We start from the raw sequence: 55,172 nt of genomic DNA, 5'->3' as shown, positions 1-55,172 counted from the left end.
ACGATCCAGCTCTTCGGGTTGACCAGCTTGACGACGCCGATCACCGAAACGGTCTTGCCGGAGAGCGCCGCCGGGTCGATGCCGGCGAGCACGACCTTCTTGACCTCGTTGTTGATGGCCGAGCCGGCATCCTGGTATTCGATCTGGTTCTTGAACTGGCCGAACTCGATCTGCCCGGTCGCATCGCGCAGGTCCGTGCCGTTGAGCGCCGGGCCGGTCTGCACGCGCACGGTCAGCTCGGCCGGCAGGCCCTCGACCGCGACGACATTGTAGTTCGCCTTGCGCTCGCCGACGACGCCGGTGAACTTGACGGGGATGACCGGGCCGACCGACGTGGCGACGCCGTATTTCTCGCCCGCGGCCTTCTTGTCGGCGGCAACCGCCTGCGACAGCTCGACCGCGTCGACGGCGCGCGTCTCGACATTCTGCTTGATGAGCGGGAACTGTTCCGCGCCATAGGCCTCCGGCGAGAATTTCTGGACCCGGACGTCGGCCTCCGAGCCGATGCGCACGATCGTCGTGTCGAGGGCCATGGCGCCGACGAGCACGACGGCGGCGGCAACGCCGATCCAGCGGTAATTCTTCGCGGGCGGGGGCGAGTTTACGAGCGTAGCGTCAGTCATGTGGGTTGGCCTTGCGGTTGAACGAGGAAAGCTGCGAGCGGAGGAGCCGGCCGGGTGCCGACGCAGGGTCCATGCCCGGAGCGACCTTGCGGCCGCGCGTCGATCTCTTTCGAACGGAACATGTCATGACATCCTCCCCATGAACGGCGCCGGCCCGGTCTCCTCACCTGCCTTGCGCTGCGCTGCACATATCTTCGCAACTGCGGTATATACGTGTTATATGTCCCAATATATATGTTAACTTAACACAGGCTGTCAATCAGCCATTTTTAACAAGATCGTGTACGGCTACCACCTCGACCTGCCGATCGGCAGCCGGGGACGAGAGATCTGCACGCCCCGCCCGGCCTCGACCATGTGGATCATCGGCATTGCAGAGATTGGTCGAACACTCGCGCAAACTAATGATATCTCATCATAAAACAACGAACCTCAAATCCGGTGGAAGGTCGGCGTACCGACATCTCCCCGTCAACCGTGCGGAAAAAGGCCCTGCCGTCGCGCAAAAGGCGCCCGCCACCCGCCATCTCCACTACCATCCATCATATCTGAAAAAAAATTCGTCAGGCGAAAAATTTTACGAGACACATGGTAACTTTGTGTTATGTTTCCATGTGAAGTTCGGGAGGGTCGTGCTAGGGTCCTGAGGCAGGTCGGCTTGATCGATCTGGAACCACGCACATTCCAAAGAGACCGTCGGGAGGATCGAATGCTCTGTATTACGTCGGGCAAGGCGATGCTGGCTGCCGCAGGCGCCGGGGGCGTCGACCATGGTTGAGGCGGATCTGATCATCGGCGTCGATGCCGGCACCTCCGTGATGAAGGCGGTCGCCTTCACGCTTTCCGGCCGCCAGATCGCCAGCGCCTCGGTGCGCAACACCTATACGACGGCCGAGAACGGCGCGGTCACCCAGTCGCTCGACCAGACCTGGCTCGATTGCACCCGCGCGCTGCGCGGTCTTGCCGAAAGGCTCGAAAACCTTGCGCATCGCACCGCCGCCATCGCCGTCACCGGCCAGGGCGACGGCACCTGGCTGGTCGGCGCGGGAAACCGCCCGGCCGGCGACGCCTGGCTCTGGCTCGACGCCCGCGCCGCGCCGACCGTCGAGCGCCTCGCCGCCTCGGATGCCGACCGCGCGCGGTTCGCGGCGACCGGCACCGGCCTCAACACCTGCCAGCAGGGCACGCAGCTCGCCCATATGGACCGGTATTTTCCGGAACTGCTCGCAGGCGCCGAAACGGCAATGCACTGCAAGGACTGGCTCTACCTGAACCTCACGGGCATTCGCGCCACCGACCCTTCGGAAGTGAGCTTCACCTTCGGCAACTTCCGCACCCGCGCCTATGACGGCGACGTGCTCGCCGCCCTCGGCCTCACCCATCGCCGCAGCCTGCTGCCCGAAGTGATCGAGGGCACCGAAACCGTCCACCCGCTGACGGCGGATGCGGCCGCCGCCGCGGGCCTCAAGCCCGGCACGCCGGTCTGCCTGGGCTATGTCGACATGTGCATGACGGCGCTTGGCGCGGGCGTGCGCAGCGAGGGCCGCAACGCGGCCTGCTCCGCCATCGGCTCCACCGGCGTGCACCTGCTCGCGAAATCCGTTTCCGAGGTCGTGTTGAACGCCGAGCGCACCGGCTATGTCATCGCCCTGCCGATCCCCGGCGTCGTCACGCAGGTGCAGACCAATATGGGCGCGACGATCAACCTCGACTGGCTGCTCCAGCTCGGCGCGGATCTTCTGGGCGAATTCGGCGTCACCGCCAGCCTCAACGACATGATCGGCCGCGTCGACCAGTGGTTCGCCACGAGCAAGCCCGGCAATATCCTCTACCACCCCTATATTTCCGAGGCCGGCGAACGCGGCCCCTTCGTCAATGCGCGCGCCCGCGCCAATTTCACCGGTCTTTCCAGCCGCCACCGCTATCCGGATCTCGTGCGCGCCGTCGTCGAAGGCCTCGGCATGGCGACGCGCGATTGCTATGCCGCCATGGGCGCGCTTCCCTCCGAGCTGCGCGTTTCCGGCGGCGCGGCCCGTTCCGCGTCGCTGCGCGGCACGCTCGGCGCGGCGCTCGGTGCGCCCGTGCGGGTCTCGACGCGCGAGGAGGCGGGCGCAGCGGGCGCCTCCATGATGGCGGCGGTCGCGATAAGCGCCTACCGCACGATGGACGACTGCATCGCCGACTGGGTGACGCCCGAGCTTGGCGACGCCGAGCCGCCGAAACCCGAGGAAATCGAACGCATGACACGCCTCTTCGCCGCCTATTCGGACGTGCGCCGAGGCATCGCGCCCGCCTGGGACATCCTGGCCGCGCGCTGAAGCAAGGAGATTGAGATGAACGAGCCCGAGCGTATTGACCTCTTCGTGATCGGCGGCGGCATCAACGGCGCGGGCATCGCGCGCGATGCGGCCGGCCGCGGCCTGAAGGTCGTGCTCTGCGAAAAGGACGACCTTGCCGAAGGCACCTCCTCGCGCTCCGGCAAACTGGTGCACGGGGGCCTGCGCTATCTCGAATATTACGAGTTCCGCCTGGTGCGCGAGGCGCTGATCGAGCGCGAGGTGCTGCTGGGCGCCGCCCCGCACATCATCTGGCCCATGCGCTTCGTGCTGCCGCACAGCCCCGAAGACCGCCCCGCCTGGCTCGTCCGCCTCGGCCTCTTCCTTTACGACCATCTCGGCGGGCGCAAGAAATTGCCCGGCACGCGCACGCTGGACCTTTCGCGTGACCCCGAGGGCACGCCGATCCTCGACCAGTATATCCGCGGCTTCGAATATTCCGACTGCTGGGTGGACGACGCCCGCCTCGTCACGCTCAACGCCATCGGCGCTGCGGAAAAGGGCGCGCTGGTGCTGACCCGCTCGCCGGCCGTTTCCGCACGTCGCGAGAACGGCGCCTGGATCGTCACCACGAAGAACAGCCTCACCGGCGAAAGCCGCAGCTTTAACGCCAGGTGCCTCGTCAACTGCGCCGGCCCCTGGGTCTCCGACGTCATCAACCGCGTCGCCGGCTCCAACTCGACGCGCAATGTCCGCCTCGTCAAGGGCAGCCACATCATCGTGCCGAAATTCTGGGCGGGCGCGAATGCCTATCTCGTGCAGAACCACGACAAGCGCGTCATCTTCATCAACCCCTATGAGGGCGACAAGGCGCTGATCGGCACCACCGACATCGCCTATGACGGCCGTGCCGAGGACGTCTCGGCCGACGAGAGCGAGATCGACTACCTGCTGAAGGCGGTGAACCGCTATTTCAAGGAAAAGCTGCGCCGGCAGGATGTGCTGCACTCCTTCTCCGGCGTGCGCCCGCTGTTCGACGACGGTAAGGGCAATCCCTCCGCCGTCACGCGCGATTATGTCTTCGACCTCGACGAGACCGGCGGCGCGCCGCTGCTCAACGTCTTCGGCGGCAAGATCACCACCTTCCGCGAGCTTGCCGAACGCGGCATGCAGCGCCTCCGCCACATCTTCCCGAACATGGGCGGCGACTGGACGGAAAAGGCCCCGCTGCCCGGCGGCGACATGCCGAACGCCGACTACGAGACCTTCGCCGACGCCTTGCGCGAGGCCTATCCCTGGATGCCGCGCAAGCTGGTGCACCATTATGGCCGCCTTTACGGCACCCGCACGAAGACTCTCGTCGCCGGCACGAGCGACCTGCAAGGCCTCGGCCGGCATTTCGGCGGGCAGTTCTACGAGGCGGAGGCGCGTTACCTCATCGCCCGCGAATGGGCGCAGACGCCGGAAGACATCCTATACCGCCGCACCAAACATTACCTGCACCTGACGGAGGCCGAGCGCGCGGCCTTCGCCGACTGGTTCAACGCGGCCCGCCTCGCCGCCGCCTGAGGATCGCCATGCCGCTGACGCTCTCGCTCAACACCAATCCGCTGGTCAACCGCTTCGCCAATCCCGACGACCTGATCGACACCGTCGCGCGTGACCTTCGCCTGCGCGACCTCCAGCTCACCCATGAATTCATCAATCCGAGCTGGAACGCCGCGACGATCCGCCGGCTGACGCGGCAGATGGACAAGGCGCTCCAGCGCACCGGCGTGCGCGTCACCTCGGGCATGACCGGGCCCTACGGCCGCCTCAACCATTTCGGCCATCCGGATGCCGATGTGCGGCGCTATTATGTCGACTGGTTCAAGACCTTCGCCGATATCATCGGCGATCTCGGCGGCACCGCCGTCGGCACCCAGTTCGCCATCTTCACCTACAGGGATTACGACGATCCCGCCCGCCGCGAGGAGCTGATCCGGATCGCCATCGACTGTTGGGCCGAGGTCGCCGAGCACGCAAAAGGCGCCGGCCTTTCCTATGTCTTCTGGGAGCCGATGAGCGTCGGCCGCGAATTCGGCGAGACGATCGAGGCGTGCCTGTCGCTGCAGGACCGGCTGACCGCCGCCGACATGGCGATCCCCATGTGGATGATGGCCGATATCGACCACGGCGACGTCACCTCCGACAATCCGGACGACTTCGACCCCTACGCCTGGGCGCGCGCGGTGCCGAAAGTGTCGCCGATCATCCACATCAAGCAGAGCCTGATGGACAAGGGCGGCCACCGGCCCTTCACCGCGGCATTCAACGCGAGGGGCCGCATCCAGCCGGAGCCGCTGCTGCAGGCCTTCGCACAGGGCGGCGCCGCCGACAACGAGATCTGCCTCGAACTCTCCTTCAAGGAGCGCGAGCCGAACGACCGCGAGGTCATTCCGCAGATCGCCGAAAGCATCGCCTTCTGGGCGCCCCATATCGATACCGGTGCGGCGGACCTGAAGCTGGGCTGACCATTCCGTGGGCGCTTGCTAAGACTGGCCCTGAAGACCGCTTCCGGTTGCAAAGCAGGACTGGACATCGCCGATGACCGACAATGAAGATTCCCTCGCCGTTCGCGCCGCCTGGCTGCACTATGTCGGCGGGTTCACCCAGGCCGCGGTCGCAAAGCGGCTCGGCGTGCCCTCGGGGAAGGCCCACCGGCTGATCGCGCGGGCGGTCGCCGAGGGCGTGGTGAAGGTCAGCATCGACGGTGAGATCGCCGAATGCGTCCAGCTCGAGGTCGATCTTTCCACCCGCTACGGGCTCGACTATTGCGAGGTCGCACCCGATGTGGACGACGACCCGCTGGCGCTGACGACGCTCGGCCATATCGGCGCGGATTTCCTCCGCCGTGAGATTGAGCGCGGCGAAGCCGCCGTCATCGGCTTCGGCCACGGCCGCACGCTGTCCGCAGCCGTCCATCACCTGCCGCGCATCGGCGCCGGCGGAACGCGCTTCGTTTCGCTGCTCGGCGGCCTCACCCGCAACTACGCCGCCAACCCCTATGACGTCATGCATCGCCTTGCGGCCAAGACCGGCACGCAGGCCTATGTGATGCCCGTACCCTTCTTCGCCAACACCGAGGAGGACCGCGAGGTGCTGCTCTCGCAGCGCGGCGTCAGCGAGGTGTTCAACCTCGCCCGCAGCGCCGACCTCAAGATCGTCGGCATCGGCACCGTCGACAACCAGGCCCATCTCGTCACATCGGGCATGCTGCAGCCGGACGAACTGGCGGAGATCGCGGCGCTCGGCGGCGTCGGCGAATTGCTGGGCCATTTCTTCGACGGCAAGGGCCGCATCCTGGAAACGTCGGTGACGGCGCGCACCCTCGCCGCCTCCTTCTCGGCGGACGGTGCGGACCGCATCGTCGCCATCGCCGGCGGGTCTTCCAAGACCGAGGCGATCCGCGCCGTGCTGCACAGCCACAGGCTCCACGGCCTCATCACCGACGAGCGGACCGCGCGGCGGCTCCTGCAAAGCTCGACATAAGAAAATCACAAAATCACATTTTATGTGTTATAATTTACCAATAATGATGTTATAACCGTTCGGCAACGCGGCGGAGGATGCGGTGAAACGGGAAGAGCGCAGGCAGGAGATCATCAATCTTCTGGTCGAAAGCCGGGCCGTCGAACTCGACGACATCGCAGCACGCTTCGGCGTCTCCAAGATGACCATCCACCGCGACCTCGACGACCTGGAACGGGCGGGTGTGCTGCGCAAGGTGCGCGGCGGCGCGACGATCGACGCCGGCACCCGGTTCGAAAGCGACTTCCGGTTCCGCGAATTGCAGGAGGCCGATGTCAAGCGGGCGCTCGCCGAAACGGCCGCCGAACTGGTCGAGCAGGGCATGACGGTGATGATCAACGACGGCTCGATGGCCGCCGTCCTCGGCGAGGTGCTCTGCGAGAAGAAGCCGATCACCATCATCACCAACAATGCCGCGATCATGGAGCGTGCGAAGGGCCTCTCCGGCGTGACGCTGATCGGCCTCGGCGGCGTCTTCTCCGCGAAGTTCAACGCCTATTTCGGCATCGTGACGGAAGAGGCTCTGTCGCGCCTTCGCGCCGACATCGCCTTCGTCTCGGCCCCCGCCGCCTCGGGCCGCCTTTCCTATCACATGGACGAGGCGGTGGTGCGAACCAAGCGGGCGATGATGGCGGCAAGCCGCCAGAAATGCCTGCTGATCAACAGCCGGCGCTTCGGCCATACGGCGCTGCATGTGCTCGCCGACCTCGCCGAATTCGACACCGTGATTTCAGACAAACCCCTGCCGCACGACACCGCCGCGGACCTCGGCGGACGGACGACGGTCAGGATCGCAAGGGAGACGCTTTCATGAGCCGCAATTTCTGGGTCGGAACCAGCTGGAAGATGAACAAAACGCTGGCCGAGGCGAAGGTCTTCGCCGAGGGCCTGAAGGCCGCGGACGGCGGCCGTAACGCCCGCATCCAGCGCTTCGTCATCCCGCCGTTTACGGCCGTGCGTGAGGTGAAGGCGCTGCTCGCCGACACCTCCGTCAAGGTCGGCGCGCAGAACATGCACTGGGCGAACGAAGGCGCCTGGACAGGCGAGGTCTCGCCGGTCATGCTGAAGGACTGCAACCTCGACCTCGTCGAGCTCGGCCATTCCGAACGCCGCGCGCATTTCGGCGAGACGGACGAGACGGTCGGCCTCAAGACGGAGGCCGCTGTGCGCCACGGCCTCGTGCCGCTGATCTGCATCGGCGAAACGCTCGCCGACCGCGAAGGCGGCCGCGCCGCCGAAGTGCTGGCGCAGCAGGTGCGCGGCGCGCTGTCGCGGCTCGACGCCACGCAGAAGCACGCGGAGATTCTGCTCGCCTACGAGCCCGTCTGGGCGATCGGCGAGAAGGGCATTCCGGCGACCGCCGACTACGCCAATGCGCGCCATGCGGAAATCGCCGAGGTGGCGGAAAAAGTCCTCGGCCGCCGCATTCCCTGTCTCTACGGCGGTTCGGTCAATCCGCAGAACTGCGAGGAACTGATCGCCTGCCCGGACATCGACGGGCTCTTCATCGGCCGCTCAGCCTGGAAGGTTGAAGGCTATCTCGACATCCTGGCGCGATGCGCCGCCACCATCTGAAAGGAGATTTCCCATGAAACTCGCTATTGCCGGTGACAGCGCGGGCGAAGGCCTCGCAAAGGTTCTCGCCGATCACCTGAAGGACCGCCACGAGGTGCACGAAGTCTCGCGCACCGACGCCGGCCCGGACGCCTTCTATGCCAACCTCTCCGACCGCGTCGCCTCCGCCGTCGCCGCCGGGCAATACGACCGCGCCATCCTCGTCTGCGGCACGGGCATCGGCGTCTGCATCTCGGCCAACAAGGTGCCGGGCATCCGCGCCGCGCTGACGCACGACACCTATTCGGCCGAGCGCGCCGTGCTTTCCAACAACGCCCAGATCATCACCATGGGCGCGCGTGTCATCGGCTCGGAACTGGCGAAAGCCATCGCCGACGCCTTCCTCGCCCAGACGTTCGACGAGAACGGCCGCTCGGCCGGCAACGTCCAGGCGATCAACGAGGTCGACGCAAAGTACAACGCGGGCAAGTAAGCTGGTTCAGGAAAGCGGAATGCGGCTCGGCCGCGTTCCGCTCTTTTTGTAAGCGAATACTAACCGAGAGCCGCTGCAAGCTTGCCGGGCGGCGGCGGCGCGTAGCCGCCGAGACGGGACGTGCGCATGTTGAGGCCGCCCATCGCCTCGGCCAGCTTGACGGCACAGGTCACGCCGTCGAGCACGGGCAGGCCGTGCTCATCGGCAAGGTCGTTCGCGAGGCTCGCCATGCCGGCGCAGCCGAGCACGATCGCCTCCGCCCGGTCCTCGCTGACGGCAAGGCCGATCTCGGCACTGATCTTCTGGCGTGCGTTGGAGCCCGGCTGCTCCAGTTCCAGCACCGCCACTTCCGAGGAACGCACCCGGGCGCAGCGTACCGACAGGCCGTAGCGCGAGAGATTGTGCTCCAGCGCCGGCACCGAGCGGGCGAGCGTCGTGACCACGGAGAACTTGTTCGAGATCATCGAGGCGAAGTGATAGGCCGCCTCGCCGATGCCGATGACGGGCTTGTCGGTAAGGCAGCGCGCCGCGTCGAGCCCGGTATCGTCGAAACAGGCGATGACGACGGCATCGCAATCCGGGTTGTTCCTGATGACGCCGAGCAGGCCGGCAAGGCTCATCGCCTCGTCGAAATAGCCTTCGATGGAGATTGGCCCGTCGACGGGATTGAGGGCGACGATCTCGGTTCCGGCAGAGGCGGCGCTGCGCGCCGCCTTGCCGATATGGTCCGTCATCGATGCTGTGGTGTTGGGGTTGATGACGAGGATTTTCATGTCAGAGTTCGCCTCCGAGGTAGGCAGCTTTGATGCGGTCGTCGTTCATCAGGTCCTTGGAATTGCCCGATAGCGCGATCGACCCGGTGGAAAGCGCATAAGCGCGGTTGGAGATGGAGAGCGCCATGCGGCTGTTCTGCTCGACGAGGAGGATGGAGACCTTCTCGTCGCGGCTGATGGCGACGATGGCGCGGGCGATGTCCTGCACCAGCTTCGGCGCGATGCCGAGCGAGGGCTCGTCCAGAAGCAGGAGTTTCGGGCGGGCCATGAGGGCGCGGCCGATCACCATCATCTGCTGCTCGCCGCCCGACATGGTGCTCGCCTGCTGGTGATAGCGTTCGCGCAGGCGCGGGAAACGCGTCAGCACGTTCTCCAGCGTCTGCTCGACCTCCGCCTTGTCCGTGCGGGTGAACGCGCCCATCAGGAGGTTGTCCTTCACCGACATCAGCGGAAAGGCGCGCCGCCCCTCGGGCACCATGGAGATGCCCTTGCGCACCACGTCCGACGCCGACGTGCCGTCGAGGCGCTGGCCCTGATAGAAGATCTGGCCGGATTTCACCGGCCGAAGGCCGGTGATCGCCCGGAGGATCGAGGACTTGCCCGCCCCGTTCGCGCCGATCAGCGCGACGGTCTCGCCCTCGTCCACGTCGATCGAGACGCCCTTCAGCGCATAGATGTGGTCGTAGTAGAGTTCGATATTCTCAACGCTCAATATCTTCGTCATGGCTTACATCCCGATCGCCGCATCTTCGGAGCCGAGATAGGCTTCGATCACCTTCTCGTTCTCGCGGATTTCCTGGGGGGTGCCCTCGGCCAGCTTCTGGCCGAAGTTGATGCACACGATGCGGTCGCTGATCTTCATGACGGCGGGCATGTCGTGCTCGACGAGGAGCACGGTGACGCCGCGCTCGTCGCGCAGGCGCCGCACGAGGCCCACCATCTTCATCGTCTCGTCATGGTTCATGCCGGCGAAGGGCTCGTCGAGCAGGATGACCTTCGGATCGGTGGCAAGGCCGATCGCCATACCGAGCGCACGCAGATGCCCCTGCGGCAGGTTCGAGGCGAGTTCGTTGCGGATGGCCTGGAGGCCGAGGAAGTCGACGATGTCGTCCGCCGAGGCCGCAAACGCCGCCTCGTCCTCCTTCGCCTGCTTCGTGCCGAGGAAAAAGCCGAAGAGGCTGGCCTTCGAGCGCAGGTGATGGGAGACGATGACGTTCTCGCGCACCGTCATGGAGCGGAAGATCGTCGTTTCCTGGAAGGTGCGCACGACACCCATGCGGGCGACCTTGTGCGGCGCGAGGCTGGAGATGCGCTCCCCGTTGAACAGCACCTCGCCGCTGGTCGCCGGCACGAAGGAGGAGATCAGCTTGAACAGCGTCGATTTTCCCGCACCGTTCGGGCCGATCACCGAGAGGATCTCGCCCTTGTTGACGTCGAAGGAGACGTCGTTGACCGCCGTCAGGCCGCCGTAGCGCTTGGTGATGTTCTTGATTTGCAGGATGGTGCTCATGCGCGTCCCTCCTTCTTGTCGAGAAGGCTCAAGACCCCGTTCGGCAGGACCAGCATGAGCAGGATCATGACGCCGGAATAGATGAGAAGCTGGTATTCCCTGGCAATCGACAGCAAGTCCCAGCCGAAATAGAGCAGCAGGGTGCCGAGCATCGGGCCGAAGACGTATCCAAGCCCGCCGAGGAAGCAGTAGAGCATGAAGTTCACGCTGTCGGCGACGACGAAGGACGACGGATAGATCGACTGCGCGATGGAGGCGAACATGGCCCCCGCAATGCCGCCGAAGAACGAGGAGATCGCATAGGCGAGCAGCCGGAGATAGGCGGTGTTGACGCCGATCGAGGCCGAAAGCTCCTCGTTCTGCTGGAGGCTGCGGCACAGGTGCCCGAGCCGCGAGTTCACGATGCGCCACAGCACCAGATAGGTGACGACCATCAGGGCGGCGGCCATCATGTAGAAGCCGATGCGCGGATTGGCGAGCGAGCCGAAGGCCGGGATGATGGTCAGGCCGAAAAGCGAGAGTTCGCCGGGCAGCGGGATCGAGGTGATGCCTTTCGCCCCGTTCGTGATCGGCAAGGCGAGGGCGGAGAGGCGCGCGACTTCCGTCAGCACCAGCGTCACCATGGCGAAGTAGACACCCCGCAGCCTGAGGATCGGAAAGCCGATCAGCACGGAGATGAAGGCGCAGAACAGGCCCGCCAGCGGCAGCGTCAGCCAGAAGGGGACGCCGGCCTGGGTGACCAGGATGGCCGAGACATAGCCGCCGACCAGCGCATAGGCGCCCTGGCCGATATTGATGCGGCCGATATAGAAGGTGAGCCAGACGCCGGCCGCACCGACGGAGAGCAATGCGACCGAGGTCAGCGTGTAGAAGAAGTCCACGCGTCCGGTGGCGCCGATGAACAGCGGCACGAGCACGAAGACGGCGAGAAGGAAGACGGCGAAGCCGAGCAGTTTCTTCGTGTTCATGGTCTCAACCCCACGGCTTGCCCATCAGCCCCTGCGGGCGGACGGCCAGGAACACCATCAGCGAGGCGAAGATGACGAGATAAGTGATGTCGCCATAAGCCGACAGCACGGTGAGACCCACGCTCTCCATCATGCCGAGGATGAAGCCGCCGGCGATCGCCCCGGAGATCACGCCCGCACCGCCGATCATGATCATCAGGAAGGCCTTGATCGAGGTCGGGCCGCCCATGCCGAGATTGACGCCGGTGATGGTTACGAGAAGGCCCCCGACGAGACCGGCCAGCATCGCGCCGAGCGCAAAGCCGATCATCGAATAGCGCGCAACGTTCACGCCCATCAGCTGGGCAGCCATCTTGTCCTGCGCGAGCGCCCGCATGGCACGTCCGGTCCTTGAATAGTTCATGAAGGCGATGAAGGCGACGATGAGCAGGATGGCGAGCACGCCGATCAGGATGCGATCATAGGGCATGATGATGCGCATGTCCCAGTTGAAGACGCCGCTGACGATCTTCGGCACGCCGCGCTGCTTCTCCCCGAAGAGCAGGAGAATGACGGCATCGAGGAAGAAGGCGACGCCCGCCGCGAGCAGCATGGTCGATTCATCGCGCTTCGAGCGGCGCACGACCGGCGCGAACAGGAATTTCTCGATGGCCGCGCCCATGATCGCCAGGATCACGGCGGAGGCCAGGAGGCCGACGATGAAGGGCAGGCCGAGCTGGACGACGACGGTGTAGGTGACGAAGCCGCCGAAGACGTACATCTGCCCGTGGGCGAAGTTCAAGACGTTCATCAGCGAGAAAATCAGCGTCAGCCCGAGGGCGATCAACGCATATTGCGCACCAAGGTAGAGACCGTTGGCGATTATCTGTTCCATCGTGAGCCTCCAATGGAAAGAAGGTTCAGGCAAGGAGGAATCCGGCCGGACGACAGGCGCCGCCCGGATCCCCCATGGGTAGATGCCCGGGCTCGGATCAGTCGACCTGGCCGACGAACAGCGTCTCGAACTTGCCGTCCTTGTATTCGTTGACGACGAGCGGGACGGAAACCTGGCGCTTCTGGCCGAAGGAGGTCATGCCGACATATTTCAGCTTGGCGTCGCCCTTCATGAAGGGGTTGGCGGCTTCGAACGTGTCCATGGTCTTCTTGTATTCATCGACATTGTCGATCGCAGCGGGGTTCGCCTTGATGGTCTCGATGATGTATTCGAGCGCATAGACCTTGGTGTTGGACTCGTCATTGTATTCGCCGAACATCTTCGTGTAGCGCTCGACGAATTCGTTCATCGCGTCGCTGGCCAGTTCCGGCGTGGATGCGCCACCGACCGAGATGAAGCCTTCGGCAAGTTCCCCGGCGCCTTCCTGGAGCACGGTCGCATCCTGCGCCGTTTCCGTCGAGATGAGGCCGGTGAAGCCGAGTTCGCGGGCCGAACGGATGAGCTGCGGCGCGTTCGCCGGCGAAACGCCCGAGAGAACGAGCAGGTCCGGCTCGGCCTGGATGACCGGCAGCAGGACCGGCGTGAAGTCCGTCGTGTCCACCTGGTAGGTCACGTTGCCGGAGACAACTTCAAGGCCGAGCGCCTGGGCGGCGGCAATGCCCGATTCGCGCTGGCTCAGCGGGTCGGATTCGTTGGCGGCGACGAAGGCCACCTTCTTCACGCCCTTGTTCTCCATCAGGTACTTATAGATGGCTGGGCCCGACTGGTAGTTCGCCACCATGCCGAGGATCGCGTTGGACGCCGGCTTGGTATAGAGCTCCTTCGGGAAGGCGTAGGGGAAATACATGATGCCGTTCTGCTCGGCGACCGGGCGGACCGCGGCCGCGCCGTCATCGACGTTCGGGCCGACGACATAATGCACGCCGTCCTGCGCCATCTTCTCCATGCCGGCAATGGCGCGCTTGGGGTCCTTCTGGTCGTCGAAGGGCACGATCTCGATATTGTAGGTCTTGTCGCCGATCTTCACGCCGCCGAGCTCGTTCAGCCAGGCCGCGCGCGCCTCCATCGAGCGCTGGTTGGAAATGCCCCAGGCCGCCGCCGGGCCGGAGGTGACGCCGACGAAACCGATCTTCAGCGTGGCGTTCTGCGCATGCGCCATCAGCGGCAGGGACAGCATGGTCGCTGCGGCGAGGGCGGAAACTTTCAGGAATGTGCGCTTGTGCATGGTGTTCTTCCTCTGGGCCATTGATCTGTTTTTGATGGGCAAGCGGGCCGCAAGATGCGGTCACGACAGCCTGGCCAGGGCATTGAGCGTATTGTTAACGATCTTGTCAAGTACTTGTGAACAAGGTGCGCTACGCCATGTCGACGAAATAGACGCTTGTTGGTCAACCAAATCGGCCCTATTTAGGGCTTCAGCAGACTGCGTGTCAGGGTGAGTTCGGTGGTTGATGTAGGCAGGGAAAATCTGGTTGAGGCGGAAGAGATCGACGAGAGCGATATCGTCGATCGGATATTCGAAGCGGTCATCGAACAGAGATTGCCGCCGGGCACGAAGCTTTCCGAATCCGCCCTGTGCGATGCCTTCGGCGTCGGGCGCATGCGCATTCGCCGCAGCCTCCTGCTGCTGGCCAGCCGCGACGTCGTGGAACTGCATGCCAATCGCGGCGCCTTCGTCGCCTCGCCGACGCCCGAGCAGGCCCGCGAGGTCTTCGAAGCCCGCCTCGCGCTGGAGCCCAACATCGCCCGCCTCGCCGTCCAGCGCGCGAACGAGGAGGATATCGCCGCGCTGACCCGCCATCTGGAGATGGAATACGTGGCGCACAAGGAGCGCCACCGCCACGACGCCATCCGCCTGTCCGGCCAGTTCCACACACTGCTGGCGCAGGTCGCCGGCAATGCCATCCTCATCCGCACCATGAAGGAACTGGTGACCCGCACCTCGCTGATCATCGGCCTCTTCGGTGCGCCCGGCGTCAGCAATTGTCGCGACGACGACCACGCCGCCATCGTCGGCGCCTTCCACACGCGCGATGCGGAAAAGGCGGCCTGGATGATGACGCTGCACCTCCGCCACATCCAGGAGCACCTGGAAGCCGGCGCGAAGACCTCCGACAGTGTCGATCTCATGGCCCTGTTCGGCAAGGCCTGATCCGGCGCGATCAGCTTCGCTCGATATCCCGCCGCAGCACGATGGAGGTCGTCAGGTCCTCCACATTGTCCATGGTCGAGACCTCGTTGCGCAATTCGTTGAGCGCATTGATCGAGCCGACCTCCACCTCCACCACCAGATCCAGCTGGCCGCTGACCGAGGAGACCTTGCGCACGGCGGAAAAGCCGGCGAGGCGATCCAGCACGCCGATCGAGGGCGTGCGCTTGAGGGTGACGAGCAGGAAGGCCTGGATCTGTCCATCGTCGAGCTGGCCGATATCCGCCCTATAGCCACGGATTATGCCGGCCTTCTCCAGCCGGCCGACGCGTTCGGTGGTGGCGCTGCGCGAAAGGCCGATCCGTCCTGCCAGCGACTTCATCGGAATGCGCGCCTCGCGGGAGAGGATGGCGAGGATCGTGCGGTCGATGGCGTCCGTATCCTGCATGACCCCTCCTCAAATCGCGCCGACAAGATGACGGTTATTACAAACAGAGTGCCGGCACAACCGGCATAATGCCGGGTGCGTCGCCCCGCCGCCCATGCAACTCTTCCGGCAGGAACGAGGATGACCATGAACGACACGCTGAAGACGACCCCGGATTTCTCCACCAGCGCCGCCGCCGCATTGCTTGCCGAGCACTACGGCCTTTCCGGAACGCTTTCGCCGCTTGCCAGCGAGCGCGACCAGAATTTCAAGGTGGAGGCGGCGGAAGAAACCTTCATCCTGAAGATCGTCAACGCCGCCGAGCCGGAGGTCGAGAGCGACTTCCAGACGGCGCTGCTCGCCCATCTCGACACCCATGCGGGCGACCTGCCGGTGCCGCATATCCGCCCGACACTGTCCGGCGCGAGCCTCGCCTCCGCCACCAGCCGACGCGGCATGCGCCATCGCATCCGTCTGGTGAGCTGGGTCGAGGGAAGGCCGCTCGCCGAGACGGACCGCAGCGATGCCGCGCTCCGCTCCCTCGGCCGCATGCTTGGCCGCTTCGATGCGGCGCTGAAGGGCTTCCTGCATCCGGGCGCCCTGCGCGATCTCGACTGGGACATCCGCCATGCCGGCCGCTCCGCCGGGCGCCTGTTACACGTTGCCGATGCCGAGGACCAAGCGCTGCTCGAACGCTTTCTCGCGCGTTTCGCCGCCATTGCCCCGCGCCTTGCAACATTGCGCGCCGCCGTCATCCACAATGACGCCAACGATTGGAACGTGCTCGTCGACACCGGCAATGCCGACCGGATCTCCGGCCTCATCGATTTCGGCGATGCGCTGCATGCACCCGTCATCGCCGAGGTCGCCATCGCCGCCGCCTATGCCGGTCTCGACCATGCCGATCCGATCGGCGCGGCCGCCGCCATCGCCGGCGGTTTCCATTCCGAATATCCGCTGCTGGAGGAAGAGGTCGACCTCCTCTACGATCTCATCGCCATCCGTCTCGTCACCTCCGTGACGATCTCCGCCTCCCGCCGCAGCCATGCCGAGGACAATCCCTATCTCGCCATCAGCGAGCGCCCGGCCTGGACGCTGCTGCGCAAGCTCGACCGGATGAATCCGCGTTTCGCCACCGCCATCCTGCGCAAGGCCTGCGGCTTCGAGGCCGCGCGGGGCGCCCGCGCCGTCGCCGGCTGGATCACGGCGAACCGCAAGACGCTCGCCCCCCTGCTGGAGCGCCCGGCGGCGACCTATCCGGCGGCCCTTGTCCCCTATGGCAACCCGGCCCATCCGATGACCGTCAAGTCCGCAGCGGAACAGCCGGACGCGGCGCAGGCGATCTGGGAGGCTCATTGCCGCGAGAACGGCATCGAACTCGGCATCGGCCCCTTCGGCGAGGAGCGCAGCGTCTATGCAGGCGAGATGTTCGTCTCGCGCTTCATCGAGAAGACGCGCCGCACCCGCCATCTCGGCCTCGACCTCTTCATGGCCGCCGGCACGAAGCTCTTCACGCCGCTGCCGGCGACCGTCGTCAGCGTCGAGATCGAGACGGATCCGCTCGGCTACGGCTGCCTGATCGCGCTCAGCCACGAGCCGGAAGGCTGCCCGCCCTTCGTCAGCCTCTGGGGCCATCTCGCCCACGAGGCAACGGGGCGCCTCACGCCCGGCGAACGGCTGGAGGCCGGCGCCCTCGTCGGCGAGATGGGCCTACCTACGGAAAACGGCGGCTGGGCGCCGCATCTCCATCTCCAGCTCTCCACCGACACCACCCTCTCCGCCACCGAGATCCTCGGTGTCGGCGAGCCGCGCTATCTCGACGTATGGGCGGAGCTTTTCCCCGATGCCAGCGCCTTTGCCGGCATCGCGGGGGAATTCTACGAACGCCACGGCCGCTCGCACGAGGAGATCGTCAGGCTCAGGCGCGACCTGCTACTGCCGAACCTTTCCATCTCCTACGACAAGCCGATCAAGTTCGTGCGCGGCGACGGCGCCTTCCTGATCGACGACGGCGGCCAGGCCTATCTCGACTGCTTCAACAATGTCTGCCACATCGGCCATGCCCATCCGGCCGTGGTGGAGGCGATGGCGAGGCAGGCGGGAACGCTCAACACCAACACCCGCTATCTGCACGACAACATCGTCGCCTATGCCGAACGCCTGACCGCGACGCTGCCGAAGGAGCTGACGGTCGCCGGCTTCGTCAACAGCGGGTCTGAGGCCAACAGCCTGGCGCTCCGGCTGATGCGGGCGCATACCAGGCGCGAGAACGTCATCACACTCGACTGGTCCTATCACGGCACGACGCAGGAATTGATCGACATCAGCCCCTACAAGTTCCGCCGCAAGGGCGGCAAGGGGCAGAAGCCCCATGTCCATGTCGCAACCGTCCCGGACGGCTATCGCGCGCCCGGCGACTGGCCGGTCGAGGAGCACGGCAGGCGCTTTGCCGAGAGCGTGGCGGAACGGATCGCCGACATGCAGGCGAGAGGCGAAGGCCCCGGCGCCTTCATCGCCGAATCCATTCCGAGCGTCGCCGGCCAGGTCCTCCTGCCGGAAGGCTACCTCAAGGAGGTCTATCGGCTGGTGCGCGAGGCGGGCGGCGTGTGCATCGCCGACGAGGTGCAGGTCGGCTTCGGCCGCGTCGGCAGCCACTGGTGGGCCTTCGAGACGCAGGGCGTCGTGCCCGACATCGTCACCATGGGCAAGCCGATCGGCGACGGCCACCCCATGGCCGCCGTGGTGACGACCCGCGCGGTGACCGACAGCTTCGACAACGGCATGGAATATTTCAACACCTTCGGCGGAAACCCGGTCTCCTGCGCCGTCGGCCTCGCCGTGCTCGACGTCATCGAAGGCCAGGACCTGCGCGGCAACGCACTGGCGATCGGCACTTATCTCATGGACGCCTTCTGCGCGATGCAGACGCGCCACGAGGTGATCGGCGACGTGCGCGGCCTCGGCCTCTTCCTCGGCATCGAGCTCGTCGCCGACCGCAGGACGAAGGCGCCCGCCACGGATTTCGCCCGCGCCGTCTGCAACGGCGTCCGCCGCCGCGGCGTGCTGATGGGGACGGAAGGGCCGCATGACAACGTGCTGAAGATGCGCCCTCCGATGATCTTCTCGAAGCGGGACGCCGACCATCTGATCGCCGTGCTCGAAGAAACCTTCGCCGACGTCACGCGGACCTTGGGCTAGGAGAAAGCGCCCGCGAGCGGCGCCTATTCGCGCGCGCCCTCGGCGAGGGCCGAAAGCCCCGCCATGTCGCGGATCAGCAGCTTCTGCCGCCCGCCCTCGACGAGGCCGCGCGCCTCCCAGGCGCTGAGGATGCGCGAGACCGTGTGCAGCGTCGTGCCGGTCATCTCGGCGATGTCCTGCCGCGAGATCGGGAAGTCGATGCGGATGCCGGCCGCCTCCTTGCGTCCCGCCTGCTGGGACAGGCGGAGCACGGCATGCGCCACCCGGCGCTCCACCTCCTGCGTCGACATTTCCCGGATGCGGGTATGGGCCTCCTCCAGCCGCTGGCCGATCGTCTGCATGGCCGTGACGGCAAGGCGCGGGTTCTGCTCGACGAAATGCGGCCAGAGATCGGTCGGCCAGGCAAGGATGACGCTTTCCGTCGCCGCCCGGGCCGTACCCGGATAGTCCGTGCGCTGCAACGCCCTGGCGAAGCCGAAGAGGTCTCCAGGGTGCACGACGCGCACGATGATCTGCTGGCCGTCCTCCGTCACCTGCGTCACCTTCAGCCGGCCGTGCAGCAGCAGGAAGAAGCTCGCCGCCTGCTCGCCCTGCTCGAAGACGGCATCGCCCTGCGCCACGCGGCGCGCCGCCGCATGGGTCAGGAGCCTGTCGAGGTCCTCGTCGCTCATCCTGTCGAACAGGGCGAGCGAACGGACGACGGTCCGGTCGATCTTCACAGCCAATTCCCCTTCGCGTGAAAGCTACCGGCTTCTATCACGCCATCCCGTCCCCTGAAAGTTTGAACATCCTCCTCAGAGCAAAAACCCTTTTTCCTTCAAGGCGACGAGCAGCGGGGCGTACCAGCGCGTATCCTTGACGAGCCGGAAACCGACATTGTCCGGCGGCACGCCCACGGCGCAGCCGCCGCCTTTGGGGTTGCGCACGAACGAACTCATCGCCGCCCGGTGCTTGCCGCTGGCGATGTAGATGCCGCACGACGACACGTCGTTCAGCACTTTGCCCGCCTTGTCGACATTGACGCGCCGATGGCAGGTCGCCGTCCATTCCCAGACATTGCCGGCGAAATCGGCAAGGCCGTACTCGTTCTCGCCGAAGCGGCCGGTCGGCTGGGGAACGGGATCGCGCGAGGCCTTGCGCGCGGCCTCGCGGCGATAGTCCGCAAGCCAGCGCTCGGCCGGATTGGTGCTGTCGATATCGACGCCGAGCGCATCGTCGGGAAAGCGCGAGCCGGCGGCGAAGGCCAGGTCCTCGTCGCTCGGCAGGGTCCAGACCTCGCCGGTGCGGGCGCTCAGCCAGCCGGCATAGGCCATCGCATCGTCGTAGCTGACGCCCGTCGCCGGCGCGGTGGCCGTTTCCGCCGGCACATAGCCGGGCTCGGCGGGCGCGCAGGCGCCGTCGGCGACGCAGCGCCGGTAGTCGGTGGCGGTGACCTGGTATTTCATGATGGTGAGCGGGCGTCGCACGGTGACGGCCTTGACAGGCCCGTCGACGGCAAAACCGTTGCGGAAGAATTCGCCGCTCTCGCGATAGTCGAAGCGGCGCGGCGCGATCTCCACCGTCATCGGCTCATCCAGCACGGGGCCGGCGGGCGCCGCGCCGATGAGGTCGGCCTTCAGCGCGATCCCGCCGGCAAGCGCGGCGAGGAGAAGTGCGGGAAGGGCAAGCGTTGTCCAGGCAATACCGGGTTTCGAAGTCAGCGCAGCCATGACGGCCTCCTTGCGCATCGCCCGGACGATCGTTCGACGTCCGGGACGGGCGCCGATTTCAGAACGGACCGCCACCGGCGGCCCGCAGGACGCGCCCGCCCTCGAAGGCGGGCGCGTCGATGGCAGGTCAGACGCCGCTCGGCGGCGTGACCGAGGTCATCAGGTCGTCGTTCCACTCACCCGTGACCGTGAAGTGGGCGGCGGCGCCCAGTTCGAAGGCCTCGATCAGGTTGTGGTTGACATAGGCGTAGATGCCCGGCTGCTCGAAGGTATAGAAGGCCGCACCCGCCGTTCCGCCCGGGATGAACCAGGTCTCCTGGTCGACGTCGGGCGGGTTGCGGAACTTGCCGGTCGCCCAGACATAATCGCCATGCCCGCCGATGAGGTGCGGCCGGGTATCGCGGTTGGCCTGCGAATGGACGATCAGCACCTTCTCGCCCACCTCGGCCTGCAAGGCGGCATCGCCGGTCAGCGCCCCGACGGCGCCGTTGAAGACGATGTGGCTCGGGGTCAGCGTGCGCATGACTTCGAGCGTATCGGCATACGATTCCCCGACGCTCGCATATTTCTTGTAGTTCCCTTCGGCATCGCGCGGCACGTAGAAGTCCTGCTCGCCGACATAGTAGACCCGGTCATAGGTCAGGTCCTTGCCGTGGCCGTCCGTCAGGCCCTCGCGCGGCAGCACCATGATGGCGCCGTTCATGCCCGAGGTGACGTGCCAGGGCACCATTCCGGGAGGTGCGCAATGGTAGACGAAGACGCCGGCCTTGGTGGCCTTGAAGCGCAGCACCGTGCGCTCACCCGGGTTGACCACGGTCAGCGCGCCGCCACCGAGCGCACCCGTCGCCGAATGGAAGTCGATATTGTGCTGCAGCTCGTTGGTCTCGGGGTTGATCAGCGTCAGCTCGACATAGTCGTTCTGGTGCACGACCATCAGGGGCCCGGGAACCGAGCCGTCGAAGGTCATCGCATGGACCTCGGTGCCCTTGTCGTCGAGGATCATCTTCTTTTCCTCGATCGTCATGGTGAATTCGTAGACCTTCGGGCCGCCCTCGGCCTTCTGGGTGTGGGCGTGAACGAAGGGCGGCTTGACCAGCTCGACCTTCACGCGCTCCAGCTTGGCGATGTCGGCCGCGGTCGCGGCTGCGTTCGTCTCGATGGCGCCGCCTTCCGCTCGCGCCACCGACGCCGCAATGATCGGCGTCAGGACGCCGGCAAAGGCGGCTCCGCCCAGGATGGTGCGGCGCGTCATCTGAAACTGCTCGGTCATTGTTTCTCTCCTTTTGAAAGGACGGAGCGGTGTATCGCCCGGTCCTCTCTGTTCTAGGAGCATTCGCGCCGACCTCTTTGAGATGGGACAAACAGGCCTTTCCGAACGCTGCGGCATTTTGGCAGATGCTGATTTGCTCTTTGCCATCTCGCAAAGAAGCGCCCCCGCGACTGGCCTAGAAAGAGCTGACAAATGCAAAGGAGCACGATCATGAGTGCAAGCCAAACCACGGCGCGCGTCAGCCGCGCCGTTCCCCGCGGCCTTTCCCGCACGGGCCCGGTGCTGTTTTCCTACGGCTTCCGGCCGTTCTTCCTCGGCGCCGGTCTGTGGGCCATCGCGGCGATGAGCCTGTGGATCGCGGCGATCACCGGGCATATCGAGATTGGCGGCGATTATGGCGCGCCCAACTGGCACGCCCACGAGATGCTGTTCGGCTTCGCCTCCGCCGTTCTGGCCGGGTTCCTGCTGACCGCGGTGCCGAACTGGACGGGCCGCCTGCCCGTCTCCGGCTGGCCGCTCTTCGCACTCTTCTTCCTGTGGTGCGCCGGGCGCATCGCCCTCCTTGTGACGGACATTGTCGGTGTGACGGCCGCCGCCGTCGTCGACGGCCTCTTCCTGCCGGCGCTCCTTGCCATTTGCACGCGCGAGGTCGTGGCGGGGCGCAAGTGGAAGGACCTGAAGGTGCTCGGCGGCCTGCTCGCCCTGTCCATCGCCAACGCCGTCTTCCATGTGGCGGCGATCGACGGCGAGCATGACCACCTGGCGATCCGCATGGCCGTCGCCGCCTATGTCGTCTTGGTGATGATCGTCGGCGGGCGCATCCTGCCGAGCTTCACGCGCAACTGGCTCAACAAGTCCGGCCGCACGGATTTTCCCGTACCCTACAACCGCTTCGACATGGTCGCCATCCTTGCCGGCGTCGGCGCGCTTGGCGCCTGGACGCTGGCGCCGGAGCAGCCCGCGACCGCCGCGCTCGGCCTTGCCGCCGCCGTCCTGCACTGCATCCGCCTTCACCGCTGGCGGGGCTGGACGACATGGCCGGAATGGCTGCTCGTCGTCCTGCATGTCGCCTATGCCTTCGTGCCGCTCGGCCTTCTTTCCATTGCGCTCAGCGCACTCGGCTATCTTGAGGAGCGCTCCGTGCTGCATCTCCTCTCGATCGGCGCCATCGCCTGCATGATGCTGGCGGTCATGACGCGGGCAAGCCTCGGCCATACCGGCCGCCCGCTGAAGGCCACGGGTCCCACCATCGCCGCCTACTGTGCGCTGATCCTGTGCGCGCTCATCCGCCCGCTCGGCGAGATCCTCCCCGATGCGAGCCACCTGGTCTACGCCGCCTCCGGCCTCCTGTGGATCGCGGCCTTCGGGCTCTTCTGCCTGGAATATGCGCCGATCCTCGCGCGCAAGCGCCGCGCGCCGCTGTGAATGCGAAACGGCCCGGAACTGCTTCCGGGCCGTTTTCCTTTCCTAGACTTCCGCCGTCATCATCTCCGGCGTCCAGGGCGGCTCATAGGTCATCCGCACCTCGGCATATTCGACGCCCGGCACGTACCAGACGCACGTGCCCACCGCATCCTTGAGATAGTCGCCCGCCGGGCAGCCCCGCGTCGTCGTCGTCATGGTGACGCGCGCAATGCCGCCCTCCTCCACCCTGATCTCGTAGATCAGGCCGAGATCGACGATGTTGCGGCCGATCTCGGGGTCGATGATCGTGCGCAGGGCCGTGCGGATCGCCTCGGCCAGCGCGGCCTTCTCGTCCTTGTCCATGAGATCATCCCTTTGCCCGGCCCGCCCGCACGAGGATGCGGTAGGCCGAGCCCGTCTCGTCGAAATTGCCGGCCCACTGGTGGCCGCGCTTCGTCAGTTCGGGAAACAGGAACAGCGGCTCGCGGAACAGGACCGCGAAAAGCACCTCGCCCGGCTCCAGCGTCTCGGCCGCCGAAAGGATGCGGACCATCGGCTCGGGTGGATCGAGGTCGCTGAGGTCGAGATGGAGGGACGGATCCGGCCAGGTCTCCGGACGCTCGGCGTCGACGGAGGTTTCGACGGGCGCGACGGCCTGCTGCGGGGTGAAGAGAACTTCCCAGTCGCCGCCCTCGATCTCGTTGGCCTCGTGGTCGAAGCCGCGGTTCGCCATGACGCGGAAGAGCGGCTGGGGGCGGAAAGTGGCGAACAGCCGGAGCCCCTGCCCGGGCTCCAGCGCCTGCACCGCCTCCATGATCGCCTGGAACGGCTCGCCGCCGCTTTCCAGGATCGGCCGCACATCGAGGGTTCTGGGGGCGATCGTGCTTGAAACGTCGGACATCGGTTATCTCCTTGAAACAGATGAAGGCAGGAAAAGACGGGGGCGCACCATGCCGGCCGGCGCGCGCAGCGCTTGCGGGACGATGCGAAGCCGCCGCGCGCGGACGAACTCTCCCATCAGCCCCAGCGTCGCGGCAAGTTGCACGAGAACCGCGCCGCGGAAGGCCCCGGCCGCGCCCAGGAAAAGCGCGAGCGCCGCCGCCGCCACCGCGCCGTAGTAGAGCCAGAACAGGATACGCCCGCGCCGCTCATCGACAAGGTCCTGCACGCGCGGCACCGGCGCGCGGCCGAGCACCGGCCCGTAGGCCTCCAACCATGTCAGAAAGGCGACGATCTTGTAAAGCTGGGCAAGGCCCAATCCGGTCAGCCAGCCGAAGACGAAGAGATAGACGGTCGCGGCAAGGCCGTCCCCCGCGCGCACGGCCGGCACGTTCAACAGGACGACCGACAGGATGAGCGCGCCGAAGGCCGCGAAGGTGGCGCGGATGTTCAATTCCGCCTGCCTGCGCTTGCGCGCGCGGTAGAGGTGGACGACATCGCCGCCATAGAGAAGCGCGGCGGCCAGCGCGAGAAGAAGGGCTGCGGCAGGCAGCACCGCCGCGTCGGGAACGGAGAAGAGGACGACGGGAAGACAGGCGGCGAAAAGGCCCATGGCAAGGCCTGCCGCCCACCAGACGATGCGGCTCGACCGCCGCTCGGTCTCCGGTGCCAGCAGGAACATGGCGAGCAGGCGATAGCTGACGCCGACCGCCGTGATGCTCAGCCAGCCGCCGAGGCCGAGCGCCGCATGCAGGTCCACGCCGCCGGCGACGAGCCGGGCAAGCAGCGGGCTGTCGCTGAGACCGGAAAGCGCGAAGGTGAAGGCGAGGCCGACAAGGACGGCCGCGACGAGCGCGGCGAGCCCGACGGCGACGAAACGCGCCGGCAGCGGCAGGGGCCGCGCGGCGAGGAGCGTGGCGGCAAGGATGGCCGCGAGAAGGCCGAAGCCGGCAGACAGCAATACGCCGCCCAGCGGCAGGAGCGCGAGCGGCAGGTCGATAGCACCGGACAGCGCCACGAAGCCGCCGACCAGCGCGCAGAGCCCCGCGACGAGCAGCACCAGGGCGGGCGCCGCGAACCGCCCGCCGACCAGCGGGCGGGCGATCAGCACCGGTACGAATTGCAGAAGCGCCCCCGCCATCAGCAGGCTCAGCCAGCCGATCGCCAGGATATGGACGAGCACCAGCGTTTCCGGCGCGCTGATGGCGACGGTCGGATAGCCGTAGCCCGCCAGCATCAGGCCCTGCCCGGTGACGAGCATCAGACAGGCCAGAGCGAAATAGGACATGGTCCAGCGGGAAAGCGTTGCGCCCTGCATGTGGTTTCCCCTTCGCCGCGTGCCGTTTGCCGTCTCTTGCTAGTGGTCAGAGCCGCAGCAGCAATCGCAGCCGCTCTCTTCCAGTCGGTCGATCTCGACGCGCCAGACCTCCGGGCCCTGTTCGAGATAGTCCCAGCCGAACTGGCCCGGGAAGTTCGTCTCGAGCTGGTAGTGCAGCGGGCGCGGATCGTGGTCGCTGGTGATCAGCATCGAATTTCCCGGAAGCAGCGCGCCGAGCATGCCGAAGATGCGCGGATGGCGCTCGCGCGGCGGGATGGTGCGGACATCGATGGAGGGCTTGGCCTGGTCGTCTGACATGTTTTCTGTTCCGTCCCGGCCGCTCCGATCCCGTTCCGGAGGGCGCGGCCCGACCGACCGGAACCACCCGACGCTACCCTCGCGACCTGCCGGCCACTTTGACGTTGCGCAAACAATTCCGGAAATACGCGACCGCGATGCCCCCCTGCTTGATTTTTCGCAAAGAAGACCGCCGGCCCGGCCCCTAGGCTTTCCCCATCATCCACCCGGGACAAAGGAGGGCGCAATGCAACAGGCCCTGATCGAAAAATACGGCGAGGCGCGGCTGCCGCGCTATACGAGCTACCCGACGGCGCCGGCCTTCTCGCCGACCGTCGGCACCGGCACCTATGGCGACTGGCTCGCCGCCATCAAGCCCGGCGCCGATGCGTCGCTCTACCTGCATATCCCGTTCTGCCGCTCCATGTGCTGGTATTGCGGCTGTCACACGACGATCACCCAGCGCGACGAGCCGATCCTCGATTATATCGACATGCTCCGCAAGGAGATCGACCTCGTCTCCAAAACGGTCGGCGGCCGGCCGACCATCCGCCACGTCCATTTCGGCGGCGGCACGCCCACCATCATGCAACCGGAGGAGTTCCGCGACCTGATCGGCCTGCTGCGCGCACGCTTTTCCTTCGCGGCCGGTGCGGAGATCGCCGTCGAGATCGATCCGCGCACCCTCACCGCCGAGATGGCGACCGCGCTCGGCGAGGCGGGCGTCACCCGCGCGAGCCTCGGCGTGCAGAGCTTCGATCCCGTCGTGCAGAAGGCGATCAACCGCATCCAGAGCGAGGCGCAGACGGCCGAGGCCGCGGAGCGGCTGCGCAAGGCCGGCATCGGCGGCATCAACTTCGACCTCATCTACGGCCTGCCGCACCAGACGGTCGCCTCCTGCATTACGACGGCGCAGGCGGCGATCCGCATGCGGCCGGAGCGTTTCGCCGTCTTCGGCTATGCGCATATCCCCTCCTTCAAGAAGCACCAGCGGCTGATCGACGAACGAGCGCTGCCCGATGCCGCCATGCGCAGCGAGCAGGCCGAGGCGATCGCCGAGACGCTGGCCGCCGCCGGCTACGTCCGCATCGGCCTCGACCACTATGCCCTGCCGGAAGACAGCCTCGCCCTTGCCGCAAAGCGCGGCCGGCTGCGCCGCAACTTCCAGGGCTATACGACGGATGCCTGCACCACGCTGATCGGCTTCGGCGCCTCGTCGATCGGCCGCACGGCGGAAGGCTATGTGCAGAATGAGGTGCCGCCCGGCCTTTATGCCCAGCGCGTCGCCTCCGGCCGCCTCGCCACCGCCAAGGGTTACCGGCTGACGGCGGAGGACCGGCTGCGCGCCGAGATCATCGAGCGGCTGATGTGCGATTTCCGCGTGGACGTGACGGGCATCGCCGCGCGGCACGGTTTCGATGCGGCCCCGCTTCTCGACGGCAATGCCCGGCTGGCGGCGCTTGCGGAGGACGGAGCGATCGACATCCGCGGCGGCACCGTCACGGTGCGGCAGGACCACCGCTTCATCATCCGCGCCGTCGCCGCCGCCTTCGACGCCTATATCGACCAGTCGGTCCGCACGCACAGCAAGGCGGCCTGAAGCCGAAACAAAAAAGGGCCCGGCATGGTGCGGCATGCCGGGCCCTTCCTCGCAGGTCTCGCGCCTCTATCCGACAAGACCGCGATAGATCGCCGGCAGCGCCGCAGGCAGCCGGGCGATATTGCTGACGATGGCATAGCCGTTGCGGCCGAAGATAGCCGGCACATAGGCCTGCGCCTCCCGGTCGACCGTCACCCCGAACACGCTGACGCCGGTGCGCCGCGCCTCGTTCACAGCTCTTCGGCTGTCCTCCAGCGCGAAGCGGCCCTCATAGTGGTCGACATCGTTCGGCTTGCCGTCGGTGAGCAGCAGGAGGAGCTTTCGCCGGTTCGGCTGCTCGCGCAGCTTTGCCGCCGCATGGCGGATCGCCGGGCCGATGCGGGTGTAGAAACCCGGCTTCAGCGCCGCGATGCGCGCTTCCACGGCATGGTTCATCGTCTCGCCGAAATCCTTCACCGTCTCGACGCGCACCCAGGAGCGCCGCCGCGAGGTGAAGGTGAGGATCGAGTGGCTGTCGCCGCAGGCGGCAAGACCGTGCGCCAGCACCAGCAGCGCCTCCTTCTCCACGTCGAGCACCCGGCGGTTGTCGAACCAGGCGTCCGTCGAAAGCGAGACGTCGACGAGGATGGTGACGGCAAGGTCGTGCGCCTGCGGGCGGCTCATCAGGTGGATGCGGTCGCTGCCCTGCCCGCCGGCGGCAAGGTCGCTGCGGGCGCGCACCACGGCATCGAGGTCCAGCTCCGCCCCGTCGATCTGCGCGCGCAGCATCTCGTGGCGCGGCCGCAGCACCTCGAACTGCCGGCGCACGCGGCGGATCAGGCTCTTGGTGTCGGCATCGGCCTCGGGCACGGCGGCCGTGTCTGGCGCCGGGGAAGCGAGCACCCGGCAATGGTCGGGCAGGTAGGTGCCCGTGCGGAAGTCCCATTCGGGATAGGTGTGCTCGCCGGTGAGCCGCGTTCGGTCGAGCGCCTCCGGCGGCAGGTCGAGATCGAAATGGAAGCGGGCGGACGGGCGGCCCTTGCGCTCGCCGAGCGTCATGTCGTCCAGTTCGTCGGCGGCGCTCGAATCGTGGTCGTCGCTGTCGTCGCCGGGGCGGTCGACATTGACCATCTCCGCCATGGCGAGGATCTTCTCGAAACGGTTGAGGATGAAGGGGCTGCGCTCGTTCTTGCGGTTCTCGGCCTTCTCGCGCAGCGCGACATGGCGGCCGGTCTCCGGCGTCTGCGGCGCGCCGCCCGTCGTCGGCTGGTCCTCCTCGCCGCGCCCGTCGCCCTCCTCGCGCAGGAGCGCATCCGGCCAGAGCGGCACCGGCAACATCGGCAGGTAGCCGGCGGGCGCCCGGTGCGGGAAGATAACCGGCAGCGTATCGTCCGCAAGGCCGGCACCCTTCCTCAGGAGACTGAGGATGCGGTTCTCCACATGCCGCTCGATCGAGGGCAGCGGCCGGCTGCGGCGCGCCGAAAGCGTGGCGGCCGAAAGCCGCCGGTAGCGCCGCGCAAGGCCCGGAAAGGCAGAGAGCACCGCCTTGACCGTCGCCTCCGCCCGCTGGAGTACGGCAAGGTCGCGCTGGAGCGGATCGCTCTGCGTGACCGGGTCGAGCGGCATCACCGCCATCGCCGCCGCGAGCCAGACATAGAGATCCCGGTTGAGGCCGCGATCGGCGAAGAGGTCGATTGCGCCGGGCAGCATCAGCGTCGCGTGGTCGCGGCCGGGCTGCACCAGCTTCTCCTCGCCGAGCCCCATGCGCTGGCGCAGGCTGAGGCGATGCGCCGAGGTGCGCCCGCGGGCGGGCGCGATCTGCACCGCGCCCTCGCCGCCGAAGCCGCGGAAGCAGACGGCGAGAACCGGCCGGACATCCTCCAGCCGCACGGCATGCTCCGGATGGCGCGGCCAGGTGCCGGTATTGCCGACGAGCCGGTGCCAGGCCCGGCCGACCGTTTCCTCAAGCTCCAGGAAATCCAGCATGGCGGTTCCTCAGCGGATCATCGCGTCGGCGATTTCGAGGAGGGCGGCCCGGACATCCGGCTCGTCGGTCAGCGGTTCGATCATTGCCGCCCGCACCGCCTCGCGCATGGTCATGCCGCTGTCGACGAGGCAGGCGCAATAGACGAGGAGGCGGGTGGAGACCCCCTCTTCCAGGTCGTGCCCCTTGAGCGCCCGCAGCCGGTGCGCCAGTTCTATCAGCGGCGCGACCTGCGCTTCGTTCAGCCCGCTTTCACTCGCGACGACGGCGATTTCCCGGGGCTTCGGCAGGAAATCGAACTCGATGGCGACGAAGCGCTGGCGCGTGGAGGGCTTCAGCGCCTTCAGGAGGTTCTGGTAGCCGGGATTGTAGGAGACGACGAGCATGAAGCCGGGCGGCGCTTCCAGCACCTCGCCGGTGCGCTCCAGCGGCAGGATGCGCCGGTCGTCGGTAAGCGGATGCAGCACGACGGCGACGTCCTTGCGCGCCTCGACGATCTCGTCGAGATAGCACACGCCGCCCTGACGCACCGCCCGGGTCAGGGGTCCGTCCATCCAGACCGTATCGCCACCCTTTAGGAGGTAGCGGCCCGTGAGGTCGGCAGACGACAGATCGTCATGGCAGGAGACGGTGGAGAGCGGTAGGCCGAGCCTTGCGGCCATGTGGCTGACGAAGCGGGTCTTGCCGCAGCCGGTCGGCCCCTTCAGAAGCAGCGGAAGCTGGCGCGTCCAGGCCGTCTCGAACAGGGCGCATTCGTTGCCGGAGGGGCTGTAGGCCGGGATATCCGAAGCGGGACGGGGCGTATCCTTGAGGAGGACGTTCATTCTGATCTCCGAGAAACTTTTAAGAAAAGGTGCCGGCCCCGTGGGATGACGGGGCCGGCCAGCGCTCACTCTGCCGGTTGGACCATGCGGGTGAGGCTGTCGCTACGCTCCCGGCCGGGCACGAGCACCGCCCAGATGAACATCAGCGCCGAGACGAGCACGACGACGCCCGAGCCGAGGCGAACCCAGTAGAACAGCGCAAGCTGGTCCTGGACGTCCATGAAGCCCTCGCCGAGCACGCGCTGCAGGTGGACCTGCACGACGCCGGCGAAGGTGAGCGCGAAGGTCATGACCGACATGGCCGTGCACATGATCCAGAAGCTGGCGATCGAGAGCCACTGGTTGAACGGTGCGCGGCCGCGGATTTCCGGGATCGCATAGGCCATCATGGCAAGGTTCAGCATCACATAGGCGCCGAAGAAGGCGAGGTGCCCGTGCGCGGCGGTGACCTGCGTGCCGTGGGTGTAGTAGTTCACCGACGACAGCGTGTGCAGGAAGCCCCAGACGCCCGCGCCGAAGAAGGCCATGACCGAGCAGCCGATCGACCACAGGAGCGCCGCCTTGTTCGGATGGTTGCGGCCGGCCTTCCAGGTCATGACGAAGGTGAAGATGACCATGGTGAAGAAGGGCGCCACTTCCAGTGTCGAGAACAGGGAGCCGATCCACTGCCAGTAGCCCGGCGCGCCGATCCAATAATAGTGGTGACCCGTGCCGAGGATGCCCGAGAAGAGCGCGAGGCCGACGATGACGTAGAGCCACTTCTCCACGACCTCGCGGTCGATGCCGTTGAGCTTGATCATCAGGAAGGCGAGCACCGAGGCCATGATCAGCTCCCAGACGCCTTCGACCCACAGGTGGATGACGTACCACCAGTACATCTTGTCGAGCGCCAGGTTGACCGGGTTGTAGAAGGCGAAGAGGAAGAAGAGGGCGAGGCCCCACAGGCCGAACAGCAGGATGTTAATGACCGTGGTCTTGCGGCCCTTCAGCGCCGTCATGGTGATGTTGAAGAGGAACATCAGGACGACGACGACGATGCCGACCTTGGCGATGAAGGTCTGTTCGAGGAATTCGCGGCCTTCATGGATGCGGAACATGTAGCCGACCACCGTCAGGCCCGCCGCCACGAAGAACATCCAGAACTGGAGGACGGCGAGCTTGGGGCTGTAGAGCTCCGTCTCGGTCTCCTCCGGGATCATGTAGTAGGTTGCGCCCATGAAGCCCATGAGCAGCCAGACGACGAGCGCATTGGTATGGATCATGCGCACGATGTTGAAGGGCAGCAGTTCGGAGAGCGTGTTCGGCAGCACGTAGATCGTGCCGGCGAGGACGCCGAAAGCCACCTGGGCGAGGAACAGGCCGAGCGCGCCGTAGAAATACAGCATGGCGACCTTTTGCGTTTGATATTTCATCTCTTGTCTCCTGAACGCCGGGAGCAATTCCAGCAAAAGTGCGACGCGGCTTTGCGTCCGGAATCGCGTAAGAACGGAAAGGCTTCAGCCGGCATCGTTCGGCGGCCAGTTCTGGGTGTTGATCTTGCTCGTCCATTCGAGGAAATCGGCGAGATCATCGAGTTCCTGTTCGGTGAGGTTGAACTGCGGCATCTGCCGCCGGCCTTCCGCGCCGCTCGGCTGCGCGGCCATCCAGGCCTTCAGCGCCTCGCGGGCGCCCTCCGGGTCGTCAGCGCCGCCATAGCGCTTCCACACATTGCCGAGCTCGGGCGCGAAATAGGCGCCTTCGCCGAGCAGCGTGTGGCAGTTGATACAGGCATTCTTCTCCCAGACATGCTTGCCGCGCGCGACGCCGTCGGTCAGCGTCGTCTCGTCGGTGGCGGTCGTGCGCATGTAGTAGTGGGAGTGGGCGGTCAGCCCGACGAAGATCGTGAAGAAGAAGATGGACCCGCCATAGAAGACGTTGCGGGCCCCGGTCTTGGTAAGGCGCTCTGCCATCCCATGGTCCTTTCCTTGCCGGAAACCCCATGGCCCCGGCGAAAACCCCCGCCGACTTTCTGCCGGCGATCCCCTCGCCGGCACTGCGGGACGTCCTTGTTCTAGCGGCAGGGGAAAAGCCTTCTTTGCGCATTGGCAAAGAGCGGGGCGGTTCGTCAGCCGATGAACGCGACGAGGACCGAGCGGGCAAGCGCCAGCGACAGGAGCAGCGCCGGCCAGGCGAGCAGAGCCGGCCGCAGCGCGCTGCGGCTCGCGCGCAGTTCCATGAAATCGAGGATGACGAAGCGGCCCTTGGCATAGGCCATGATCAGCACCGCCGTGACCGGCACCAGCAATCCGCCGCTGAGCCCGCCGACGAGTGCGCCGCCGACGGCGAGCGTCAGCAGCATGGCGAGGGTGGCGATGAACTGTTCGCGGGCTTGTCGGGTCATGGTTGTCTCAGGTGAGGTAGACGATCGGGAACATCACGAGCCAGACGAGGTCGATCGCGTGCCAGAGCGTCGCGATCATCACGACATTGCTCCGCGACGGCCGCCAGGCGACGAGGAAGAGAATGGCCGCGCCGAAGACGACATGCAGCAGATGGAAGCCGGTGACGAGGAAATAGAGTTCGGCGAGCGCGCCCGCCCCGCCGATGCCGGAGCGGACCTCGATCCCGTATTCGGTGAGCTTCACCGCCGCGAAGGCAAGGCCGAAGAGGCCCGCAAGGACGAGGGACCGGCGAACGCCCGGAAGATCCGCCCCGCGGCGGACCGCCAGCGCCGCCTGCCAGCCGCTGAGAACGAGGAGAACGGTGTTGAGCGCGGCAAGGCCGGGATGGAGATGCGCGCGCAGGAACGCCGCATTTCCGACGTCCACCAGCGTCATCACCATGAAGGCGACGAGCAGCGCGCCGAAGGCCGCAAGTTCGCTCCACACCAGGATCCAGAGAAGAAGGCAATCGCCCTCCCCGCTCTCCGCCTTCGCAACCGCCGTGCGCATATCGTCCATCGTTGCCATGGCCCAGCCCTAGCCCATGAAGCCGCGGGCTTCTTTGCGCCGGCGCAAAGAGCGGCGATGCCGGACGCGGCATGATGGCGGCAACGAAAGGATCTTCCCATGACGGATGCACAATTCGGCCTCCTCGTCGCGGCCCCGGTCATCGCCGGCTTCGCCCTGATGCTCTACCGCATGGGCGTGCTGCAGGGGGCGGGGACGATCTCCGCCGTCGGCGCCTCGGTGGTCATCGCCGCCGTGCTGTTCTTCGGCCAGTAGGAGGCGGCGATGGAGGAGACGACCCTAGACGCCGCCGATATCGGCCGGCTGGAAACGCTGCACCAAACCTTGCTCGACCTCTGCCTGCGTCTCGAAGAGATTGCCGGCGAGCCGGGCACCGCCGGCGAACTGCATGCGCTCGCCGGCGCCATTCCGCCCGCCCTCGAGGCCGTGCACGAACTGGAGGAGCGCCTGCTCTTTCCGGATTTCGACCGGCATGCCGGCTCCTGCTTCGCCGCCCTGGCGATCGAGCGCCTGAAGGCGGAACATCGCTGCGACCGGCTGGCGGCCGAGGAACTCTCGCTGACGCTGAAGGCCGTCGCCGACGACCGCTGCGCGCTTTCGCCCGAGACGGTGTCACGCATGATAGGCGGCTTCCAGGAGAGCCTGCGCCGCCATGTCTTTTCCGAGCAGATGATCCTCGAAACGCTGATCGCCGCCAAGGCGGAGGCGCGCGACGTCTTCGCCTGAGCCTCGTCAGTCGCGCCCCGTCGTTGCGTTCCGCCCGCGCGCCACCCAGGCCGCGCCCTCCTGCCGGTGCAGGAAGCCGTTGGAGAAGCGCACGCCGGGATAGACCTTCGCCAGGTCCGCGATCGCCTCCTCGCCGTCGAGCCTGCCGTCCAGCACCGCGCAGTAGAGGCTCGCCACCTTCACCATGTCGCAATCCTGCGGCGAGAGCCGCACGCGCGACAGGCCCGCCTCGACGAGCGGCGCGAGGTCGTCAATGAGCACGACGCAACTGTTCGACATCGTCTGCACGCCGTTCAACACGAGGAAGGACTGGCGATCGAGCGTGCGCAGCGGCAGGCCGTCGGGCTCCTCGCCGCAGACGAACTGGCAATTGTCCTTCGTCAGCCCCTTGGAGCGCGCATGGGCGCAGCGCGCGGAAATGGCGAGAGGCATGCGGCCGAAGGCGAAGACCTCGAAGGAGAGATCCGGCATGGCCTCCAGCATCTGGCGGATGGAGCTTGCGGGCAGTTCCGGCGGCAGGCAGATGTTCTCCGCCCCGCGGGCGGCGAGCGTGCGGGCCGTCGCCGCATTGTAGACATTGACCAGCGGACCGATCGAATGCGGCCGGCCCTTGAGGAGGCCGAGCGCGGAGAGATCGTTCGCCTCCACCGGATGCAGGCTGTCGGCGATGAGGTCGCGCACATGCCGGCTTTCGCGCGGCAGCGTGACCATGGCAAGCGTGGAGAGCGTCACGCGCTTGCCCGCGGCCTCCAGCCGCTCGACGACCTCGGCGACATGCGGCTCGCTGAAATGCTGGCGCTTGGAACAGACCGTCTCGCCAAGCGTGACATGTTCCACCGCCGCCTCGTCGGCGATGCGGAAGTAGAAATCCCGCCATTTCGGCCCGTCCCAGAGGAAATAGACCGGCCCCAGGCTCAGCGCCGGTTTGCGTATCGTCGCCATGGCCTTCTCCTATCGCCAGCGTTTGTCATAGGCGCCGGTCGTCGTGCGCTGGCCTTCGCTCATGGCGCGCAGCCGCGCGACGAGCGCTGCACGCTCGCCGGGCGAGGCGACGAGCGCCTTCTTGAGGGACGACACCACCTCGGCGACATAGGCCTTGCCGCGCTGGCGTCCCTCGATCTTCAGCGCCGAGACGCCGGCCTCGCGCAGCGCGTCGATCTCGTCGATGACGTCGAGCGAGACGGGATCCTCGAAGGCATAGCCCTCCACGTCGCCGATCTCGAAGCGCCCCTTGCAGAGCGTCGGATAGCCCGACGCCTCGCCGGGGCCGAAGCGGTTGATCGTATAGGCACCGAGCTCGGAGACGAGGTCCGCGCCGTCCTGCCGGTAGCGCACATGGCTCGCCGGCGAACAGACGCCGTTCATGTTGGGCGACTTGCCCGTCGCATAGGAGGAGAGCGAGCAGCGCCCCTCCGCCATGACGCAAAGCCCGCCGAAGGCGAAGACCTCGACCTCGCAGTCGATCTGCCGCGTCAGCCGGGCGATGTCCTGCACGGTCAGCACGCGCGGCAGCACGACGCGTTTCGCCCCGAAGGCCTCGACGAGGAAGCGGATCGCCTCCGCATTCGAGGCGGAGGCCTGGACGGAGACGTGCAGCCGCTGCTGCGGATACTTTTCCGCGACATAGGCCATCAGACCGAAATCGGCGAGGATCAGCGCATCGGCGCCCATCGCCACCGCGTCGTCGGCGGCCGAATACCACAGCGCCTCGTCGCCCGCGCGCATGAAGGTGTTGAGCGCGACGAAGGTCTCGACCTTCTTGCGATGGGCGAGCGCGATCGACTGGCGCAGCTCCTCGCGGCTGAAGTTGAGGCCCGGGAAATTGCGGGCGTTGGTCTCGTCGCGAAAGCCGCAGTAGACGGCATCGGCACCGGCCTCCACCGCCTCGCGGAAGGCGGCGGGCGTGCCGGCGGGGCAGATCAGTTCCATGTCGCGTCCCTTCCTTCGAGCGCCTTGCCGCGGATGTAGCGCGCCGTGCCGGCGACGAGCGGCGAAAACGGGCCGGCCAGCGCGCCGATCTCACGCGGCAGGTCGATGGCGCTGTCGTCGAGCGCATTGCGCAACGCCAGCATCGCCTCCATGTCGCCGGTGACCGAAAGGTCGCGCGAGAAGAACAGCGCATCCGCATCGCAGCGGCCTTCGAGCAAGCCGAGAAGCAGCACCAGTGGCCCCTCGATGCGCGCATCGACGGGCGGCGGCGTGCCGCGCGAAACGGTGAGCATCTTCATGGCCGGCACGACGGTGAAATGCAGCGGCAGATCGACGGGCGAAAAGCCGTAGCGGGTCTGGCGATAGTCACCAAGCCGTTCGAAGAGATCGGGATGGGCCTTCAGCACACCGGAAAACAGGTGGCGCGCCACCCGTTCCACCAGCCAGAGAGGCGCAAGATCGACCGGTTTGACGAGAAGGGGCGGAAGCGATGGCATGCGGGACTTTCCAGAAACGAACGGCCGGACCCTAGGCAGCGTTGCGCCGCAAGAGTTTGCGCCAGCACAAAGACCGCGACGTTTTTCCCCGGCAAGGGAGCGTCATGAAAGCCGATGCCCCCGTTCCGCGCCGTTTCGACGGCCTTCAGGATTTCGTCGCCCTCCTGGAGCGGCGGGCGCGGCTGACGCGCATTCGCGAGCCGGTCTCGCTCGTCCACGAGGTAACGGAAATCCACCGCCGCGTGCTGGCCGAGGGCGGGCCGGCGCTGCTTTTCGAACGGCCGGTGGATGCCGCGGGCCGCATCCAGCCCATTCCGCTTCTTACCAATCTCTTCGGCACGCGCGAGCGCATCGAATGGGGCTTCGGCCTCGAGACCGGCGGCCTGCCGCACCTTGCCGCCTTCCTCGCGGACCTGCGCGACCCGCAGCCGCCGCGCTCCCTGCGCGGTGCCTGGCAGAAGCTGCCGCACCTGAAGGCCGCCCTGTCGATGAACCCGCGCACGGTCCGCCGCGCGCCCTGCCAGGCCATCGTCTGGCAGGGCAAGCAGGCCGATCTGGACCGCCTGCCGATCCAGACCTGCTGGCCGGGCGAGCCCGCCCCGCTCGTCACCTGGCCGCTCGTCATCACCCGGGCGCCGGACGACCCTGCGGACATCAATGTCGGCATCTACCGCATGCAGAAGCTCGGCAAGGACCGCCTCATCATGCGCTGGCTCGCCCATCGCGGCGGGGCGCGCCACCATCGCCTCTGGCAGGCGGCCGGGCGCGACATGCCGGTGGCGGTCGTCATCGGTGCCGATCCGGCGACGATCCTTGCCGCCGTCATGCCGCTGCCCGACGGCATGAGCGAACTCAGTTTCGCCGGCGTGCTCAGCGGCCGGCGGCAGGAGACGGCAAGCGGCCTCACCGTGCCGCTTCCCATCCCCGCCAGCGCAGAGATCGTGCTGGAAGGCACGGTCTCGGCCGGCGAGACGGCGGAGGAAGGCCCCTATGGCGACCACACCGGCTACTACAATGCCGTCGAGCCCTTCCCGGTCATGACGCTCTCGGCGATCACCCTGCGCAAGGACCCGCTCTACCTCTCCACCTATACCGGCCGGCCGCCGGACGAACCGTCGACGCTCGGCGAGACGATGAACGAACTCTTCGTGCCGCTGGTGAAGCGCCAGTTCCCGGAAATCCTCGACCTGTGGCTGCCGCCCGAGGCCTGTTCATACCGCGCCATGGTGGTTTCCATCGACAAGCGCTATCCCGGCCAGGCGCGGCGGGTGATGATGGGCCTGTGGTCCATGCTGCCGCAGTTCAGCTACACCAAGCTGATCATCGCCGTCGACGGCGACATCGACGTGAGAAGCTGGCCGGACGTGATCTGGGCGCTCTCCACCCGCTTCGACGCCGCCCGCGACCTGATGCTCGTGGAGAACACGCCGATCGACTATCTCGACTTCGCCTCCCCGAAATCCGGCCTCGGCGGCAAGCTCGGGCTGGATGCGACCCGCAAGATCGGCACGGAGAGCGAGCGGGAATGGGGCCGGGTCCTCGCCATGACACCCGAGGTCACCGCCAGGGTGGACGGCCTCTGGGCTTCCCTCGGCCTTTCGGAGCCGCTTGCATGAACACGGAACGGGTGATCGTCGGCATCACCGGCGCCTCCGGCGCGGCGCTGGCCGTGCGCATCGTCGAACAGCTTACCGCGCTCGGCGGCGTCGAGATCCATCTCGTGGTCTCCGATGCCGCGCGCCGCACGCTGGACCTCGAATGCGGCCCGGACGCGCTGGAACGCCTGCTGCCGCTCGTCCATCGCCATCATCCGGCGGGCGATATCGGCGCCTCGATCGCCAGCGGCTCGTTTCCCGTCCGCGGCATGATCGTCGCGCCCTGCTCCATGCAGACGCTTTCGGCCATCGCCACCGGTCGCACCGACACGCTGATCGGCCGCGCCGCCGATGTGCAACTGAAGGAGCGCCGCCGGCTCGTCCTTCTGGCGCGCGAGACGCCGCTGCATCTCGGCCACCTGCGCAACATGTGCGCCGTGACGGAGATGGGCGCCATCGTCATGCCGCCGGTGCCGGCCTTCTACCATCGCCCGCAATCCGTGGCCGACATCGTCGACCACCTCGCCGCCCGCGCCATCGATCTTTTGGCGATGCCGCACCCGTCCCTTGCCAAGCCCTGGGAGGGGACCGGATAGTCGAAAAACGAAGCCGGGCCGCTCGAAGGAGCGGCCCGGGTTTTTATGATGACTAGCCGATACTCATCAGGCTGGCATTGCCGCCGGCGGCGGCCGTGTTGATGGAGGTCGAGACCTCCTCCAGAAGCCAGTTGAGGCAATAAGCCTCGGCTCCCCCCCGGATTTCCGTCGTGGTGGCGGCCTGGGTCAGGACCAGCGGGCCGGGCAGCGCGGCGATACGGCGGGCGGCCTCGACCACCCTGTCCCCGTCCCCTTCGATGAGCGCACCCGCATAGGGACCATCCGCCGCCCAGTCGGAGGACCAGGAGATCAGGCCCGCAAGGCTCGCGGGAAGGCCGGCAAGGGCGGGCTGGAGACCGGAGGCGGCGTCGATCACGGCCCTGTTGCCCGTGGCGAACACCGCGCCGAGCTGCGCCAGCAGCCCCTCTTCCGTCGCCGGCGCGAGGAGGATCCGGCCGCGCGGGTGGAGCGCGTAGAGGTTCTTCTCACCAACGGGGCCGGGAAGCTCGAGGTCGAGCCCAAGCGCCGAATTGCTGCCGAGATCGCGGACCTGATCGGAAAGTTCGGCCTTACCCTTGCCGCGCAGCCACTGGGCGAAATCGAGCACCGCCGGCTGGATATGGACGGAGCTATGCTGCGGAGGAACCGGCGGAACCTGCACGAGGCGGCCGATATAGAGCGGGCCGCCCGCCTTGGGCCCGGTGCCCGAGAGCCCCCGGCCACCGAACGGCTGCACGCCGACGATGGCGCCGATGATGTTGCGGTTGACGTAGATATTGCCCGCCTTCACGCGGCTGGTGACATGGGCGATGGTCTCGTCGAGGCGCGTGTGCAGGCCGAAGGTGAGGCCATAGCCCGTCGCGTTGATGTCGTCGATCAGGCGGTCGACATCCTCGCGCTTGTAGCGGATGACATGGAGGACCGGACCGAACACTTCGCGCTCCAGGTCGGCAAGCGACTGCAGCTCGATGATGGTGGGCGAAACGAAGGTGCCGCGGGCGGCCTCCGCCGGCAGCGCCACCTGCTCGATCTTGCGGCCACGCGCGCGCATCTTCTCGATATGCGCCTCGATCGTCTGCTTGGCTTCCGCCGTGATGACGGGGCCGGTATCGACATTGAGCCGGTCGGTACGGCCGATCGTGAGTTCGGCGAGCGCCCCTTTCAGTATGGTGAGCGTGCGGTCGGCGACGTCCTCCTGCAGGCACAGCACGCGCAGCGCCGAGCAGCGCTGGCCGGCGCTGTCGAAGGCCGAGGCGATGACGTCGAACACCACCTGTTCGGCAAGCGCCGAGGAATCGACGATCATCGCATTCTGCCCGCCGGTCTCGGCGATCAGCGGGATCGGCTTGCCGGCGGACGAGAGGCGGCCGGAGAGTTCTTTCTGGATAAGGCGGGCGACTTCCGTCGAGCCCGTGAACATGACGCCCGCCGTTTCCGGCGCACCGACAAGGGCGGCGCCGACGCGGCCGTCGCCCGGCAGCAGTTGCAGCGCGCCGGCCGGAATGCCGGCCTCGTGCAGGATGCGCACGGCTTCTGCGGCGATCAGCGGCGTTTCCTCCGCCGGCTTCGCCAGCACGGGATTGCCGGCGACGAGCGCGGCCGCGATCTGCCCGGAGAAGATCGCCAGCGGGAAGTTCCACGGGCTGATGCAGACGATGGGGCCGAGCGGCGGATGGCCGGCGCCGAGCGTGCGCCGCGCCTGTTCGGCGTAGTAGCGCAGGAAGTCGATCGCCTCGCGCACCTCGGCAATGGCATTGGCGGCGGATTTGCCTGCCTCGCGGATGGCAAGGCCGATCAGCGTCGCGATCTCCGCCTGCATCAGGTCGGCGGCACGGTCGAGCCGGTCGCCCCGCTCGCGCGGCGACACTGCCGCCCAGGCCGGGGCCGCTTCGAGCGCAAGCCTGGCGGCCTTCGCCACGCCCGCATCCGTCGCCTCGATCACGGTGCCGACCATGTCCGTGTGGTCGGCCGGGTTGAGCACCGGCCGCCGTTCGCCCTCGCTGGAGCCGTCGGCGATCTTCGGCATGGCCTGCCATTCGACGGCGGCCGTCTTCGCAAGGTCCGCCGCAAGCTTGGCCAGCACCGTCTCGTTGGAAAGGTCGAGGCCGGCGGAATTCAGCCGGCCCTTGCCGTAGAGTTCCGCGGGAAGCGCGATCTTGTCGTGCTTGCCGCCCGGCACCGGCATGGCGCGCACCACGGCGGCCGGATCGGCGATCAGCTCATCGACCGAGACGGCGGGATCGGCGATGCGGTTGACGAAGGATGAGTTCGCGCCGTTCTCCAGCAGGCGGCGGACGAGATAGGCGAGCAGCGTCTCATGCGTGCCGACCGGCGCATAGATGCGGCAGGGGCGGTCCAGCTTCTCTTCGCCGACGACCTCGTCATAGAGCGGTTCGCCCATGCCGTGCAGGCACTGGAACTCGTAGTCGCCGACGCGGAAATCCGGACCGGCAAGCTGGTAGATCGTGGCGAGCGACTGGGCGTTGTGCGTGGCGAACTGCGGGAAGACCACATCCTTCGCCGCCAGCAGTTTCCGGGCACAGGCTATGTAGGAGACGTCCGTGTGGATCTTGCGCGTGAAGACGGGGAACTCTTCCAGTCCGTCGAGCTGCGCGCGCTTGATCTCGGCATCCCAATAGGCGCCCTTGACGAGGCGCACCATGATGCGCCGGTTGGCGCGGCGGGCGAGATCGATGATGAAATCGAGCACGAAGGGGCAGCGCTTCCCATAGGCCTGCACCACGAAGCCGACGCCGTCCCAGCCCGCAAGGGCCGGATCGTGGCAAAGCTCTTCCAGAAGGTCGAGCGAGAGTTCCAGCCGGTCGGCCTCCTCGGCATCGATGTTGAGGCCAATATTGTAGGACTTCGCGATGGCGGCCAGCGCCTTCACCTTGGGCAGCAGCTCGCCCATCACCCGTTCGGCCTGGGCGCGCACGTAGCGCGGATGCAGCGCGGACAGCTTGATCGAGATGCCGGGACCTTCATAGATGCCGCGGCCGGCCGAGGCCTTGCCGATGGCGTGGATGGCGTTCTCGTAATCGCGATAGTAGCGCTCCGCATCCGCGGCCGTCGTCGCCGCCTCGCCGAGCATGTCGTAGGAATAGCGGAAGCCCTTGCGCTCCAGGGCGCGCGAATTGCGCAGCGCCTCGTCGATGGTCTCGCCGGTGACGAACTGCTCGCCCATCATGCGCATGGCCATGTCGACGCCGCGGCGGATGACCGGCTCGCCGCAACGAGCGATGAGGCGCGTGAGGGCAGCGGAAAGGCCGCGGTCGTTGACGGTGGAGGTCAGCTTGCCCGTGACCACGAGGCCCCAGGTGGCGGCATTGACGAAGAGCGAGCGGCCGCCCCCCATATGCGACTTCCAGTCGCCTTCCGAGATCTTGTCGCGGATCAGCGCGTCGCGCGTGGCATTGTCGGGAATGCGCAGCAGCGCCTCGGCAAGGCACATCAGCGCGACGCCCTCCTGGCTGGAGAGCGAATATTCGTGCACCAGTCCCTCGACGCCCGAGCCCTTGTGCTTGGCGCGCAGCGCGACGATCAGCGTGCGCGCGGTCTCGCGGATGCGCGCGGCGACATCGGCCGGCAGGGTGGCCTTTTCGAGCAGCGGCCGGACCGCGTCCTCTTCCGGCGTGCGGTAGGCGGCGGTGATGCGCTGGCGCAGCTCGCCCTGCGGCCGGATCGGCGGCGCAAAGTCAGCGAAAGCGGAGATTTGTTGTTCGTTTGCAGACTGGACCATTTCCATCACCATCTCGGGTTCGGCCACTGGATGCGAGGAGAGGATACACCGCTTGCCGATGCATTCCAGCCTCATGGCGCTGGCGCGGAACATAGTCGATTGCCGTGCGACTTTCTCACCATTATATGCTTATAGACAGGAGCTATCTCCATATATTGGCGCATTAGGTGAGACAAATGTCCAAGATAAAGCCATTTCCTGGCGAAATCGACGCAATCGACCGCAAGATCCTCGACCTTCTCGTTGAAAATGCTCGGATTTCCATTACCGAAATGTCCGAAATCGTCGGGCTTTCGAAGACGCCCTGCACGCTGCGCCTGCAGCGCCTGATCAGTGACGGCTATATCGACGGCTTCCGCGCCGTGCTCAACCCGAAGAAGCTCGGGCTCGACCATGTCGCCTTCGCCGAGGTGAAGCTTTCGGACACCAAGGAAGCGGCGCTCAACGCCTTCAACAGCGCGGTGCGCAAGATCAAGGAGGTCGAGGAGTGCCACATGATCGCCGGCCGCTTCGACTACCTGATCAAGATCCGCACCGCCGATATCCGCCGCTACCGGGAGGTGCTGGGCGAGAAGATTTCGAGCCTGCCGAATGTCGCCAGCACCTCGACCTCCGTCGCCATGGAATCCATCAAGGAAGGCGGGCGCTGAGCCCGGTCAACCGTTTCGGCGGAAGCCTTCGCTGGCCGTGAGCAGGCTGCGCGTATAGTCCTGCGTCACCCGGTGCGCCGCAAGGTCCGCGGAGGCGAGCTGTTCCACTGCCTGGCCGTGCTGCATGACCATCAGCCGGTCGCACATATGGGTGACGACGGCAAGGTCGTGGCTGACCATGACGAAGGTGAGCTTGCGCGCCGCGCGCACCTGTTCGAGCAGGTTCAACACCTCGGCCTGCACCGAGGCATCGAGCGCGGAGGTCGGCTCGTCGAGCAGCAGGATGGAGGGTTCGAGGATCAGCGCCCGGGCGATCGCCACGCGCTGGCGCTGGCCGCCGGAGAGCTGGTGCGAATAGCGGAAGCGGAAGCTCGCGCCGAGCCCCACCTCATCCAGCGCCCGCACGATACGGCTTTCCGAATTGTCGAAGCCGTGGATGGCGAGCGGTTCCAGCAGCAGCCGGTCGACCGTCTGGCGCGGGTGCAGCGATCCATAAGGATCCTGGAACACCATCTGCACCTGTCGATAGAAGGCCTTGTCGCGTTTGTCGCCGAGCGGCTTGCCGTCGACCGTGATCGTGCCGTCGGAAACCGGCGCGAGCCCGGCGACCGCCCGCAGCAGCGTCGACTTGCCGGAGCCGGATTCACCGACGAGCCCGAAGGATTCGCCGGGCGCCACCGTGAGGCTGACATCCTGGAGGGCGACGAAATCGTCGAAGACGACGCTGAGGCCATCGATGGCGAGAGCGGCGGTCATAGCGCCCACTCCGGCTTGCGATCGAGGACGGGCAGGGGATGCCGGTCGACCCCGATCTTCGGCATGCAGTTGAGCAGGCCTCGCGTATAGGGATGCTCGGCCTCGGAAAGCCGGGAGGCCGGCAGCTCCTCGACGATGCGCCCGGCATACATGACGATGACCCGGTCGCAGAAGGACGACACGAGCCGGAGGTCGTGCGAGATGAAGATCAGCCCCATGCCGCGATCGGCGACCAGCCGGTGAAGGATGCCGAGCACGTCGAGCTGCACGGTCACGTCGAGTGCCGAGGTCGGCTCGTCGGCGATCAGAAGCTCCGGGCCGGCCACCAGCATCATGGCGATCATGGCGCGCTGGCCCATGCCGCCCGAGACCTCGTGCGGATAGAGGTCGAAGACGCGCTCGGGATCGCGGATCTGCACGGCGGCCAGCATGTCGAGCGCCCGCCTGCGCGCCTCCGCCTTGCCGACGGGCTCATGCGTGCGCAGCGTCTCGATGATCTGGCGGCCGATGCTCATGACCGGGTTGAGCGAATATTTCGGATCCTGCAGGATCATGGCGATGCGCTTGCCGCGCAACGCCCGCCGCTCGGCCTTCGACGCCCGGGTGAGGTCGATGCCATTGAACTCCAGCTTCTCCGCCGAGATGCGGCCGTGCTCCGGCGTCAGGCCCATGATGGCGCGGCCGGTCTGCGACTTGCCCGAACCGCTCTCGCCGACAATGCCCAGCCGCTCGCGGCCGAGCGTGAAGGAAACACCGCGCACCGCCTCCACCACGCCGGTGCGGGTGGGGAAGGAGACGCGCAGGTCCTTGACGTCGAGAAGCGCGCTCATTGGCTGCTCCCGCGCGGGTCCAGCGCATCGCGCAGGCCGTCGCCCAGCAGGTTGAAGCCGAGGCTGACGACGAGGATGGCGAAACCCGGCATGGCGGCCACCCACCACTGGTCGAGGATGAAGCGGCGGCCGGAGGCGATCATCGCGCCCCATTCCGGCAGCGGCGGCTGCGCGCCGAGGCCGAGGAAGCCGAGGCCTGCCGCCGTGAGGATGATGCCCGCCATGTCGAGCGTCACGCGCACGATGAGCGAGGAGATGCAGAGCGGCATGATATGGCGCAGCACGATGCGCCAGGGCGAGGCGCCCATCAGCCGCACGGCCGAGATATAATCGGAATTGCGCACCGTCAGCGTCTCGGCGCGGGCAATGCGCGCATAGGGCGGCCAGGAGGTGATGGCGATGGCGATGATGGCATTGCCGATGCCGGGCCCGAGCGCCGCGACGAAGGCGAGCGCCAGCACCAGCTTGGGAAAGGCGAGGAAGATGTCTGTGATGCGCATCAGCACCGCATCCACCCAGCCGCCGGCATAACCGGCGACCGTGCCGACCAGAAGGCCGAGCGGCGCGGCGATGATGGCGACAAGCACCACGACCTGGAGCGTCAGGCGCGAGCCGTAGATGAGGCGCGAGAGGATGTCGCGGCCCTGGTCGTCCGTGCCGAGCCAATGGGCAGCGTCCGGCGGCAGCAGGCGGGATTTGGCGAGATCGCCGACATAGGGCGAGTACGGCGCCAGCAGCGGCGCGAAGAGCGCGAGCACGATCAGCCCGAGGATGATCAGCATGCCGATGACGGCGAGCCGGTTGGCGGCAAACCGCCCCCAGGTGACATAGGCGCGGCCGAGCCGGGCCTGCAGGCGCGATTGCGGCCGGTCGGTCAGAAGCCATTCGCGGCGGGTCATGGCGGTCTCGTTCATCGTGTCCTCGTCCGCGGGTCGAGCATGCGGTAGAGCACGTCGGAAAGTAGATTGATGGCGATGAAGACGGAACCGATGACGATGGTGCCGCCGAGAACCGCGTTCATGTCGGCATTCTGCAGCGAATTGGTGATGTAGAGGCCGAGGCCCGGCCAGGCAAAGACGGTCTCCGTCAGCACCGAGCCTTCCAGCAGGCCGGCATAGGAGAGCGCGATCACCGTGACGAGCGGAACGGCGGCATTGCGCAGCGCATGGCCCCAGATGATGCGGGTTTCCGACAAGCCCTTGGCGCGCGCCGCGACGATATATTCCTGGCTGAGCTCGTTCAGCATGAAGGACCGCGTCATGCGGCTGATATAGGCGAGCGAGAAATAGCCGAGCAGCGAGCCCGGCAGCACGATATGCGAGACGATGTCGCGAAAAGCCGCCCAGTCACGATTGAGGATCGCGTCGAGCAGGAAGAAGCCGGTGATCGGCGTGAAGGTATATTCGAACACCACGTCCATGCGGCCCGGACCGGAGGTCCAGCCGAGACGGGCATAGAACACGAGGAGGGCGAGGAGGCCGAGCCAGAAGATCGGCACCGAATAGCCGACGAGGCCGACGATGCGCACGATCTGGTCGGCAAGGCTGCCGCGCCGGACGGCCGCGAGCACGCCGAGCGGGATGCCGAAGGCGGCGCCGATCACCGTGCCGACGGTGGCAAGCTCCATGGTCGCCGGGAAGACGCGGCGGATATCGGTCATCACCGGATTGGTGGTGAGCACCGAGGTGCCGAAATCGCCCTGCAGCACGCCTTTCACATAGAGGAAGAACTGCTGGTAATAGGGCAGGTTGAAGCCCATTTCCTGCCGCACGCGCTCAACGACATGGGACGGTGCCCGGTCGCCGACGATCGCCAGCACCGGATCGATCGGCACGACGCGGCCGATGAAGAAGGTCACGGCGAGAAGACCGAGATAGGTCGTGGCGACGACCACGACGAAGCCGGCGATCGATTTGAGGGTCGCGAAGGCGCGCCTGTTGGCGCGCCTTGCCGGCATTCGTCTTTCAGCAGTGCTCAAGGGACCGGTCCTTCAGACTTAGTCCTTGGTCACGGGCGCGAGGAAGTTCGTATCGAAGTTCGGCCCGAGCTTGTAGTTCTTGACGTTGCCGCGCATGCCGGCCACTTCGGTCTGCTGGAAGATCATGACGAAGGGGCTCGTGTCCAGCGCCTGCTGCTGCAGCTTCTCGTACATCTCGGCGCGCTTGTCGTTGTCGCGCTCCAGAAGCGCCGCTTTCACCTCTTCCGTCAGCTCGGGGATGTCCCAGGCGTTGCGCCAGGCCAGGGTCTTGACCGAGGCCTCGTCGCCATTGTCGGGGTTCGATGTGAAGGCTTCCGCGTTCGAGTTCGGATCCCAGTAGTCCATGCCCCACTGGCCGATATACATGTCGTGGTTGCGGGCGCGGTATTTGGTCAGCGTCTGCTTACCATCACCGGGAATGATCTCGACCTTGACGCCAGCCTGGCCGGCGGTCTGCTGGAAGGATTCGGCAATCCCGGTCACGGGCTGCGTGTTGCGCACGTCGAAGGTGACGGAGAAGCCATCCTTCAGGCCCGCCTTTTCAAGAAGCTCCTTCGCCTTGGCGACGTCGAACGTGTAGGGGCTCGCATCGAGCGCGCCGAGCACGCCCTTGGCCTGGTAGGTCTGGCGGATCTCGCCGATGCCCTTGATCAGCGTGGCGCCGATCGCATCGTAGTCGACGAGATACTTGAACGCCTCGCGCACTTCCGGCTTGGAAAGGTTCTCGTTCTTCTGGTTGAGGCTGATGTAATAGACCGTACCCTTCGGCGCGCTGGTGGTGGCAAGGTCGGCATTCTTGGAAACCGCCTCGAGATCACCCGGTTCGAGATTGCGCGCGACGTCGATGTCGCCGGCCTCGAGCATCAGGCGCTGGGTCGCGCTTTCCTTGACATGGCGGTAGATGACGCGGGTGAGCGCCGGCTTCTCGCCGTAATAGTTGTCGTTGCGCTCCATCACGAGGATTTCGTTGGCGCGCCAGTCGCGGATCTTGAACGGGCCGGAGCCGGCATAGTTGGTCTTCAACCATGCATAGCCGAAATCCGTGTCGTACTTGTAGTCGTCGCTCGGCGTCCTGGCTTCGGCGTGCTCCATGACGAGCTTCTTGTCGAGCACGGCGCCCACTGTGGCGGTGAGGCAGTTGAGCACGAAGCTCGGCGCATAGGCCTTGTCGACGGTGAAGACGAACGTGCCCTCGTCCACGGCCTTGGCCTTTTCGGTGACATTGTCGCCGTTAAGGCCGAACTGGGTGAGGATGAAGGCCGGGCTCTTGTCGAGCTTGACGACGCGCTCGAAGGACCAGGCGACATCCTCGGCGGTGACCGGATTGCCGGAGGCGAACTTGATGCCCGGCTTCAGCTTGAACGTATAGGTCAGGCCGTCCTCGGACACCTCCCAGCTCTCGGCGATGCCGCCCTTGACCTTGGTCGTGTCGTCGATATCGAGACGCACCAGCATGTCATAGCCGTTGCCGAGGAATTCGGCGGGGCTCAGCTCGAAGGATTCGGCCGGGTCGAGCGTGATCGTGTCGTCGATCGCCCAGGCCTGCACCAGCGTGTCGGCCGGCGTCTCGGCAAAGGCCGGCGCCATGCCGCCCGAAGCAAGCAACAACGAAAAGGCCACGCCGGCAAGCAGCGGGCGAACGCGTACGGTGATGTTTTCCCTGTTCATTCCAGTTCCCCGTTTTCCACGATTTTCCTCGGCGCCCCATGCACGCGCGTGCATCGATGCCATTTTTGAAATTCAATCACGATATCGACCGCAAAGACAATCCCCATTCGGGACCATACAGGGGAAATCATTCCACGCATACCCGCAGCGGGATGGCCCGTTCCGGCACAGCCGGTAACCGGTCGTTTACCCTTCGCGGAGTCGGGTGGGCCATACAATCAAAAGTAGGTAGGCCCCTGCGAATGGCTGGGTAAACGTGGCCTCGCTCCATGAGGGAGCCGATTCGAGGTGCCATTTCATGCCCATGCAGACCCTTCATCGTCTGGCCAACGACCTGACACCCGCCCAGCGTCTCGCCCGCGCCATCAAGGATATAGACAGCCGGCTGGACTGGGTCCGCCGGCACAACCAGCCCGTTCCGCTCAACGCCTATCGCGCCCGGCGCATCCTGCACGAAGCGCTCGCCCGTTGCCGCGAGCGCAGCAGCGTCCTCCCGCCGGTTCGCTGACGGGAGACACTGCGCGGGCGGATGCGATCCCCAAGCCGCACCGCTCGCACAGGGACCCGGTCGAGCGACACGAGGCGCTCCCGGGTCGTTCTTTTGCAAGGTCACGGCGGCAAGGCGCGACCTGCCGACCCTCTCCGCCCGGCTCGCCTTTCTAAGGTTTCGCGATGGAGCCGGATCGGCTAGAAGGGGCTGCAAGAAGGAGAGACGGATGGCGAACGCGCCCGACATGACGAAACATCGCGGCTTCCCGTCCGGCATGCCGGGCACGGGCGTCCAGTTCACCATCAGGCGCGCCAATCCGCGGGGCGTGACGCCGATCAAGGCCCTGCCGCGACGGGCACGGCCGGGCACGGCCGAGTACCGCATCGATGCCGCCTTCCTCCATGCGCTCTGGCATCATTTCGGCGCGGAGCCCTTCGAGCGCGGCAATCTCGACGCCGCACGGCTCAACCTTCTCTTCGGTCGCGAGGTCCTGCCCGCCGGGAAGGATTTCGACCCGCTCTCCTACGAAGCCCTGCTCGTCATCAACGAGAAAGCCGCCCGCCAGACCTTCCCGGAATCCTTCGACGACGTCTTCGAAGTCTGACGGCGCCGAGGGCTTGCGCCGGCCCGGCCCGGGGTGAAGACTGGAAGCATCGGAACGAGCGCCTGGGAGGGCATCGATGAAGGTCGTCGAAGCGTCGATCGGCAAACTGCGCGAAGCGCTGCGGGCGGGCGAGGCGACAAGCGTCGGCCTGGTCGCGGCCTATCTCAACCGTATCGCCTGCTACGATCGGCACGGCATGACGCTCAACGCCGTGCCCGTGCTCAATCCCGATATGTTCAGCGAGGCGCGTGCTTCGGATGTGCGCCGTGCGCGCGGCGAAAGCCTCGGCCCGCTCGACGGCATCCCCTATACCGCCAAGGACAGCTACAAGGTCAAAGGGCTGAGCGTCGCGGCCGGTTCGCCCGCCTTCGCCGACCTGGTCGCGACCGACGACGCCTTCGCGATCGCCCGCCTGCGCGCGGCGGGGGCCGTGCTGATCGGGCTCACCAACATGCCGCCGATGGCCAATGGCGGCATGCAGCGCGGCGTCTACGGGCGCGCGGAATCGCCCTACAACGAGAACTGGCTGACGGCCGCCTTCGGCTCGGGCTCCTCGAACGGGTCCGGCACCGCCACCGCCGCCAGCTTTGCGGCCTTCGGGCTCGGCGAGGAGACCTGGTCGAGCGGGCGAGCGCCCGCCGCCAACAACGGCCTGTGCGCCTATACGCCGAGCCGAGGCGTCATCTCCGTGCGCGGCAACTGGCCGCTTGTGCCGACCATGGACGTCGTGGTGCCGCACAGCCGCTCGATGGCGGACATGCTGGAACTGCTCGACATCATCGTCGCCGACGACCCGGAAAGCCGCGGCGATCTCTGGCGAAGCCAGACCTGGATGCAAATCCCGAAAGCCTCCGATGTCCGCCCGCCCTCCTATGTCGCGATCGCCGAGACGGCCAGCCTTGCCGGCAAGCGGTTCGGCCTGCCGGCAATGTATATCAACGCCGATGCCGGGGCGGGCACCGGCGACACACCGGGGATCGGCGGCCCGACCGGCCGGCGGATCGAAACCCGCGCCTCGATGATCGCGCTCTGCGCGCAGGCCCGCACCGCGATCGAGGCGGCGGGCGCCGAGGTCGTCGTCACCGATTTCCCGGTCGTCAGCAATTACGAGGCGGACCGGCCGGATGCGCCGACCATCGCGACGCGCGGCCTCGTCAGCCCGGATTATCTTCGCCGCGAGATCCTCGATCTGTCCGCCTGGGCCTGGGACGATTTCCTCGCCGCCAACGCCGATCCCACCTTACGGCGGCTGGCCGATGTCGATGGCACGCGCATCTTTCCCGCGCCGGAAGGCAGCCTGCCCGACCGCTACCACGGCTTCGACGATCCCCTCGCCGCCTATCCGGCCCACCGGCGCGATCATCCCGTTGCCGCGTTCGAGGATATACCGGGCCTTGCCGAGGGGTTTTGCGGGCTGGAGGAGACCCGGCGCATCGATATGGAAGACTGGATGGACCGGCTGGAGCTCGATGCGGTGATCTTCCCGGCCGTCGCCGATATCGGCCCGGCCGATGCCGACGTGAACCCCGCCTCGGCGGATCTCGCCTGGCGCAACGGCACCTGGGTCGCCAACGGCAACCTGGCGATCCGCCATCTCGGCATTCCGACCGTGACCGTGCCGATGGGCATGCTGGCCGATATCGGCATGCCCGCGGGCCTGACCTTCGCCGGCCGGGCCTTCGACGACACGGCGCTCATCGCCTGTGCCGCGGCCTTCGAGAGGACCGGCGCCTACCGCACCGCACCGCCGCGGACGCCCGAGCTTGCGGACCTGCCCGACGCCGCCGGAGCCCATCCGCCGGATGCCGCCGACCTCAGGCTGGCCGCTACGATCACGTCCGGCGGCGACGGACGCCAGCGCCTGTCGATAGAGGCGTACAGCGCGGCCCCGCTGCTCTGGCTGACGGTGAACGGCCGGCCCATCGCGTTCCGGCAGGAGGACGGACGGGCGAGCGCGAGCCTCGATATCGACGAGAACAGTCACGTCCACAGCGAATGGCGCGCGCCCTACGGCCATATCGTCATCGCCCGCTCGCAAGGTGCCGCCGCCTACGCCATCGTCGGCGGCACCGCCTGAGCGGCGCCCAATGTGAAGCGCGTCACTCGGACTTGGTGATGCCGTAGGCGAAGAACTGCGAATTCAGGCCGTTGAGCGGATAGCCGGCGACGGTGTTCTTCGACACCACGATCTGCGGATAGAGATAGAACCAGTTGCTGGCCGCGTCTTCCGCGATGAGCGTGTTGGCCTCCTTCAGCTTCCCGGTCTGCTCGTCCTCCGTCGCGCTGGCCTCGGCCTGCTTGATCAGGTCCACAACCTTCGGGTTGTTGTAGCCCCAGTAGAAGTCCGGGTTGCCGTAGAAGACGATGTCGCGGTGGTTGACGTGCTCCTGGAGCGTCGCCTGGAAGTCGTGCGCCTTGTAGATCTTCGTGTACCACTCGTTGGCCGTGATGACGTTGATCTCCACCTTCACGCCGATCTTGGCGAGCTCGCTCTGGATGAACTGCGCGGCGATCGGATGCGGATCGTAGTTCGGCGTGTCGATGGTGAAGGTGAAGCCGTCCGGATAGCCGGCCTCCTTGAGCAGCGTCTTGGCGCTTTCCGGATCGTAGGCATCGGTCGCAGTGAGATCGACATACCAGGGATCGGTCGGCGGCACGAAGGAGCCGATCAGCGTACCGTAGTCGCCCCAGACGGCCTTCAGCAGCTTTTCGTCGTCGACGGCGCGGGCGAGCGCCTTGCGGACCTTGACATTGTCGAAGGGTGCGACGCGGTCGTTATAGGCGAGCAGCAGCTTCGTCGTCGACTTGCCCTCGCTGACCGTGAATTCCGGATTGTCCTTGAACTGCGCCAGCGAATCCGGGCTCTGCACGGAGGTGATGATATCGACCGAGCCGGTGAGCAGCGCATTGTTGAGCGCCGTCGCCTCGGTGAAATACTGGAAGACGACCTCGCCGTTCTTCGGCTTCTCGCCCCAGTATGTGTCGAAACGGGCGATCGAAAGCGACGAGCCGCGGCGCCATTCCTGCAGCGCATAGGGGCCTGTGCCGTCTTCCTTCGCCTGGAAATCCGTCGCCTCGTCATTGGCGATCCAGACATAGCTCAGGTTATAGGGCAGCGAGATCGAGCGGGAGGCGAGCTTCACGACGACGGTCGCATCGTCTGGCGTCTCGATGCCGGCGATGGATTTCAGGCTGTTCTTGCGCGAGCTCTTGGAGGCCTCGGCGGTCACGCGCTCGATGGAGAACTTCACGTCCGCGGCGGTCAGCGGCGCGCCGGAATGGAAGGTGACGCCCGGCTGCAGCGTGAACGTATAGGTAAGGCCGTCCTCGCTGACCTTGGTGTCCTTCGCCAGCACCGGCTCGACGGTTCCCGCATCTGTCAGGCGGAACAGCGCCTCGTAGACATTGCCGTTGAAGGCCTCGTTGATGCCCTGGCCGGCCCCGGCGGTGTTGTCGAGGTTTTGCGGCTCGTAGAGCGAGCCGATATTGAGCGTGGCGTCCGGATCGACGTCCGCGGCCAGCGCAGAACCGGAAACGCCCATGGCGAGCGCGACGGCGAAGGCCGCCGTCAGAGCCCGGCTGCTGCGGGGGGTGATAGCACTCATCTCGTTCTCCTGTTTCGATGCGGCCGCGCTCGCGTGCCTTCGTCACGACGATAGTATTGATCCTGACGGGGCAAAGGTATGCGCTTCCGCTCCAATTTACGGAAATTAAAAGGAATTGCCTTCCAACGGCAACAAAATCCGTGGATAGTTTTCGCGCCTGCGAAACAGGCCGCACGGAATGAAGCGAGGAACCGATGGGCGACATCGACCGGAAGAGGGCCGAAGCCCTGCTTGCAGCGGAAGGGCTGGACGGCATGGTGCTATTCCGCCCGGAAGCGTTTCGCTATGCGACCGGCCTTGCGGCCGGCGTCGCGACCATGTGGGGCCGCGCCGGATCGGCCATCGCCGTTGTCCCGGCAGAGGCTTCCGCTCGGCTCGCCGCCGTCATGAGCGACCACGCCGCCGGCAGGCCTGCCGGAACGATCGACCTCCGCACCCATCGCATCTGGATCGATGGCGTGACGGTCGGGGAGGCCGGCACGATCGCGGATGTCGACGCGGCCTATCGCGCAAGCGGCAATGTCGGCCCCCGTCCGGAAACCTTCGACCAGGCGGCCTGCTTCCGGCTTCTCGCCGACATCCTCGCCGAGCGCGGCCTGTCGAACGCCGTGCTCGGAGCCGATCTCGATTTCCTGCCCGCCGCCGATTTCGCGGCACTGAAGGCGGCAATCCCCGGCGTGGAATGGCGCGATGCCTCCGATCTTCTCCGGCGGCTTCGGCTCATCAAGAATGCCCGCGAGATCAAGCGCCTGCGGCAGGCGGCGCATTGCGCCGAGGCGGGGCTGGAAAGCCTCATGCGCGCCGCCCGCCCCGGCGTGCGGGTCGCCGCGCTGTCCGACGCCTGGCTTGCCGGCGCGCGCGAAGCCGCCGCTACAGGCGGCTACGGGCTTACCGGCCACTGGGACTACATCTCCATCGGCCCCGACCTGCGGAACCCCGCGGCGACGCTCGGCGAGGGCGACCTGATCAAGGCCGACGTCGGCACCCTCGTCGGCGGCTATTCGTCCGACGGCGCGCGCACCTTCGTCTGGGGCAAGGCCTCGCCGCTCGCCCTGGATATCTACGCGACGCTGCTCGATGCGTTCCTTTCGGGCGTGGCGGCCCTGCGGCCGGGCAACACCTTCGGCCATGTGCACGAGACGATGCTGTCCACCATGCGCCGGCATGGCTTCCATGAGTATTACCGCGGGCATTTCGGCCATTCCGTCGGCGCTGCCGCCGGCATCGAGGAATGGCCCTTCCTCTCGCACGGCAACCGCATCCTCATCGAGCCCGGCATGGTGCTCGCGCTGGAAGCGCCCTTCTATGCCGACGGGCTCGGCGCGCTGATGATCGAGGAACAGTTCCTCATCACCCCGGCGGGCGCCGAGACGATGAACAGGCTGTCGCGGGATTTGGTCGCGCTGGGCGAGGCCTGAGCGCCGCGCCGTTGAAAGGACCGGCCGGCCTCATGCCCGCTTCGGCATGCGCGGCGTGCCGGCGAGCAGCTTCTGCGTATAGGGATGGGCGGGACGGGCGAGGATGTCGCGCGTTGCGCCCTGCTCGACGATCCGGCCCTTTTCCAGCACCACCAGCCGTTCGCACAATAGCGCCACGAGGGCGATATCGTGCGAGACGACGACGAAGGTCGTGCGGGACGACAGGGTGCGCAGCAGGTCGATGATGCGGGTGCGCGTCGTCAGGTCCAGCGCGCTCACCACCTCGTCGGCGATGACGAGGCCGGGATCGGCGACGATCGCCCGGGCGATCGCGATGCGCTGGCGCTGGCCACCGGAAAATTCATGCGGATAGCGCCGTACCGCATCCGCCGGCAGGTCGACGTCGCGCAGCGCCCGGCTGACCGCCTCTCCCACATCGGTACCGATCCTCAGCGAGCGCAGCGGCTCGGCGATGATGTCGAAGACCCGCTGGCGCGGATCGAGCGAGGAATAGGGATCCTGGAAGACCGCCTGCACGCTGCGGCGAAACCCGCGCATGAAGGCGCGGTCGCCCGTCTCCAGCGGGGCGCCGCGGAACGCGATCGCGCCGGAGGAGACGCGCTCCAGGCCCAGCAGCAGCTTCAGCAGGGTCGTCTTGCCGGAGCCGGATTCACCGACGATGCCGAGATTGCTGCCGGCCGAAACGGTGAGGTCGATGCCGTGCAGCACCGGGATCCCCTTCGCATAGCCGAAGGAGACGCCGGCAAGATCGAGAAGCGTCATAGGGCGGCCTCCAGGGCCTCGTCGAAGGCGCGGGCGGCGGCGACCAGCCCCCGCGTATAGGGATGGGCGGGACGGTCGAAGAGCGTGCCGACCGGCCCCTCTTCGATCAGTTCCCCCTGGCGCATCACCAGCGCCCGCCCGGCAATGGCCGCCACCACGGGCAGGTCGTGGCTGATGAAGAGAAGGCCCATGCCCTCGTCGCACACCAGCGTTTCCAGCAGGGTGAGGATCTCGGCCTGCGTCGTCACGTCGAGCGCCGTGGTCAGCTCGTCGGCGATCAGAAGTTTCGGCCGACAGGCGAGCGCCATGGCGATGGCGGCGCGCTGGCGCTGGCCGCCGGAAATCTCGTGCGGAAAGGCGCGGGCGATGCGGGCCGGCTCCGGCAGCGCGACGCGCTCCAGAAGATCCAGCACCGCGGCCTTGACCGCCGGCCGGGCAAGCCCGGCACCGTCCCGCGCCGCCCGCCGCCGCACCGCCTCGCCCACCTGGTCGCCGATGCGCATCAGCGGGTCGAGCGCGGTCATCGGCTCCTGGAACACGGCGGCGACGCTGCGGCCGCGC

53 protein-coding genes (2 of these 53 only partly in view) are annotated in these 55,172 nt (G+C 66.7%); 20 read left to right on the top strand and 33 right to left on the bottom strand.

The genetic code is table 11. The features are described from left to right. Positions 1-623: the 5' portion of a DUF2291 family protein gene (locus tag AB3G45_RS09010; protein WP_367830223.1), read on the bottom strand. Its footprint begins 28 nt before the window's first position; only the first 623 of its 651 coding nucleotides appear in the window; its start codon is at positions 621-623; its stop codon lies beyond the left edge, outside the window. Between the two features lie 770 nt (positions 624-1,393). On the opposite strand from AB3G45_RS09010, the gene AB3G45_RS09005 reads away from it, so the two are divergent. From AB3G45_RS09005 to AB3G45_RS08975, 7 genes are all read left to right on the top strand, one after another. Then, entirely contained in the window at positions 1,394-2,941 is a 1,548-nt protein-coding gene (locus AB3G45_RS09005) for an FGGY-family carbohydrate kinase (protein WP_367830222.1), read from the top strand. 15 nt (positions 2,942-2,956) lie between these two features. After that, complete coding sequence (locus tag AB3G45_RS09000) at positions 2,957-4,468, top strand: glycerol-3-phosphate dehydrogenase (RefSeq protein ID WP_367830221.1); 1,512 nt, start codon at positions 2,957-2,959, stop codon at positions 4,466-4,468. 8 nt (positions 4,469-4,476) lie between these two features. Beyond that, positions 4,477-5,412: a sugar phosphate isomerase/epimerase family protein gene (locus tag AB3G45_RS08995; protein WP_367830220.1), complete on the top strand. Its 936-nt coding sequence runs from the start codon at positions 4,477-4,479 to the stop codon at positions 5,410-5,412. Positions 5,413-5,485: 73 nt separating this feature from the next. After that, a complete protein-coding gene (locus AB3G45_RS08990; RefSeq protein ID WP_367830219.1) occupies positions 5,486-6,430 on the top strand; it encodes a sugar-binding transcriptional regulator in 945 nt (314 codons plus the stop codon). A gap of 82 nt (positions 6,431-6,512) precedes the next feature. Further along, positions 6,513-7,283: a DeoR/GlpR family DNA-binding transcription regulator gene (locus tag AB3G45_RS08985; protein ID WP_367830218.1), complete on the top strand. Its 771-nt coding sequence runs from the start codon at positions 6,513-6,515 to the stop codon at positions 7,281-7,283. Beyond that, the gene (locus tag AB3G45_RS08980) at positions 7,280-8,044 is read left to right on the top strand and encodes a triose-phosphate isomerase (RefSeq protein WP_367830217.1); all 765 of its coding nucleotides are present in this window, start codon (positions 7,280-7,282) and stop codon (positions 8,042-8,044) included. Before AB3G45_RS08985 ends, AB3G45_RS08980 begins: the two co-directional genes overlap by 4 nt. A gap of 13 nt (positions 8,045-8,057) precedes the next feature. Further along, entirely contained in the window at positions 8,058-8,516 is a 459-nt protein-coding gene (locus AB3G45_RS08975) for an RpiB/LacA/LacB family sugar-phosphate isomerase (RefSeq protein WP_367830216.1), read from the top strand. A 59-nt stretch (positions 8,517-8,575) separates the two neighbouring features. Here AB3G45_RS08975 and AB3G45_RS08970 read toward each other — a convergent pair whose 3' ends face one another. The 6 genes from AB3G45_RS08970 to AB3G45_RS08945 all read right to left on the bottom strand — a co-directional run bounded on the left by AB3G45_RS08970 (position 8,576) and on the right by AB3G45_RS08945 (position 13,926). Continuing rightward, on the bottom strand, positions 8,576-9,289 hold the full coding sequence (locus tag AB3G45_RS08970) for an aspartate/glutamate racemase family protein (RefSeq protein ID WP_367830215.1): 714 nt from the start codon (positions 9,287-9,289) through the stop codon (positions 8,576-8,578). Position 9,290: 1 nt separating this feature from the next. Further along, positions 9,291-10,013 (bottom strand): ABC transporter ATP-binding protein, encoded by a 723-nt coding sequence (locus AB3G45_RS08965; protein WP_367830214.1) that lies wholly within the window; start codon positions 10,011-10,013, stop codon positions 9,291-9,293. Positions 10,014-10,016: 3 nt separating this feature from the next. Continuing rightward, positions 10,017-10,799, bottom strand: coding sequence for an ABC transporter ATP-binding protein (locus tag AB3G45_RS08960; RefSeq protein ID WP_367830213.1), 783 nt, complete (start codon positions 10,797-10,799; stop codon positions 10,017-10,019). Further along, the gene (locus AB3G45_RS08955; RefSeq protein WP_367830212.1) at positions 10,796-11,767 is read right to left on the bottom strand and encodes a branched-chain amino acid ABC transporter permease; all 972 of its coding nucleotides are present in this window, start codon (positions 11,765-11,767) and stop codon (positions 10,796-10,798) included. The genes AB3G45_RS08960 and AB3G45_RS08955 overlap by 4 nt, the downstream gene beginning before the upstream one ends. Before the next feature lie 4 nt (positions 11,768-11,771). Next, a complete protein-coding gene (locus AB3G45_RS08950) occupies positions 11,772-12,641 on the bottom strand; it encodes a branched-chain amino acid ABC transporter permease (RefSeq protein WP_367830211.1) in 870 nt (289 codons plus the stop codon). Positions 12,642-12,738: 97 nt separating this feature from the next. Further along, on the bottom strand, positions 12,739-13,926 hold the full coding sequence (locus tag AB3G45_RS08945) for an ABC transporter substrate-binding protein (protein ID WP_367830210.1): 1,188 nt from the start codon (positions 13,924-13,926) through the stop codon (positions 12,739-12,741). Positions 13,927-14,145: 219 nt separating this feature from the next. Between AB3G45_RS08945 and AB3G45_RS08940 the strand changes: the two genes are divergently transcribed. After that, a complete protein-coding gene (locus AB3G45_RS08940) occupies positions 14,146-14,853 on the top strand; it encodes a GntR family transcriptional regulator (RefSeq protein ID WP_367830209.1) in 708 nt (235 codons plus the stop codon). 10 nt (positions 14,854-14,863) lie between these two features. Here the strand turns inward: AB3G45_RS08940 and AB3G45_RS08935 are convergent, their stop codons facing one another. Further along, entirely contained in the window at positions 14,864-15,298 is a 435-nt protein-coding gene (locus AB3G45_RS08935) for an Lrp/AsnC family transcriptional regulator (protein WP_367830208.1), read from the bottom strand. Between the two features lie 126 nt (positions 15,299-15,424). Here AB3G45_RS08935 and AB3G45_RS08930 point away from each other — a divergent pair, with 126 nt between their 5' ends. Further along, positions 15,425-18,475 carry an aminotransferase class III-fold pyridoxal phosphate-dependent enzyme gene (locus AB3G45_RS08930; RefSeq protein WP_367833543.1) on the top strand — a complete coding sequence of 1,017 codons (3,051 nt, stop codon included), beginning with the start codon at positions 15,425-15,427 and terminating at the stop codon, positions 18,473-18,475. Positions 18,476-18,498: 23 nt separating this feature from the next. Here the strand turns inward: AB3G45_RS08930 and AB3G45_RS08925 are convergent, their stop codons facing one another. From AB3G45_RS08925 to nirK, 3 genes are all read right to left on the bottom strand, one after another. Then, entirely contained in the window at positions 18,499-19,194 is a 696-nt protein-coding gene (locus AB3G45_RS08925) for a Crp/Fnr family transcriptional regulator (protein ID WP_367830207.1), read from the bottom strand. Positions 19,195-19,269: 75 nt separating this feature from the next. Beyond that, complete coding sequence (locus AB3G45_RS08920; protein WP_367830206.1) at positions 19,270-20,184, bottom strand: SUMF1/EgtB/PvdO family nonheme iron enzyme; 915 nt, start codon at positions 20,182-20,184, stop codon at positions 19,270-19,272. Between the two features lie 127 nt (positions 20,185-20,311). Next, the gene (nirK, locus tag AB3G45_RS08915; protein WP_367830205.1) at positions 20,312-21,454 is read right to left on the bottom strand and encodes a copper-containing nitrite reductase; all 1,143 of its coding nucleotides are present in this window, start codon (positions 21,452-21,454) and stop codon (positions 20,312-20,314) included. Between the two features lie 210 nt (positions 21,455-21,664). On the opposite strand from nirK, the gene AB3G45_RS08910 reads away from it, so the two are divergent. Continuing rightward, positions 21,665-22,879, top strand: a complete 1,215-nt coding sequence (locus tag AB3G45_RS08910; RefSeq protein ID WP_367830204.1) for an NnrS family protein — start codon at positions 21,665-21,667, stop codon at positions 22,877-22,879. Between the two features lie 42 nt (positions 22,880-22,921). On the opposite strand, the gene AB3G45_RS08905 is transcribed toward AB3G45_RS08910, so the two are convergent. Genes AB3G45_RS08905 through AB3G45_RS08890 form a run of 4 tightly spaced genes read right to left on the bottom strand, consistent with a single transcriptional unit; the run spans position 22,922 to position 25,433 of the window. Next, entirely contained in the window at positions 22,922-23,221 is a 300-nt protein-coding gene (locus AB3G45_RS08905) for a metal-sulfur cluster assembly factor (protein ID WP_367830203.1), read from the bottom strand. A gap of 4 nt (positions 23,222-23,225) precedes the next feature. Beyond that, positions 23,226-23,759, bottom strand: coding sequence for a DUF2249 domain-containing protein (locus AB3G45_RS08900; protein WP_367830202.1), 534 nt, complete (start codon positions 23,757-23,759; stop codon positions 23,226-23,228). Between the two features lie 3 nt (positions 23,760-23,762). After that, positions 23,763-25,115, bottom strand: a complete 1,353-nt coding sequence (locus AB3G45_RS08895; RefSeq protein ID WP_367830201.1) for a hypothetical protein — start codon at positions 25,113-25,115, stop codon at positions 23,763-23,765. Between the two features lie 39 nt (positions 25,116-25,154). Further along, positions 25,155-25,433, bottom strand: a complete 279-nt coding sequence (locus AB3G45_RS08890) for a DUF2249 domain-containing protein (RefSeq protein WP_367830200.1) — start codon at positions 25,431-25,433, stop codon at positions 25,155-25,157. 226 nt (positions 25,434-25,659) lie between these two features. Here AB3G45_RS08890 and hemN point away from each other — a divergent pair, with 226 nt between their 5' ends. Continuing rightward, on the top strand, positions 25,660-27,012 hold the full coding sequence (gene hemN, locus AB3G45_RS08885; protein WP_367830199.1) for an oxygen-independent coproporphyrinogen III oxidase: 1,353 nt from the start codon (positions 25,660-25,662) through the stop codon (positions 27,010-27,012). A gap of 66 nt (positions 27,013-27,078) precedes the next feature. Here the strand turns inward: hemN and AB3G45_RS08880 are convergent, their stop codons facing one another. From AB3G45_RS08880 to AB3G45_RS08855, 6 genes are all read right to left on the bottom strand, one after another. Next, positions 27,079-28,977 carry a nitric oxide reductase activation protein NorD gene (locus AB3G45_RS08880; protein WP_367830198.1) on the bottom strand — a complete coding sequence of 633 codons (1,899 nt, stop codon included), beginning with the start codon at positions 28,975-28,977 and terminating at the stop codon, positions 27,079-27,081. A gap of 9 nt (positions 28,978-28,986) precedes the next feature. Next, a complete protein-coding gene (locus tag AB3G45_RS08875; RefSeq protein WP_367830197.1) occupies positions 28,987-29,799 on the bottom strand; it encodes a CbbQ/NirQ/NorQ/GpvN family protein in 813 nt (270 codons plus the stop codon). 65 nt (positions 29,800-29,864) lie between these two features. Further along, positions 29,865-31,211, bottom strand: a complete 1,347-nt coding sequence (locus AB3G45_RS08870) for a cbb3-type cytochrome c oxidase subunit I (RefSeq protein ID WP_367830196.1) — start codon at positions 31,209-31,211, stop codon at positions 29,865-29,867. Positions 31,212-31,295: 84 nt separating this feature from the next. After that, positions 31,296-31,748, bottom strand: a complete 453-nt coding sequence (locus AB3G45_RS08865) for a c-type cytochrome (protein WP_367830195.1) — start codon at positions 31,746-31,748, stop codon at positions 31,296-31,298. Positions 31,749-31,903: 155 nt separating this feature from the next. Then, positions 31,904-32,179 carry a cytochrome C oxidase subunit IV family protein gene (locus AB3G45_RS08860; protein WP_367830194.1) on the bottom strand — a complete coding sequence of 92 codons (276 nt, stop codon included), beginning with the start codon at positions 32,177-32,179 and terminating at the stop codon, positions 31,904-31,906. 7 nt (positions 32,180-32,186) lie between these two features. Next, positions 32,187-32,738, bottom strand: coding sequence for a cytochrome c oxidase subunit 3 (locus tag AB3G45_RS08855; RefSeq protein ID WP_367833542.1), 552 nt, complete (start codon positions 32,736-32,738; stop codon positions 32,187-32,189). A 108-nt stretch (positions 32,739-32,846) separates the two neighbouring features. Between AB3G45_RS08855 and AB3G45_RS08850 the strand changes: the two genes are divergently transcribed. Next, a complete protein-coding gene (locus AB3G45_RS08850; RefSeq protein ID WP_367830193.1) occupies positions 32,847-33,002 on the top strand; it encodes a hypothetical protein in 156 nt (51 codons plus the stop codon). A 9-nt stretch (positions 33,003-33,011) separates the two neighbouring features. Next, entirely contained in the window at positions 33,012-33,473 is a 462-nt protein-coding gene (locus AB3G45_RS08845) for a hemerythrin domain-containing protein (protein WP_367830192.1), read from the top strand. A 6-nt stretch (positions 33,474-33,479) separates the two neighbouring features. Here the strand turns inward: AB3G45_RS08845 and AB3G45_RS08840 are convergent, their stop codons facing one another. Genes AB3G45_RS08840 through AB3G45_RS08830 form a run of 3 tightly spaced genes read right to left on the bottom strand, consistent with a single transcriptional unit; the run spans position 33,480 to position 35,899 of the window. After that, positions 33,480-34,415 (bottom strand): U32 family peptidase, encoded by a 936-nt coding sequence (locus AB3G45_RS08840; protein ID WP_367830191.1) that lies wholly within the window; start codon positions 34,413-34,415, stop codon positions 33,480-33,482. 9 nt (positions 34,416-34,424) lie between these two features. Beyond that, complete coding sequence (locus AB3G45_RS08835; RefSeq protein WP_367830190.1) at positions 34,425-35,402, bottom strand: peptidase U32 family protein; 978 nt, start codon at positions 35,400-35,402, stop codon at positions 34,425-34,427. Then, positions 35,393-35,899, bottom strand: a complete 507-nt coding sequence (locus tag AB3G45_RS08830) for an SCP2 domain-containing protein (RefSeq protein ID WP_367830189.1) — start codon at positions 35,897-35,899, stop codon at positions 35,393-35,395. Before AB3G45_RS08830 ends, AB3G45_RS08835 begins: the two co-directional genes overlap by 10 nt. 104 nt (positions 35,900-36,003) lie before the next feature. Here AB3G45_RS08830 and AB3G45_RS08825 point away from each other — a divergent pair, with 104 nt between their 5' ends. Next, positions 36,004-37,515, top strand: coding sequence for a UbiD family decarboxylase (locus AB3G45_RS08825; RefSeq protein WP_367830188.1), 1,512 nt, complete (start codon positions 36,004-36,006; stop codon positions 37,513-37,515). After that, on the top strand, positions 37,512-38,090 hold the full coding sequence (locus AB3G45_RS08820) for a UbiX family flavin prenyltransferase (protein ID WP_367830187.1): 579 nt from the start codon (positions 37,512-37,514) through the stop codon (positions 38,088-38,090). The genes AB3G45_RS08825 and AB3G45_RS08820 overlap by 4 nt, the downstream gene beginning before the upstream one ends. Positions 38,091-38,142: 52 nt before the next feature. On the opposite strand, the gene putA is transcribed toward AB3G45_RS08820, so the two are convergent. Continuing rightward, on the bottom strand, positions 38,143-41,829 hold the full coding sequence (gene putA, locus AB3G45_RS08815) for a trifunctional transcriptional regulator/proline dehydrogenase/L-glutamate gamma-semialdehyde dehydrogenase (protein WP_367830186.1): 3,687 nt from the start codon (positions 41,827-41,829) through the stop codon (positions 38,143-38,145). A 176-nt stretch (positions 41,830-42,005) separates the two neighbouring features. On the opposite strand from putA, the gene AB3G45_RS08810 reads away from it, so the two are divergent. After that, positions 42,006-42,479, top strand: a complete 474-nt coding sequence (locus tag AB3G45_RS08810; protein ID WP_367830185.1) for an Lrp/AsnC family transcriptional regulator — start codon at positions 42,006-42,008, stop codon at positions 42,477-42,479. Positions 42,480-42,485: 6 nt separating this feature from the next. Here the strand turns inward: AB3G45_RS08810 and AB3G45_RS08805 are convergent, their stop codons facing one another. The 5 genes from AB3G45_RS08805 to AB3G45_RS08785 are packed head-to-tail and all read right to left on the bottom strand — an operon-like array spanning position 42,486 to position 47,711. Beyond that, complete coding sequence (locus AB3G45_RS08805; RefSeq protein WP_064331403.1) at positions 42,486-43,235, bottom strand: ABC transporter ATP-binding protein; 750 nt, start codon at positions 43,233-43,235, stop codon at positions 42,486-42,488. Then, complete coding sequence (locus AB3G45_RS08800; protein WP_367830184.1) at positions 43,232-44,065, bottom strand: ABC transporter ATP-binding protein; 834 nt, start codon at positions 44,063-44,065, stop codon at positions 43,232-43,234. Before AB3G45_RS08800 ends, AB3G45_RS08805 begins: the two co-directional genes overlap by 4 nt. Continuing rightward, positions 44,062-44,979 carry a nickel transporter permease gene (gene nikC / locus AB3G45_RS08795; RefSeq protein ID WP_064331405.1) on the bottom strand — a complete coding sequence of 306 codons (918 nt, stop codon included), beginning with the start codon at positions 44,977-44,979 and terminating at the stop codon, positions 44,062-44,064. Before nikC ends, AB3G45_RS08800 begins: the two co-directional genes overlap by 4 nt. Further along, positions 44,976-46,022, bottom strand: coding sequence for an ABC transporter permease (locus AB3G45_RS08790; RefSeq protein WP_064331406.1), 1,047 nt, complete (start codon positions 46,020-46,022; stop codon positions 44,976-44,978). Before AB3G45_RS08790 ends, nikC begins: the two co-directional genes overlap by 4 nt. 39 nt (positions 46,023-46,061) lie before the next feature. After that, positions 46,062-47,711 (bottom strand): ABC transporter substrate-binding protein, encoded by a 1,650-nt coding sequence (locus AB3G45_RS08785; RefSeq protein ID WP_133033711.1) that lies wholly within the window; start codon positions 47,709-47,711, stop codon positions 46,062-46,064. 298 nt (positions 47,712-48,009) lie between these two features. Here AB3G45_RS08785 and AB3G45_RS08780 point away from each other — a divergent pair, with 298 nt between their 5' ends. The 3 genes from AB3G45_RS08780 (at position 48,010) to AB3G45_RS08770 (ending at position 50,882) form a co-directional block, all read left to right on the top strand. Then, positions 48,010-48,219: a hypothetical protein gene (locus AB3G45_RS08780; protein ID WP_367830183.1), complete on the top strand. Its 210-nt coding sequence runs from the start codon at positions 48,010-48,012 to the stop codon at positions 48,217-48,219. A 208-nt stretch (positions 48,220-48,427) separates the two neighbouring features. After that, positions 48,428-48,805, top strand: coding sequence for a hypothetical protein (locus AB3G45_RS08775; protein ID WP_367830182.1), 378 nt, complete (start codon positions 48,428-48,430; stop codon positions 48,803-48,805). A gap of 76 nt (positions 48,806-48,881) precedes the next feature. Then, positions 48,882-50,882 carry an amidase gene (locus AB3G45_RS08770; RefSeq protein ID WP_367830181.1) on the top strand — a complete coding sequence of 667 codons (2,001 nt, stop codon included), beginning with the start codon at positions 48,882-48,884 and terminating at the stop codon, positions 50,880-50,882. Between the two features lie 22 nt (positions 50,883-50,904). Here the strand turns inward: AB3G45_RS08770 and AB3G45_RS08765 are convergent, their stop codons facing one another. Then, entirely contained in the window at positions 50,905-52,410 is a 1,506-nt protein-coding gene (locus AB3G45_RS08765) for an ABC transporter substrate-binding protein (protein WP_367830180.1), read from the bottom strand. A 194-nt stretch (positions 52,411-52,604) separates the two neighbouring features. Here AB3G45_RS08765 and AB3G45_RS08760 point away from each other — a divergent pair, with 194 nt between their 5' ends. Then, positions 52,605-53,828, top strand: coding sequence for a M24 family metallopeptidase (locus AB3G45_RS08760; protein ID WP_367830179.1), 1,224 nt, complete (start codon positions 52,605-52,607; stop codon positions 53,826-53,828). A 30-nt stretch (positions 53,829-53,858) separates the two neighbouring features. On the opposite strand, the gene AB3G45_RS08755 is transcribed toward AB3G45_RS08760, so the two are convergent. After that, positions 53,859-54,611, bottom strand: coding sequence for an ABC transporter ATP-binding protein (locus AB3G45_RS08755; protein WP_367830178.1), 753 nt, complete (start codon positions 54,609-54,611; stop codon positions 53,859-53,861). Next, positions 54,608-55,172 carry the 3' portion of an ATP-binding cassette domain-containing protein gene (locus AB3G45_RS08750; RefSeq protein WP_367830177.1) on the bottom strand. 245 nt of this gene lie beyond the right edge of the window, so the window shows 565 of its 810 coding nt (coding positions 246-810); the start codon falls outside the window, past its right edge; it ends in the stop codon at positions 54,608-54,610. Before AB3G45_RS08750 ends, AB3G45_RS08755 begins: the two co-directional genes overlap by 4 nt.

Source organism: Shinella sp. S4-D37 (genome assembly GCF_040812195.1).
Taxonomy (GTDB): domain Bacteria; phylum Pseudomonadota; class Alphaproteobacteria; order Rhizobiales; family Rhizobiaceae; genus Shinella.
The sequence above is the reverse complement of the archived record's forward strand: the minus strand, read 5'-3'. Positions and strand labels throughout refer to the sequence as shown.

What these genes read in the sequence shown, in the direction of transcription:
- AB3G45_RS08755 (WP_367830178.1), bottom strand. Translation starts at nt 54,611, where the DNA reads ATGACGCTTCTCGATCTTGCCGGCGTCTCCTTCGGCTATGCGAAGGGG.
- AB3G45_RS08850 (WP_367830193.1), top strand. Translation starts at nt 32,847, where the DNA reads ATGACGGATGCACAATTCGGCCTCCTCGTCGCGGCCCCGGTCATCGCC.
- nirK (WP_367830205.1), bottom strand. Translation starts at nt 21,454, where the DNA reads ATGACCGAGCAGTTTCAGATGACGCGCCGCACCATCCTGGGCGGAGCC.
- AB3G45_RS08770 (WP_367830181.1), top strand. Translation starts at nt 48,882, where the DNA reads ATGAAGGTCGTCGAAGCGTCGATCGGCAAACTGCGCGAAGCGCTGCGG.
- AB3G45_RS09000 (WP_367830221.1), top strand. Translation starts at nt 2,957, where the DNA reads ATGAACGAGCCCGAGCGTATTGACCTCTTCGTGATCGGCGGCGGCATC.
- AB3G45_RS08905 (WP_367830203.1), bottom strand. Translation starts at nt 23,221, where the DNA reads ATGGACAAGGACGAGAAGGCCGCGCTGGCCGAGGCGATCCGCACGGCC.
- AB3G45_RS08860 (WP_367830194.1), bottom strand. Translation starts at nt 32,179, where the DNA reads ATGACCCGACAAGCCCGCGAACAGTTCATCGCCACCCTCGCCATGCTG.
- AB3G45_RS08880 (WP_367830198.1), bottom strand. Translation starts at nt 28,977, where the DNA reads ATGCTGGATTTCCTGGAGCTTGAGGAAACGGTCGGCCGGGCCTGGCAC.
- putA (WP_367830186.1), bottom strand. Translation starts at nt 41,829, where the DNA reads ATGGTCCAGTCTGCAAACGAACAACAAATCTCCGCTTTCGCTGACTTT.
- AB3G45_RS08830 (WP_367830189.1), bottom strand. Translation starts at nt 35,899, where the DNA reads ATGCCATCGCTTCCGCCCCTTCTCGTCAAACCGGTCGATCTTGCGCCT.
- AB3G45_RS08930 (WP_367833543.1), top strand. Translation starts at nt 15,425, where the DNA reads ATGAACGACACGCTGAAGACGACCCCGGATTTCTCCACCAGCGCCGCC.
- AB3G45_RS08895 (WP_367830201.1), bottom strand. Translation starts at nt 25,115, where the DNA reads ATGCAGGGCGCAACGCTTTCCCGCTGGACCATGTCCTATTTCGCTCTG.
- AB3G45_RS08970 (WP_367830215.1), bottom strand. Translation starts at nt 9,289, where the DNA reads ATGAAAATCCTCGTCATCAACCCCAACACCACAGCATCGATGACGGAC.
- AB3G45_RS08945 (WP_367830210.1), bottom strand. Translation starts at nt 13,926, where the DNA reads ATGCACAAGCGCACATTCCTGAAAGTTTCCGCCCTCGCCGCAGCGACC.
- AB3G45_RS08765 (WP_367830180.1), bottom strand. Translation starts at nt 52,410, where the DNA reads ATGAGTGCTATCACCCCCCGCAGCAGCCGGGCTCTGACGGCGGCCTTC.
- AB3G45_RS08990 (WP_367830219.1), top strand. Translation starts at nt 5,486, where the DNA reads ATGACCGACAATGAAGATTCCCTCGCCGTTCGCGCCGCCTGGCTGCAC.
- AB3G45_RS08900 (WP_367830202.1), bottom strand. Translation starts at nt 23,759, where the DNA reads ATGTCCGACGTTTCAAGCACGATCGCCCCCAGAACCCTCGATGTGCGG.
- AB3G45_RS08910 (WP_367830204.1), top strand. Translation starts at nt 21,665, where the DNA reads ATGAGTGCAAGCCAAACCACGGCGCGCGTCAGCCGCGCCGTTCCCCGC.
- AB3G45_RS08760 (WP_367830179.1), top strand. Translation starts at nt 52,605, where the DNA reads ATGGGCGACATCGACCGGAAGAGGGCCGAAGCCCTGCTTGCAGCGGAA.
- AB3G45_RS08820 (WP_367830187.1), top strand. Translation starts at nt 37,512, where the DNA reads ATGAACACGGAACGGGTGATCGTCGGCATCACCGGCGCCTCCGGCGCG.
- AB3G45_RS09005 (WP_367830222.1), top strand. Translation starts at nt 1,394, where the DNA reads ATGGTTGAGGCGGATCTGATCATCGGCGTCGATGCCGGCACCTCCGTG.
- AB3G45_RS08890 (WP_367830200.1), bottom strand. Translation starts at nt 25,433, where the DNA reads ATGTCAGACGACCAGGCCAAGCCCTCCATCGATGTCCGCACCATCCCG.
- AB3G45_RS08780 (WP_367830183.1), top strand. Translation starts at nt 48,010, where the DNA reads ATGCCCATGCAGACCCTTCATCGTCTGGCCAACGACCTGACACCCGCC.
- AB3G45_RS08875 (WP_367830197.1), bottom strand. Translation starts at nt 29,799, where the DNA reads ATGAACGTCCTCCTCAAGGATACGCCCCGTCCCGCTTCGGATATCCCG.
- AB3G45_RS08840 (WP_367830191.1), bottom strand. Translation starts at nt 34,415, where the DNA reads ATGGCGACGATACGCAAACCGGCGCTGAGCCTGGGGCCGGTCTATTTC.
- AB3G45_RS08965 (WP_367830214.1), bottom strand. Translation starts at nt 10,013, where the DNA reads ATGACGAAGATATTGAGCGTTGAGAATATCGAACTCTACTACGACCAC.
- nikC (WP_064331405.1), bottom strand. Translation starts at nt 44,979, where the DNA reads ATGAACGAGACCGCCATGACCCGCCGCGAATGGCTTCTGACCGACCGG.
- AB3G45_RS08785 (WP_133033711.1), bottom strand. Translation starts at nt 47,711, where the DNA reads ATGAACAGGGAAAACATCACCGTACGCGTTCGCCCGCTGCTTGCCGGC.
- AB3G45_RS08975 (WP_367830216.1), top strand. Translation starts at nt 8,058, where the DNA reads ATGAAACTCGCTATTGCCGGTGACAGCGCGGGCGAAGGCCTCGCAAAG.
- AB3G45_RS08980 (WP_367830217.1), top strand. Translation starts at nt 7,280, where the DNA reads ATGAGCCGCAATTTCTGGGTCGGAACCAGCTGGAAGATGAACAAAACG.
- AB3G45_RS08870 (WP_367830196.1), bottom strand. Translation starts at nt 31,211, where the DNA reads ATGAAATATCAAACGCAAAAGGTCGCCATGCTGTATTTCTACGGCGCG.
- AB3G45_RS08950 (WP_367830211.1), bottom strand. Translation starts at nt 12,641, where the DNA reads ATGGAACAGATAATCGCCAACGGTCTCTACCTTGGTGCGCAATATGCG.
- AB3G45_RS08995 (WP_367830220.1), top strand. Translation starts at nt 4,477, where the DNA reads ATGCCGCTGACGCTCTCGCTCAACACCAATCCGCTGGTCAACCGCTTC.
- AB3G45_RS08865 (WP_367830195.1), bottom strand. Translation starts at nt 31,748, where the DNA reads ATGGCAGAGCGCCTTACCAAGACCGGGGCCCGCAACGTCTTCTATGGC.
- AB3G45_RS08920 (WP_367830206.1), bottom strand. Translation starts at nt 20,184, where the DNA reads ATGGCTGCGCTGACTTCGAAACCCGGTATTGCCTGGACAACGCTTGCC.
- AB3G45_RS08790 (WP_064331406.1), bottom strand. Translation starts at nt 46,022, where the DNA reads ATGCCGGCAAGGCGCGCCAACAGGCGCGCCTTCGCGACCCTCAAATCG.
- AB3G45_RS08800 (WP_367830184.1), bottom strand. Translation starts at nt 44,065, where the DNA reads ATGAGCGCGCTTCTCGACGTCAAGGACCTGCGCGTCTCCTTCCCCACC.
- AB3G45_RS08955 (WP_367830212.1), bottom strand. Translation starts at nt 11,767, where the DNA reads ATGAACACGAAGAAACTGCTCGGCTTCGCCGTCTTCCTTCTCGCCGTC.
- AB3G45_RS08775 (WP_367830182.1), top strand. Translation starts at nt 48,428, where the DNA reads ATGGCGAACGCGCCCGACATGACGAAACATCGCGGCTTCCCGTCCGGC.
- AB3G45_RS08935 (WP_367830208.1), bottom strand. Translation starts at nt 15,298, where the DNA reads ATGCAGGATACGGACGCCATCGACCGCACGATCCTCGCCATCCTCTCC.
- AB3G45_RS08825 (WP_367830188.1), top strand. Translation starts at nt 36,004, where the DNA reads ATGAAAGCCGATGCCCCCGTTCCGCGCCGTTTCGACGGCCTTCAGGAT.
- AB3G45_RS08805 (WP_064331403.1), bottom strand. Translation starts at nt 43,235, where the DNA reads ATGACCGCCGCTCTCGCCATCGATGGCCTCAGCGTCGTCTTCGACGAT.
- AB3G45_RS08845 (WP_367830192.1), top strand. Translation starts at nt 33,012, where the DNA reads ATGGAGGAGACGACCCTAGACGCCGCCGATATCGGCCGGCTGGAAACG.
- AB3G45_RS08855 (WP_367833542.1), bottom strand. Translation starts at nt 32,738, where the DNA reads ATGGACGATATGCGCACGGCGGTTGCGAAGGCGGAGAGCGGGGAGGGC.
- hemN (WP_367830199.1), top strand. Translation starts at nt 25,660, where the DNA reads ATGCAACAGGCCCTGATCGAAAAATACGGCGAGGCGCGGCTGCCGCGC.
- AB3G45_RS08960 (WP_367830213.1), bottom strand. Translation starts at nt 10,799, where the DNA reads ATGAGCACCATCCTGCAAATCAAGAACATCACCAAGCGCTACGGCGGC.
- AB3G45_RS08810 (WP_367830185.1), top strand. Translation starts at nt 42,006, where the DNA reads ATGTCCAAGATAAAGCCATTTCCTGGCGAAATCGACGCAATCGACCGC.
- AB3G45_RS08835 (WP_367830190.1), bottom strand. Translation starts at nt 35,402, where the DNA reads ATGGAACTGATCTGCCCCGCCGGCACGCCCGCCGCCTTCCGCGAGGCG.